Below are 57,671 nucleotides of genomic sequence, written 5' to 3' on the forward strand. Positions count from 1 at the left end.
CTTCTTCTAAAATCATACCTATCCTAATAAATGCATTTCCTAAACTCATTTTAAAAAAATCAGGAAGGTTTGTGTTGGTTAAAAAAGCTACAATGTTAGGTTGTAAGTGGCCATTCATTTCTATAACTGGCATTCCAAAATGTTGATATATATTTGTACTTAGTTGAAAGTAAGTTCCAGGATAAAATATTCCAGTAAAGTATATAAATGCCCAATTTACAATAGGGGCTAAAATTAAGATTATGGCAGTAACTAAAAGTGTTTTATTTGATTTTTTAATAAACCAAATCAAGAAAAAGCCCAAAAGCGCATAGAGTGTTAAAATATCACCAGGCCATAAAAGAAACAAGTGTATTAATCCAAACACTAAGAGCCAAAACATACGTCTCCTAAAAAAACGAGCAAATGCCTTGTTGTGTGAAGTGACATTGTTAAACTGGATAGTACAACCTATGCCAAAAAGTAATGAGAAAATAGAATAGAATTTTCCATCTACAAGCACATACATTATATAGTTGAAAATTTCATCGGTAGCCCAATTTATTTCTCTTAAGTTGCTATCTGCATTGACAAACCAAAGTCCAGAAAAAAACGGAATATTTGCAGTGAAAATAAACATAATAGCGATGCCTCTTAGAATATCTAAATATTCTATGCGATTATTTTTTACAACAGGGTTAATGGTTTGGTTTTGCATAAGGTTGGTTTTTTAAATTTTTAATTAAGAAGAGAGTATTTTATTAAAAGATTATCATCTTTCCGCCATCGAATCCAACCAGTTCCCAGGGTTTTATAATTATTATCTTGTAATTCAACATACAACCATTCATTTTGAATTTTTATAGGTCGCATAAAGCTATATGGTATAGTTACTGTTTCGGCATGCTCTAAAGGTTTTATATATACTTTATAGGCAGAAGGTTCTCGAAACTCAACACTATGAACACCCAATAAAAACTCTGGCCAATATTGAAGTTTTCCAGCGTATCTGTCTACAAAAGCAGTTTGGTTGATTCTAGTATTTACAACTACTTCAATAAAATCATGTGATATGGATTTTACTTTGAAATACAGCATGTCATAATCCAGTTTCAAATGCTCTGGCATTAACCAAGAAGGAGCAGTTGCTATATCAAAACCTCCATATTCTCGTTGTTTAAATGTTATGCTATCAACAGGTATATGTTCTTGAACAGATTTCCTATGAGTTAAATTTCCATAGAAATAGAGCGTTTTGTGCTCATAAAAGTTAGGAGAGAACATACCTAAACCCATTTCATTTTTAAGTTGTTTTTCAACGTTTGTGCGTGTTAACATCGCCATAGGTTTAGCATCTAAAGTTGGAGTAGTAGGTTGTTCCTTTTTAGGGAGCTCATCTTTTAATTTCTCTTGTTGTCGTTTTTGGTATTTTAGTGTGAAATATGTAAATGAGGCAATAACAATGAGCGTTAAAAAAATATTGATTTTAATGATTAGATTTCGTTTAGATTTTATAGCTGTAAGTATTGATAAGAGTAACCCAATAAAGGCTCCAATAACACCATAACCCAATACAATTGCACCACCAGCTAGCATTTGTCCTTTACCAGCTTCGGTAATACCTGCATAAATTATCCCTAAAAAGAAAAAGGCAATTATTGATAAAAAATACATTAATAAGCTATAAGGTTTAACCGCTTGATGTGCCATAATTAATAGGTTATTGTTTTAGTAACAGTTTCGCCTTTTTTCACTTCAATTGTAAATGTTTCGGTTTTTCCTTTATGCACTCCAAGGGTTACAACTTTAACTTTATAAGTTCCTGTGCTTAATAAAAATTCTCTAGGGTTGCTACTGCTAGATGTATAGGTTCTTGAGGCTGTCACATTTTTATTGGCATCTACTTCATGGAAGTTAACAGTAGCATCAATTAATTCGCCACTTGAAGTTTGTACACCAACCATCACTTTTCCAGTGTCAAAATTATGGGTTATTGGAGTTGTGGTGTTCGATTTTACTTCAACATTATCTATCTCAAAGTAGGTGTTGATACCTTTCATTACAAGGCCCTGAAAAGTAACTTTATATTTTCCAGCTGGTACTTCCATGGTTTTAGAACGACCATAAGTTCGAGTATTAGAGGCTACTTTCCCATTTGAGTCAAACATTTTTACCACAGCATCCCAACCTTCGCCATTATTAGTAGCTGTAACTTCTAGTGTGCCTCCATCAAAACTGATTGTTTCGTGTTTTGTTTCCCCTTCTTTGATCTCAACTGTAATTGAAGTTCCAGGAATGTCTGAACCTTCAAGAGGTCTAATGGCAATGTCGTATTTTCCAGGAGGTAAATGTACCCAAGCGGAATCTCGATAAGTTCTTGATCCATCAACAGCTTCATTGGTTCCAGCTTCTGTTGCTTTTACCCATGCATCTACAGGTTCTCCGTTTTTTGTTGCATAAATAGAAAAATTGCCTTCGGGTTTATCTACTGTTGCTGATGTTGCTTCAGTAAGACCTTCTCCTAATGCACTAGCGTTTGAAGCGTCATAATACTTTCCGCCTCCAGCATCAGCAGCACATTTAAGCTGTTCGGTTTCATTTTCTTTTAAACCAAAACCAACAATGTGCAATTTAAAATCAATGCCACTTGCTTTAGCTTGTGCTACAATATCACAGAGATTGCCATCACACGACTCAATTCCATCGGTCACTAAGATTATAGTGGCTTTTACGTTGTTTTCTTTTAAAGAGTTTATAGCTAAAGTTACAGATCGTTCTAATGGTGTTTTCCCTAAGGGATTAATAGTTTTTACAGTTTCAGTGATTTTTGATTTAGAAGTATTGGTTATGTCTGCCATGTACTCAATATCATCACAGTCACCTTTGGTTCTATGTCCATAAGCAATAAGCCCAACATGTTGGTTTTCGGGTAGGTTGTTTACGGTTGTTGACATTACTTCGGAAGCAATTTCTTTTTTGGTTTTTCCATCAAGTTGTCCCCACATTGAACCACTTGCGTCGTAAATAAATAAAATTGGCGAAGGAGCTTTTTGTTCTTGTGAATAGGTTTGAATAACGAATCCAAACAAAGAGAAAAGAATAACTAAACGTTTCATTTTTAAAAAATTTAATAAGAAGTAGATGAATCTCTTAAAAGTAAAATGGGAACGGGTTAAATTGTTGCGTTTTAAAATAAGCATAAAAGTCTTTTAAATGAGTGCTATTAATCAAAAGACTTGAGGAACAATTGTTTATAAATATAGTGTTTTGTTTGATTAGTTTTAACTTTTGAATAAAATCAATTTATGTTTAATCGCTATAACTAATGTTTATGTTTTTAAAGCTTTTTACTTTTTCTTGATGTTTTTTAAAGTTGGTAAATTTCAAAATTACAATAGTAAGTAATGGGATAAGAGCGATTAGTAAAAATAGAACTTCCCAACTAAAATAAGATTTAAGCATTCCCAATAGAGCAGCACCTGTAGATCTTCCTAAGTTGGAAATAGTCATGTATAAAGTAAATTGACTGGCTGCTACGGTTTTCCAGCAAAGATGCATTGCTGCAGCAAAAATAGCTATGGTTAAAGAAACATATAAACAACCGTAAAGAAACATAAAACCATAAACAACTATTTTACTACTCCATGAATTTACTAAGAAAGAAAAGATAAGTATTGAAATGATTATCAAAATAAGATAGTGGTTAATCATTTTTAATTTTCCATGTTTATCCACCAAATAACCACCAATAAACATCCCAACAATACCAGAAATAATATTGACTGTTGAGAAAACTTGAGAAAAACTCGTGTTAGTCCAACCTAACTCTTGTACCGTAAAAATCGGAAATAAGGCATCTACCACGCCAAACAAATTACTGACTACAAATACAGCTATTAAAAACAACATACTTGTAGGCTGTTTTACCACTTTAAGTAAGTTACTCAATAGTTGTTTCCAATTTTTACTTTGTTTATTTAGAGATTCTGAAGATATTTTGCCTTTAGTCCATGGTAGTAGTTTTTCACCAGGTCGCTCTTTTATGAAAATAGGAACTAAAATTATTAATGCTACAGTAATAGCTACTGAAGAAATAGCTAATGAAAACCCAATAGTATTAATCAAGAATGTACCAACTAGTAATGATAGGGAAGTACCTATTATCTTCGTTCCCCACATAAGCCCATTAGCCCTTGCTTGTTCTTTGACAGGAACCATATCTATAGCCATACCATCGGTTGCGACATCTTGAAAAGCACCAAAAAAGTTGACGCAGAATCCTGCAACCATAAGTCCTGTTATGTTATTAAGAGGGTCAGGTACAACACCATAAGCCAAAAAACTTAAGATTAACCCTAATTGCCCTAAAATTACCCAAGGTCGTTTTCTGCCCATGCTTAAAAATGTGTAACGATCCATTAGAGGTGCAACCACTATTTTAAAACTCCATGGAATTAAAGCAATACTTATAAAAGTGGCAATTTCAGCTGGAGATTTTCCATTCATAGCTAACCAAGCAGGTATGGCATAAAATGTAATGCCTTCTGGAATTCCCTGCGCCAAATACAATATCGAAAACGAAACATATCTCGTAATGACATTGTTACTTAGGGTTTTATGTGGTTTTATATTTTGTGATTTCATTCTTCAGGTATTAACAGTTAAAAACCCTAGATTAAATGTTGGTAGGATCTATGAATATCACCACATCGCAATCTTTGGTAAAATTTTTCAATTCAGATTTTATTGATGAATCTAGTTCACAGACATAAAGATTTTCGGCATGTTCTAGTTCCATTAAATGATGATAGTTTTCTTTCTTTTTAATGTCTAAAGTTGAAATTTTCACATCAAAATTTTGATTTAAAAATAGGGATACAACATTGTCATCTATGTATCCTGAACCACCTATGATACCTACTATTTTCATGTTGGGTTATTTGGTTTAATGTCCTACTTTTTTTAATCCAAAGATGTTCAAAACTTGTAGAGATGTAATCGCATTCTGTTGGTTGACGACCTGATAAAATACCTGAAGCTATTATTTTATTTTCACTAACAATTTTTAACTCTAGATTAGTAATTTCAATTTGTGTCCATTGGTTGATTAAAACAGCTTCAAGCGTTATAAAGTTTCTATTGTTTAAGCTTACAGTCTCAGTTCTCGACAATTCCCAATCCATTAACTGCTCTAAGGTCTTTAAAGATGTTGACGTCAGTTTGTTATCTTGTACTAAACTGTAATACAATGTTATGGAGTTTAGGTCTTGATTGTTTATTGTTGATTGAGAAACCCCAAAGTTTGATAGTAACAGTAAAGCTGAGTATAGAATTATTTTACCCATGATTTTGTATTACTTAAGGTAGATGCAATGGTTATAAGATTAGCTCTATAAATATTTAACACTAAACTTTAATGATGTTTTACTTATAACCATTGATTTAGTCATCTCCACCAAAACTAAAATCTACCTTTTTGTGAGTTGGTTATTTAGAAGCTTCGGCTTCTTGTTGCGACAATTCTTTTTTACTAGCTTCAATAGCTTGAAGTTCTAAGATAACCTCTGTTGGATCCCAGTAACCTAATTGTCTTACAATTTTACCATCAGCAAACCTATAGGTAAGATGAACAGGCATTGTAATTTCTTTACCAGTTTCTTTCATTGTACCTTTCCATTCTAGCCAACAGTTTACCCAAGTTTCGCCATCGTCAGTTACTACCATTTCATATTCTGGATCATTGTCGGTAAACCCTCTGCTAGAGTAGTAATTTTCATTAACTTTATGAAACGACATAGTTTCTTCTACAGTCATAAACTTATCAGAGTTGAAGTAAGTTTTACAAGTGTCAGCATAAAAGCTGGTATCATAATTCTTGGCATTGTATTGCTGTATCGCTTTTTTTACTGTTTCAATTTCAGGCGACTGTTGTGTATAGCGTTTGCTTTGCTCTTGGCAAGCTGTAAATAAAACTAGTACAATACTTAAAATAAATAGCTTTTTCATTGGTTTAGGTTTTATTGTTTACTGTAGCTTAAATCAGGTCGCATCCAGCCAGATATTTCACTGTAACTTGAAATAAGACTATTTAAATTGTCAAAAAGCGGTCTAGCTTCTTCACCTAAGAGTTTCCAATTGTCTTCAGAAACTTGTTCATAATCCAAAGCGCTTTTAGCTGAAATAACCACAACAAATCTATCTCCAACATGCCCAAAACCGTTTTGGTAAATGCGATAGTGCATTTTGGAATTTTTTTGTGCAAACAAATCTTTAATAGCTTTTATTGCTTCTCTGGTTTTACTTACGTTTTTGGCTGCAACATCCATAAAAATCCATCTTCTGTAGTTTTGCCCTTCTTGAGTTGTACTCATCCCATCTGGCATGTAAGACAGGTTTTCATTTAGTAATGTAATGTAGCTACCGTGTTTGTCGTAGCATTCGTTAAAACGCTCAAAGTAAGAGGTGAATTTTTCTTCACCTACGGTTTTAGCAAAATCTTCCATTGGATCTTCATCTAAATCTGCAAATTTTTCAACAGGAGTAATAGTTAAAAATGTACCATCATCCATTTGTGCAACACTCCAGGATTCTGAAAAATTGTGCTTTTCACAAAGCGCTTTAAACTCTTTAGAAACTTCAATATAGTCATTGTGCTTTGAGGGTTTTACTTGATCTTCATGAACAAGATAAGCTTGTACTTGAGCTACTGTTACTAAAGGCAATACAAGTAGAGCCAAAAGCAATAGTTTAGATTTCAATGTGTTTGAGGCACTGATTGTTTTTAAAATTTTCATGATTAATAGTGTTTGAATTATTTTTTGTCTAATTGAGGTAACCCTGAAAACAGTTCGTCTGTATGCATTAAAAAGTATTTATCAAACTTTTTGAAAAATGCATCTCTATCATTTTCAGTTTTCCAAGCAGAATTAATTAACTCTCCTTGCTTTACACTTGCAGCTTCAACATCATTCCAGTTGGCATACTCTGTAACGAATACTAAATCTCTAGAATCGCTACCTGAAAGATGTCTCATTGCACGCTCGCTTATGATTTTGTCATTAGGTAGAACAACCTTTTTTTGGAACTCTTCTAATAATGAAGCTAATTCGGCTTGTGAGCCATTTTCTGGAATTGTAATTTTCCAAGTGGTAACTGTAAATACAGTATTGTATTGAGCACTTGCGTTTGTTGGTGCAAGTATTAATAATAAAGCTAATACTAACGTAGTTTTTAAAATTTTCATGATTAATAGTTTTAATGGTTAATTAATAGTGATTTATTTTTGATTTGGTATCTAAATAACTAATAATCAATGATTGAAAGAAGTGGTTTAGGACGAATGGATATAAATACTGTCCGAAGGGTAGGTTATAGTTTTCTAAGTGGGAAGATTAAATAGTATGTAGCCTTTTTAGTAATTCTTCTTTTAAAGTTTTACTAACAGGAATCGCTTTTTTAGCAATAACCACATGGCTTGTGGCAACTTCATCTATGTGCGAAATATTAATGATAAACGATCTGTGAATACGTAAAAAATGCATTTCTGGAAGTTTTTCGTCTAAATCCTTTAAAGTGATAACCAATAGATACTCTTTGCTTTTGGAGTGAATCCTACAATAGTTGCGTTCGGCTTCTATGTAAAGAATGTCTTTAATATCCACCTTTACCATTTTTTCATGATGACGTACAAATATAGAATCGCTTAAAATAAAAGGAGAAGGGTTGTCTTCTACAGTTTTTGTAGCGTTGTGTTTAAGGTCTTGTTTAGCAATTACAAGTTCAATAGCATGCTGAAGGTCTAGTTTTTTAAAAGGTTTTGATATAAACGCATGAGGATTGGTAGCTTTTGCTTTATTAAAATGAGCATCATCAGCATTTGCTGTAAGGTAAATGATTGGGATATCAAACTCTTTTTGAATCAGTTTTACGGTTTCTACGCCATCGAGAGCTCCTTTTAAGTTAATGTCCATTAAAATAATATCAGGAGTGTCTTGTCTTACATTAATAATAGCTTCTTCACCACGAGGAATAACACCAGTAACTTCATAACCCAAAGAAGAGAGTTGTAACGAAATATTAGCTCCAATAACCATTTCGTCTTCTACAATTAATATTTTTGATGGTTGCGACATTAGGCTGACGTATTAAGTTTGAATTGAAATAAAACTGCTGTTCCTTTATCAATGATTTCTTGCATTTTTCCATTAAGTTGAAGTGTTAATAATTGAATAAGCTGTGAGCCAAATCCTGTGCCTTTTGCTGGTGCATTTTTTACTTTGCCAATGCCATTATCCTCTACTTTTAATGTAAGCGTAGCATCGTTATTTTTTTTAAGGCTAATGTTTATAATTCCTTTTGTGTCATCAGGAAAAGCATATTTTATTGCATTTGTAAGTAGTTCATTTACTATAAGGCCAATAGGTACAGCTGTGTCTACATCAAGTTCTAGATTTTCCATAGCACATTCTATTTTTACTTTGTTTTCAGCATTAAAAGAGTCTAAAATACCATCGCCTAAGTTTATAAAATAGTCTTTCATTTCTATGGCTCCTAAGTTTTCGCCTTGATAGAGTTTTTGATGGATAATTCCCATAGATTGCACTCTGTTTTGGCTCGCTATCATAGCTTCTTTAGTTGCTGAATCATTTAATTGCGCAGATTGCAAACTGATAAGGCTTTTAACCATCTCGAGATTGTTTTTTACACGATGGTGAATTTCCCTAAGTAGTAATTCGTTTTGTTTGTTTTTGGTGTCGAGTTCTTTATTTAAGATTTGAAGTTCTTGATTTCGCTTTTGACGTTTTCGGTAATTGTAAAACAACCCAAAGAGGATAAATGCTAATAAACTAGCAAGTATAATGTAGAGTATTTGTGTGCGTTTTTGTTGCGCTATTTTTTCATCCTGAAAATAGATAGTCGCATTTTTTTGACCTGTTTCATATTTTGCCTGTGCTTCAGACTCTAACCCAAAAATGACATTGTCTTTAAATTCTTCTAAAGTTTGAGCATATAAATGATGGTAATGCAATGCAGATTCGTAGTCACCTAATGACTCGTAAATGTTAGATACATGCATATAGTTTTCCCAAAGATTTCTAACTCTACCTGTTTTTTTTATAAGCTCAATGGCTTTGAGGTTATATGGCAATGCTTCTTGATATTTACCTTGCATATAATACACATGACCAGTATTTGCAAGTGATGGGATGAGATAACGCTCTAAACCTAGTTTTGTTGAATTGTCATAATTAGCTTGATAATCTGCAATAGCTTCATCATAGCGTTCCATGTATTTGTAAATATTTCCTCGCCAGTTTACTGAAGCCATCATAGGAATTCCGTATTCGTTTAATTCCTTGTATAAGTCAATTGAAGTGTTAATGCTTTCAAGTGCTTCTTCTAGGTTTGAAGTAGAAAATAATTGATCAAACGCCTTAAAACGATAGGTTTCGGCTAGTTCAATTTTAGTGTCGTCAAGCTGTTCTAATATTGCAATGGCTTTGTCACACCATTCAACACCTTCAGCATAACTACGTTCGTAATATTTTAGGTCGCAAATAGCTGCATAGCATTGCGCAATCCCTTTTTTATTGTTTGTTTTCTCATATAACTCCAGAGCTTCATAGGTTTTTTTTGTTGCCTGAGCATAATCAGCTTTTACCATTAAAAGTTCTTTGTGTTTTAGATATACATTGGCTAAAGCATTGTTGTTGTTTTGTTGAGTATAGATGTCTTTAGCTTTTTCAAGATAAATAAAAGCCGAATCCAGTTTAGAATAGTCTTTATGATAGGTGATTAAAAAGCTGTATGATTTGGCAAGTGCATCAGAATTTTTGGTAGTGTTTGATAGTGCAATGGCTTTATGCGCATTTTTTGAAATATGCGTAGAATCTTTTGAATTATGGATGTGATTATCTAACCAATTGAGCAGCGAATCTAATTTTTTAGAATTAGAATGTTGTGCAGAACAGGTGATTGCAAATAGTAATGCAAAAAAAATGGTTAGTTGTTTCATAAGCCTTAAATAAGCTATTAATTAAGACTTTAGGGTAAGCTAAAGGTAGTGAAAATAGATTTTATTTACTAAAATCTATTTATAGTTTATAATTCTATCTCTACCTGATTTTTTAAAATGTCCTCAAAAGTTTCTCGTTTTCTAATCAATTGCGCTTGTCCTTTGTGCCATAATACTTCAGCAGGACGATAACGTGAGTTGTAGTTTGAAGACATAGAGTAGCAGTAGGCTCCAGCGTTTTTAAACGCAAGAATATCACCTTCAGCAATTTCATTTATTCGTCTGTTATTGGCAAAGGTGTCGGTTTCACAAATGTAACCTACAACCGAGTAAAAGCGTTCTCTTCCTTTTGGGTTCGAAATATTGACTATTTCGTGCTGAGAACCATAAAGCATTGGTCTTATTAAATGATTAAAACCAGAGTCTATTTGAGCAAAAACCGTTGAGGTAGTTTGTTTAACTACATTTACTTTAGCTAAAAAGTAACCAGCTTCACTCACTAAAAATTTTCCTGGTTCAAAAGCTAAAGTGAGCTCTTTACCATATTCTTTGCAAAAGGTATTAAATCGTTTCGTTAGTTTTTTACCAAACTCTTCAATGTTGGTTTCAATGTCACCTTCTTTATAAGGAACTTTAAATCCTGAACCAAAATCTAAAAATTCTAAGTTTTTAAAATGTTTAGCTGTGTCAAATAATATTTCGCTGGCATATAAAAACACATCAATATCCAAAATATCACTACCTGTGTGCATGTGAATACCATTGATGGTCATTTTGGTATTTTCTACAATACGAAGTATATGAGGGATTTGGTGAATGGAAATACCAAACTTACTATCAATATGTCCAACGGAAATGTTAGTGTTTCCACCAGCCATGACATGCGGATTTATTCTAATGCAAACAGGAACTTTAGGATACTTTGTCCCAAACTGCTCTAAAATAGAAAGGTTGTCAATATTTATTTGCACACCAAGTTTTGATGCAGTTTCAATTTCTTCTAGTGATACACCATTAGGCGTATAAATAATAGTTTCAGGTGAAAAACCAGCAGCTAAACCTAATTGTACTTCTTGAATAGAAACAGTATCGAGTCCTGAACCTAATCCTTTTAATAATTTTAATACTGAAATGTTTGACAATGCTTTAGCAGCATAATTGATTTTAAGATGTTTTACTTTATTAAAAGCATTGGTTAATCTCTTGTATTGAGAGGTTATTTTTTCAGAATCATATACATAAACAGGACTCCCGAATTCTTGAGCGATATTAAGTAGTTGCTTTTCTAACATTATATTGGTGCAAATTTTTTTCCAAAGGTATTTTATTCCCTTTAAATTGAAATTTAAGATTTAAAATATCACACAATTTAAACATTGTGTTAAATAATTAACAAATAATTTTTGTCTAGAATAAAAGACTTTTGTGACTGTATTTTTTTAGAGGATTAAAATTTCAATTATCGAGTAAATATTAGGGTAAGTAATCTCTATTAATTACATTTGTGCCACTTAAACTTTATAGCGAATTATGAATTTACACGAATATCAAGGAAAAGACATATTAGCAGGTTTTGGAGTTCGCGTACAACGTGGTATTGTAGCCCAAAACGCTCAAGAAGCAGTAGCTGCTGCTAAGCAATTAACTGAAGAAACTGGAACAGGTTGGCATGTTATAAAAGCTCAAGTTCATGCAGGTGGACGCGGAAAAGGAGGAGGAGTTAAACTAGCCAAAAACCTTCAAGAAGTAGAAAGTATAGCAGGTCAAATCATAGGAATGAATTTGGTTACACCTCAAACTTCTGCTGAAGGTAAAAAAGTACACCAAGTGTTAGTTGCTGAGGATGTGTATTATCCAGGTGATAGTGAACCAGACGAATTTTACATGTCTGTGCTTTTAAATCGTGGTACAGGTAAAAATATGATTATGTATTCTACTGAAGGTGGAATGGATATTGAAACTGTTGCTGAAGAAACACCACACTTAATTTTTCATGAAGAAGTTGATCCTGCTGTAGGTTTAATGCCTTTTCAAGCAAGACGTATTGCATTTAACTTAGGGTTGAGTGGAGTAGCTTTTAAAGAAATGACAAAATTTGTTTCTTCATTATATACTGCTTATGTGAAGTCTGATTCTTCTCTTTTTGAGATTAATCCTGTTTTAAAAACAAGTGATGACAAAATTATGGCTGTTGATGCTAAAGTGACTATTGATGACAATGCACTTTACCGTCACAAAGACTATATAGATTTAAGAGATTTACGCGAAGAAAACCCTATTGAAGTTGAAGCTAAAGAAGTTGGACTTAACTATGTTGACCTTGACGGAAACGTTGGTTGTATGGTAAATGGAGCTGGTTTAGCAATGGCAACTATGGATTTAATTAAGCAAGCAGGTGGAGAGCCAGCTAACTTCTTAGACGTTGGTGGTACTGCTGATGCTGCTCGTGTAGAGGCTGCGTTTAAAATTATCTTAAAAGATCCTAATGTAAAAGCTATTTTAATTAACATCTTTGGTGGTATTGTTCGTTGTGATCGTGTTGCACAAGGTGTAATTGATGCCTATAAAAACATGGGAACTATAAATGTGCCAATTATTGTACGTTTACAAGGTACTAATGCTGATATTGCTAAAGAATTAATTGATAATTCAGGATTAGATGTACTAAGTGCTACTGAGTTCCAAGAAGCTGCAGATAAAGTACAGCAGGTATTGGCTTAATAATATAATAAATACAAAACAGATAAGAGAGTTGAAGCTTTAAAGTTTCAACTCTTTTTTTGTGGTTTATTTGAATTTTCCTTTTTAGGCATCGGACCACGTAAATGAATGATAAGGCCATTTAAAAAGTTACGTAAAATTTGGTCGCCACATTCCATATATTTAGGATGGTCTTCTTTTCTGAAAAAAGCACCAAGTTCACTTTTTGAAATTCTAAAATCAACCAAAGCTAAAATTTCAACAATTTCATCGTCTCTTAATTTATGAGCTACTCGTAATTTTTTAAATATATCGTTGTTTGTCATAGTCTGTTAACTTAATTGAGAGGGTGATTTTTCTATGAATTTTTTGAAAGCATTAATAAAAAACCAAAGTACAATAAATTTAACGATTTCCTAATGTGCATTTCATCGAACTTGTTTTTTTAAGTCTATAAAATCGACGAAATGCGCACATGTTGTTAATGTATTGATTTTCAGTTATTTGGATAAAATAAATGTACGAACGTAAGAAAACTACGATGAATGACATCTTTTTTTTCGATAAGCGACGAAATATCGACGACAATAAAAGTATTTATCTATTTAACTTTATAAAAAGTAATAATTACTCCCTCAGGTATGATAAATCGTGTTGAAAAGTTGAGTCTGTTATCCGAGATGATAGCATTCGCTATGAAAGATGAGAATATTAAATCCATTGAATACAATTTTCTTTTAGGCATCGCTAAACAATTAGAAATATCTAAAGAAGATTTTGATTATTTATTTAAGTCTCCAGTACATTATGTGCATTTAAAATCGCACAGCGAACGCATTGTACAATTCCATAGATTGGTGTTGTTAATGAATTTGGATAAAGAATTTACTTCCAAAGAACTTGTTAGGTTACATAATTTTGGATTGAGAATGGGCTTAAGCCATGAATCTATAAATCGAGTGTTGGATTTAATGGAAAGTTTCCCAAACAAAATTGTACCACCAGATTTTTTAATTGACATCTTTAAAGTACAATATAATTAGATTTGTAAGCAGTTAGCAGTTGTTCTAAATGTTAAACACAAATCACTTTACTTTTAGTTTTTCTAACTTCTCTTGATAGACTTTAATTTCATCCCTTAATTGAGCAGCAACAATAAAGTCCAATGCTTTGGCAGCTTGTTCCATTGATTTACGTTTTTCGCGTATTTTCTTTTCTAATTCACCTTTTGTTAAATATTCATTTTCAGGTTCTGCAGCTTTTAAAGCTTCTAGTTCATAGCTATAAGTACTCACTGAGTTTTTTGCTAAGGCATTATCCAAACTTTTGTTTAATGCTTTTGGTGTAATATTGTTAGCTGTGTTATAAGCAATTTGTTTTTCACGTCTGTAATTAGTTTCATCAATGGTTTTTTGCATGCTATTGGTAATTTTATCAGCATACATAATGGCTTTACCGTTAAGGTTACGCGCAGCTCTACCAACAGTTTGTGTTAATGAACGTGCTGAACGTAAAAATCCTTCTTTATCAGCATCTAAAATAGCAACTAAAGACACTTCGGGTAAATCTAACCCTTCACGAAGCAAGTTGACACCTACAAGTACATCAAACAAGCCTTTTCTTAAATCTTGCATAATCTCCACACGCTCTAATGTATCTACATCACTATGAATATAACGACAACGAATTTGTATGCGCTCCAGATATTTGGTAAGCTCTTCAGCCATACGCTTGGTAAGTGTAGTAACAAGTGTGCGCTCATCTTTTTCAACACGTTGCTGAATTTCTTCTATTAAATCATCAATTTGATTTAAACTCGGTCTAACTTCAATTTCAGGGTCTAATAGACCTGTAGGTCTAATCACTTGCTCTACATAAATACCATCGGATTTTTGAAGTTCATAATCTGCAGGAGTTGCACTTACATAAATTACTTGGTTTTGTAAAGCTTCAAATTCTTCAAACTTTAAAGGTCTATTATCCATAGCTGCAGGCAACCTGAAACCGTATTCAACCAGATTTTCTTTTCGGCTTCTGTCGCCTCCATACATAGCATGGACTTGCGATATGGTTACATGACTTTCATCCACAACCATAAGAAAATCATCAGGGAAATAATCTAGCAAACAGAACGGTCGCGTTCCTGGAGCTCTACCATCTAAGTATCTCGAATAGTTTTCAATACCTGAGCAATACCCAAGTTCGCGAATCATTTCAAGGTCAAATTCGGTACGTTCTTTAAGACGTTTGGCTTCCAAATGTTTACCAATTTCTTTGAAATAATCATGTTGTTTTACTAAATCATCTTGAATGTCTTTTATTGCATTTTGTAAGACTTCAGGAGAAGTCACAAACATATTTGCAGGATAGATGTTGAGCTTTTCATAACGTTCAATAATTTCATTGCTCATTGGGTTGAACGCTTCAATCTCTTCAATTTCGTCTCCAAAAAAATGAATTCTGAATGCATTATCAGCATAACCAGGGAAAATATCTACTGTATCACCTTTTATTCTGAAATTACCATGGTTAAAATCGGCTTCAGTACGCGAATACAAACTCTGCACAAGTTGATGGAGCAGTTTGGTTCGGGAAATGGTTTGGTCAACTTCAATAGAAATTACATTCTTTTGAAATTCAATTGGGTTTCCAATACCATACAAGCAAGACACTGAAGCAACTACCAAAACATCTCTACGACCAGACAGCAGAGAAGAGGTTGTACTTAAACGCATCTTCTCAATTTCTTCGTTTATTGATAAGTCCTTTTCAATGTAAACACCAGATACAGGAATGTAAGCTTCTGGTTGGTAGTAGTCATAATAAGACACAAAATACTCTACAGCATTGTCAGGAAAAAACTGCTTGAACTCACTGTATAATTGTGCTGCTAATGTTTTGTTGTGAGCCAACACCAAAGTTGGTCTTTGCACTTCTTGAACAACATTGGCAACAGTAAATGTCTTACCTGAACCTGTAACACCAAGAAGCGTTTGGTATTTTTCATTACTCTCTATACCAGTAGCTAATTGTTTTATAGCTTTAGGTTGGTCTCCTGTAGGCTTAAATTCTGACTCTATCTTAAATCGCATAACACAAATTTACGATAAAGATTGCGAGTATTCAACTACCGTTTTAATGTAAAATGACCTCTAAGCTCTTGGTTGTTATGCAAAGTAATAAGATACCAATAGTCATTAGATTCTAGATTGTTACCATTGTAAGTTCCATCCCAACCATAAGAGTTTGGAGAAAGCTGTTTAAGTAGTTTTCCGTATCTATTGAATATAAAAATTTCTTTTACACTATTGTTTGGGTCATATACCATCCAAGTGTCATTGAAGCCATCACTATTTGGAGTGAAAAATTTAGGGATATGTAAACTTGTTTGAATTAAGAATTGTAAAGATTTTATAACGCATCCATTTGCATCTTGAACAAAAAGAGTATGGAAACCTTCGCTTAGATTATTAAATATAGTACTCGTTTGGAAATTGGAATTATCAATAGCAAACTCATAATTAATACTAGAGTCGTCCATAACAACAGTAATGTTATTAGAGTCAATGATAATATTTGTGGAGTCTAAACTAAAATCGATTGCTGGGTATATGGTAATCTCAAAACTACTTTCGTTAGAGCAGGTATTTGGAGCAGTACCAACTTCATTGTAAATATAGATAGTTTGGTTAGTGGTGATGTTGTCACCAGCATTAAGCATTGTTCCTGTTCCGTTAGTTGCTGTGTAATAGTTTCCGTTTGTAAGTGTTGGCAATGTGTATTCGGAGCAAACGTCAACATCAGGAAGTGTGTCAACGCTAGGAGTTCCTATAATGGTTATTTCAAAACTACTTTCGTTAGAGCAGTTGTTTGGAGCAGTACCAACTTCATTGTAAATATAAATAGTTTGGTTAGTGGTTATGTTGTCACCAGCATTAAGCTGTGTTCCTGTTCCGTTAGTTGCTGTGTAATAGTTTCCGTTGGTAAGTGTTGGCAATGTGTATTCGGTACAAACGTCAACATCAGGAAGTGAGTCAACGCTAGGTGTTCCAGTAATGGTTATTTCAAAACTACTTTCGTTAGAGCAGTTGTTTGGAGCAGTGCCAACTTCATTGTAAATATAAATAGTTTGGTTAGTGGTTATGTTGTCACCAGCATTAAGCTGTGTTCCTGTTCCGTTAGTTGCTGTGTAATAGTTTCCGTTGGTAAGTGTTGGCAATGTGTATTCGGTACAAACGTCAACATCAGGAAGTGAGTCAACGCTAGGTGTTCCAGTAATGGTTATTTCAAAACTACTTTCGTTAGAGCAGTTGTTTGGAGCAGTGCCAACTTCATTGTAAATATAAATAGTTTGGTTAGTGTTTATGTTGTCACCAGCATTAAGCTGTGTTCCTGTTCCGTTAGTTGCTGTGTAATAGTTTCCATTGGTAAGTGTTGGTAATGTGTATTCGGTACAAACGTCAACATCAGGAAGTGTGTCGACTTCTGGTGTATCTATAGTAATTTGAGCAGCATTGGTAATTAATGTACATGAGTTGTAAGTGACTTCACAATAGTACTGATTACCATTAAAACTTAGAGGGACATTTGTAATATCTAGCCAACTATTTTGTGGGTTAGAATAAGGACTGGTATTAGGAACATCTACCCAGTTTCCTGACGTATCTAGGACTTTCCATTGGTACTGAAAAATACTGTTGTTTAAAGATGTGGAAAAAGTTATCATTCCATTTTCACAAATTGTTTGTGAGATAGGATCGGTAATTTCAGGAATAGTATTGTTAGCAGTATCAGTGTGGGTATTTAAATTACTACAGTCTTCAAAAGTACTAATGCTCCAATCACTAACATTATAAGTATCCAAAGGAGCAGTAGCGTTTGCATTTCTAATTATAGTGTAACCTCTTTCATCAATAGCTTCAACGACATCAATTACAGTACTGTTTTTTACGAGTTTAATTTCATCATTATCATTAATACCAGCAGCAACAGCATCTCCAATAGGAAATCCACTACATGTATTACCTGTGCTTCCCATTACAATCATGTATGTGCTTTGTGGTGCAATAGTTCCTGTTAGTGGAATAATTGCGCTTGGAGTAGCATCACCAATATCGCCAAAACGTTGTAATTCGTAAACACCATTTAAGTTAATTACAGTGTTGGTAGGGTTATAAAGTTCTACAGCACCATAGCTTCCTGTTTCGGAGTCATAAACCTCAGAAATGTAAACTTCTCCAATACTACAGGAGTCTTCTAAAACGGTAAAACTGTTTGCGGAAGTACCAGAACAAGCTCCAGTTGTTAAAACAGTAATAGCTGAACTTTCAGCTCCTTGAGGAATAGTGACTAACAATTCATTATTACTAACAATTGTAAAACTAGTACTGACGCCATCTATATTAACTGATGCTGTGTTTTCAAAATTACTTCCTACTAATGTAACTTGAGTATTAACTGGACCTTGAGAAGGACTAAAGGAATTAATAACAGGACTTGGACAGTAAAAAGTAGAATTAGAATTGCTTTTTGATGAAGCTTTTACTGTAAAAGAATAAGCCATTACAGCAAAGCAAATAAATAGGAGCTTTTTCATTTAATATTTTTGAACGAGCAAAAGTAATAAATGTAAGTTGATTCTTTTGTTAAGTTAGGGTTATCTAATTACCTAAGCAATGCAAAATGTCCTCGGTAAGTTCTTCCGTCTGGTAAAGTCACAAGATACCAATAGTCGTCACTTGGTAAAGCCTTACCTTTAAAAGTACCATCCCAACCATTAGTAAGGTGATTTCTTGAAGCCAATAACTTACCATAGCGATTAAATATTTTTATATCAATACCTCGGTTAAATTGCTCATTGGTTCCATATACTTTCCATGTGTCTTTAATTGTGTCACCATTTGGTGAGAAAAATTTAGGAAAACCAAGTACTGAAATAAGTTGTTCAGCAACTCCACAATCATTTTTGTCTTTAACATAAACTGTGTGAAATCCAGGAAGAACATCATAAAATACAGATTCGTCTTGATAAGCACCATTATCTAAAGCATATTCATACATGCCTTCACCACTAACGGTTACAGATATTGTATTGTTAAATGTGCCTTCTTCAATAGTAATATTTTCTATGGTAGCTATGTTTGAAGCTTCAACCGTAATGGTTCTTGAAGCAGAGCATCCATTAGGGTCAGTTACAATAACAGTGTACGTGCCAACTTCGTTAATGTTGTTAAAAGAGGTATTTACTGTTGTTGAATTTCCATTAAATAACCATTCATAATAGTAGTTACTTGGAGAATCGTTAAGAACACCTCCATATAATGTTAAAGTTTCAGGATAGGTGTTGAGGCAGTAAATAAACGTTTCGTCTTCTAAAAGGGTAGGCGTATAAAGTACTTCTAAAGCTACAGTGCCAATGCTATAACATTGGTTGTTGGCTGTTGTTACTTTAACAAAAAGCGTTTGATTGTATGCTGTACTATTTTGATAAGGGGAGCTCAACGCATTGGTTTCACTAAAGGCATTAGCTTCAGTTTCGTAGTATTGAACTGTTGCTCCAGTTGGAATTTGATCTTCAAAGGAGGTTGAAATTTCGGTTAAATCAAATTCTCCAAAGCCATCAATGACTTCGCCATCACAAGCTTCGGCATTAGGTATAGATAAGGTGTTATTGGATATTTGTAATTCTACAGCAGCAATGTTAGAGCATCGGTTTTCATTTTCTACACGAGCATAAACTGTTTGAAAAGGATTACTATTTTGAAAATTGCTGGCATTTGGTATTTCGTTGACCTCATTGAGCGCATCATTTTCCGAAAGGTAAAAATTAGTAACAAGAAGTGAAGCGTCATTATTAGTAACATCTTGTGAGGCATCAAACAAGTTGTAATAAGTAATACCATCTTGATTTTGGTCACATTCAATTAATACCGAATCAAAAACTATTGGGTTGGGTGAGTATTCAACAACCACTTCACCATAAGAAATACAACTATTAGCCAATCCTACTTCTACTGTGTATGTACCTGGTTGAGAAACAGTATATGTTCCACAGGTTCCACAACCTGTTTGAGCACCTTGAACTAATATACCATCTCTATACCACTCGTAGGTGTTTTGTCCATTTTGGTAAGCATTTAATTCTAAGGTTTCTCCTTCACAAACAGCATTGTTGTTGGCTAATAATCTGTCAGGACCTAAGTTTGTTGAAAGCTCAAAACTTCCAGCTTCTAAAAATACAGCAGAGTCGTACCTGTAGTTTTGCTCGTCGGCAATGACAAGTTTTACATGATACGTTTCATTAGGAACTATGTCAGCAGTTGCAGTTAAAACAGTAGTTTGACCATTAAAATTGATAGGAGTGTTAGCACCATTCCAACTTCCAAAATACGTTTCGTTAATAGGAGCGCAACTTCCAGGAATTCCTGAATGTACTGTAGTTACTTTTACAGGCGTTTGCGTGTTAGGTATTAGAGCAATGTTAGTATATTGTTGTTGGTTTGCAGGTTTGATTAAAAACCCAAACAAATCTGAATACTGACAGGTATTAGAGTTGCCTTCTTGGTATTCTTCTGAAGCAAATAAGTATCTAAAACTTACTTGTGAAGCTACTGAAGAAAATTCAAATTCAATAATAGTAGCATTAGTAGTGTTAGACTCGTTTAATGCATTTTCAAGGTCAGAATCTCCAAGCCAGTTTGGAGCATCATCATCACTTAATGAAGTGTTAGGTCCAGGTACATTTGATAAACGTCCTGTACTAAGCACAATACCACTTTGTAAGGGGAAAGTTGTACCAGCAGCATCGAAATAGCCGTAACTTTGGTCGGTGTTTCCAAAATCGCCACCAGAAACATTGGTCACCACAACGTTATCAATACAGTTGCTGTCAATTAGAATGTCTTCAATGAGTTGTTGAGGTGTATAGGTTTGACTGTCTACCTGAATGTTTTGGCCATAGGTAAACGTACACATACACAACAATACTATAATAACTACTTTGTTCATTTGCAATTTTTCCGATTGCAAAGATACATAATGCTTTAATGTATTTCGTTGAAGAAATGTTAAAGAAAGGAATGTGATATAGAGAGCTGAAATTCTTATATTTAGAAGGATTTAATGATAAATATGAGAATTCAACAATTGAGGTATAGAATTATATGTGTTTTAATTCTACGTTTTACTAGTTGTCCTAAAGAAAAAAAGACCACTAAAATAGATAATGATGTTATCGGAAAAGTAGAGCAAGTAAAAGCAAAGTTCGTTTCATTTTATTTCAAATTTGTTAGAAATCAAAGATATGTAAATTAGATTTTCAACGTAAAATGTCCTTTAACTTCAAACTCTCCATCATCACTTATTATTTTAGCAACAAACCAGTAGTCGCTTGTAGGCATTCGGTTTCCATTATAGAACCCATTCCATCCAGCAGAGTTTGAGGTTAATTGCTTAATAAGTTTGCCATAACGGTCGTAAATATATACTATAGAACCAGGTAAGGTTTCTATACCAGAGATATGCCAAGTATCAAAATAGCCATCGTTATTTGGTGTGAAGAATTTAGGTGCATCAACCACTACAACTTCTCTAGTAGCTTCAGCACAACCATTAATATCCATTACAGTAATGGTATGGTATCCTAAAGTAACATTGTTGAAAAAGTTAGATTCTTGTGGTACACCATTATCTAAAATATACAGATAGTCACCAATTCCGCTTACATTAACAGTAATAGAATTTGGGTCAGAAAAATCTAAAGTTTCAGTAAACTCTATAATTGCAGTTTCTGATTCTATAACTTCAAACTCACTAGTTGTAGAACATCCAAAAGGCGTGATTACAGTGACCCAATAAGAACCAATTTCAGTAATTTCAATATCTGGAGTGGTTTGGTTTGTGGACCAAATGTATTCGTCTCCAGGGTTGTTTGTTTCTGCAGTTACGTATAAAGGTGAATTGTTTAAGCACAAGGTTTGATTATCAATATCAACAATAGGTCTTGCATAAACATGAGTTGTAAATTGAGTGGTTATGTAACATCCTGTTGTATTGTTTTCAACTCTCACGTAAATGATTTCTCCATCAATAGCATCATACAAGTCTGGTAAACTGTTGTCTCCTGTATTTGCATCGGCTTCACTGTTGTGATATGTTACAGTAAAGTTATTAGGACTTTGTGTTCCTAAAATTGTAGCGTTTTGTTGTGATAAATCAAAGGTTAAGAATCCGTCAAAATCATCGTCGCAATCTTCCAAATCACTTGGTTGATATGCAACAGGTAATGGGTTTACCTCTAATTGAAATGCATAGGTAGTAAAGCAACCTGTTGTGCCATTTTCAATTCTAACGTGTATTGTGTCGTTATTGGTTTGATATGTGTAGTCTGTAGCAATTACATTATTTGCAGTTAAGGCATCATTAGCATTAAGGTAATAGGTGATAACAGCATCAGTTTCAGAAGTTACTAAAGTATTCACTTCATTAAGGTTGTAGTAGCTGTCAACATTATCACAAATACTGACTGACTCAAAATCGTTTATAGTAGGAGGCAGGTTTACAATTAGCTCTAGCGGTAAACCTAAATAGCAGTTAGAAACCGTATTTGTAATTCTTACATAAACCGTTTGTGGGTTTGAAATGTTGTTATAGTTTTCAGGGTCTGCAATTGGGTTGGTTTCGTTTTCTAAATCGTTAATCGTTTCGTAGTAAGCAATAACAATATCGTCTTGTCTTACATCAAAAATATCAACTTCAGCATCGGTTAAATCAAAAGTTACGATACCATCATAATCCACATCACAGGACACTAATGGTTCTGAAGGACTAGCTTCAGGAGCAGGAATAACATTTACCTCAAAAGCGGTTAATGAATTACAAATTGTACCATTATCAATTCTCACATAAATAGTTTGCGGATTTGAAGTATTGGCATAGTTTAAAGCGATAGGGTTTGTACCATTTTCAGAATCTACCAAAGAGGTGTAAAATGTAATGTCTAAATTCTCAGGAATGCCTTGAGAGATTTCAGTTATTTTTTCGTTTAAATCGAATACTTCGCTGCCATCATTTGAAATATCGTCACAAACAAACCAATCGGTTGGTGCATTGAACTCCGGATTGCTTCCCATTTCAATAGTAAATGATGCAGTGCCATAGCAATCTTGATCTGTTGTGTTTTCAACCCTCACAAAAATGGTTTGTGGGTTGCTTAAGTTTTGATAAGCTACAGTTTTATCAATAGCGTTTGTGCGGTTGTCTGCATCGTTTTGAGATTCAAAATAAAGCACTTCTTTACCTGCTTGTCCATTGAGAATTTCTGCATCTTTTGTGTTGAATGTAAAGTCGCCAAAACCGTCGCTGTTTTGCTCACAAATACTATAATTACTTATGTTTATAAAAGTAGGAAGTGTGTTTACAATAACTTCAAAAGACTCAATAGTATGGCATCCTGTTGTAGCATTTTCAACCCTTGCAAAAATAGTTTGAGTGTTACTTGGGTATGCTTGAGGATTGGTTACAGCGTTAGCACTAGCTTCAGCATCAGATAAGTTGGTGTGGAACGAAAATGTTCTGTTTGCTGTATCTGAAACCAATTCAGAAATTTTAGAATTTAAATCTATGATGTAAATACCATCTTGATTGTCGTCACAAATTATAACATCGGTTGGTGTTGATGTAACAGGAGCAGGAATAATATTTAACTCAAACGAGTTAACATCAGCACAACCTGTTTGGTCATATCTAATCCTAGTATATAGTATTTGCGGATTAGAAATGTTGTTATACATAGTAGGTAATGCATTGGTATTGCTATTGGCATCACTTTCAGTTTCATAGTACATAACCGTAAATCCAGATTGTCCTTCAGTAACCATACTGTCAAAAATTGAAAGATCAACAAGCGTAAAACCATCTTGGTCGTCATCACAATAATTAACACTTCCAATAGAGTTGAATTCGATAATTGGATTTAAGTTGAGTTCTATTTCTTCATATTCAGTGCAAGTATCGCTATGTAATGCGATATATAATGTATGCGGAATTTCATCAGGTACATATGCAACAGTAACATCTATTTCATTTATTTGATTGTCTCTATCGCTTTCAGTTTCATAAAAAGATACTGTTACGTTTGGGATGTCGTTGATAATTGAAATAGCTATATTTTCTAAGTCGAAAGCTTCTTCACCATCATTATCTTGGTCGCACAACGAAAAATTTCTAATTGTAGTTCCTGTTAGTAAAAGGTTTGCATGAATTTCAAAAGGTGCAACCGAAATACATCCTGAAACATCATCTACAACACTTATATATAAAGTTTGTTCTTCAAACGTAGTGTTGTCGTAACTAGTAGGGTTTGCTATTGGATTACTTAATGTTAATGCATCTTCGTAAGTTTCATGGAATGAAGTTGAAACACCAGTAATTCCATTTAAAACCTCGTCGGTTATTGTGTTAAGGTTAAAAGTAGCAAAACCATCATGTTCTGGGTCGCAGGCATCAATGTAAAGGTCTTCAGTATTGATAACAGGATTATTCAACACATTAAAAGTTAATGTTGTAGTTGATGCACAACCCGTTTGCGAATTAGTAACTCTCACAAATAACTGTTCTGTTTGACTGGTGTTGCTATATGGTAAAGCAATTGGATTTGCTCCTGAGTCAGCATCGGCTTGTGTAAAGTGATAGGTAACATCAAGAATAGTTTGTCCGGAAGTAATTTCATTATCCTTTTCACTTAAATCAATTAAAGTTAAACCATCAGCAGTATCATCATCACAAACATCTAAATCTGTAGGAGTTGTAATATTAGGTAGTTCGTTAACTACTAAGCTGAACGTACTAAAAGCTAAACAACCGTTATTGACATCTTCAATTCTTACAAAAATAGTTTGTGGGTTAGAGGTGTTTTGTATTGGTGTTGTAATAGCATTTGTATTATTTATGGCATCATCATTTGTTAAATGATACGAGTAATTGTAGGTTGAGTTTGGTACAGATGCTAAAACTTCAGCGTCTTTAGTTGATAAATCAAAAGTTTCAATACCGTCACCACTCAAATCATCACAAATTTCAAAATCTGAAATTGGATCGGCAGATTGCGTAGAGCTTAAACTAATGTCAACACTATCTTCCATAATACAAGTTGTGTTTGAAATAGGAATTTCAATTTGAACTGTATAGGTTCCAGATTGCGTTACATGAAGTTCAGGTTGAGTTTCACCATTAATTAAGGTGTTGTTTAAATACCAACTGTAAGTAGCCTGAGCATTTTGGATATCTCCATTAAGGGTTAAAGATTCAGCACAAGTTGAAATGTCTTCGCCTAAATCTACAACAGCATCAAAACTGTTTCCTTCAATAAAAACAGCCGAATCATAGTTTTCATCAGTTTGGTCGGCAATAATCATTTTTATATGATATTGTACATAAGGCGTAATAGTTGCAGTAGCAGTCATTACAGTAGTTCGACCATTGAAGTTTGTATCTCCAATACTATAGCCTTCAAAATACTCGTCATTTTCAGCAGCACAAAACCCAGCAATTTCATCATGGATAGTGTTTGTGTTAACAGGAGTAGATGTTCCGGGAATTACTGCAATATTTGTGTAAGGATCATTGGTTCCTGCTTCTCTAATAAGAAATGCAAACCCATCAGAATATTCACATGGGAAATTACCAAAATATTCTTCGGATGCTAAAATATAATTGAATTGCACTTGGTTTGAAATTGAAATAAAATCAAATTCAATAGAAGTTGCGTTTAATGTCCCAGTAATTCCTAAAGCGGTTTCAAGATCGGTATCGGTAAGCCAATTGTCTTCACCTTCATTAAGTATGTCGTTGTTTTGTGTGTTTCCTGCAGAAGCAGCATTACCTGTTGAAAGAATAATTCCATTTTCAAAAGGAAAGTTTGAAGACGCACTTTCAAAATAACCAAAACTTCCAAATCCATTCACGCTACCATTAACTTGCGAATTGATATTAGTAATCTCTACACAACCTTCAGTAAGGGTGTTTTCAATAAGTTGTTGTTCAGTTAGTGTATTATCAACAGTAATTTGTTGAGAGAATACTTGGTTACATAAAAAACATGCAAATACAAGGAGGGAAATTTTGATGGTTTTCATTATCAATAGGTTAAGTTTTACTCACAGCGACACATGGTTTTGGGACATGTTGAATAGTGATTCTTTTATTTTGCTGTGAAAACTAAATCAATCAAGGATGAAATGCAAAAAAATACGACGAAATACACAAAATATTAACATTTAGTAGTTCAAATAGACACAACCTGCCATAGATTTGTAGTTTGGGTCGTTTAAATGAAGCACATAGTAATATGTGCCGACAGGTAATAATTTACCTAAATTATTAATTCCTCTGTTTGCTTTTCCATCCCAAGGTTTGGAATTATCTCCTTCAAATATTAAAGTGCCGTAACGATTGTAGATGAGTAGTTTATGATTTTCAAAAATATCATACAGACCTTGTATATTAAACCAATCGTTAGGGCCATCATTATTTGGCGAAAACCCATCAGGAATGTATGGTGGGCAATTTTCTACCAACACATCAAAACTGTAACTATCATAACAAGGGTCACTTTCAACTCTTGCATAAATAGTTTCAGGATTTGTAGTATTGTTGTAAGCTGTTGGGTCAAAAATTTCGTTCTCTTGGTTTTGTAAATCTGAAAGACTAGTGTAAAACGCTATATTGTCATTAATGTTTGTTGATTGCTGAAAAATTTCATTGAGATTAAATATTGCTGAGTTAAACCCTTCGTCGCAGAGCAAGGTTTCAGGTAAAGTTTCAATAGGAGGAGCAACAAGTAAATTGATGGTTTGCTCAAACATATTATTGTCTTCATTGATTTCAATTATAATGCCTGAGTTATCACCAATATCATCTACTGAAAGCGTTAAAATAAAATCATCTCCAACAGTTTCAGGAATGGTTAAAATCATGAAGTTGGTTTCCGATTCGTTAATTCCAATAGTATTTAATGTCGCACTTTGTCCTACGATTATTTCGTTAGCATAAAATGTAATAGGAGTGTTGTTAGGAAGTACGTCTGTACTGTTGAAATTATTGACAGTGTATTCAATTTCAATGTTTCTATTGCCGCATTCCGAAATATAATTGTCAAGTACTATTGTTGCATCAGGTAGCTGACTATTTAAAACTGTAATGATGTTGTTTATCATTACAAAATCCTGACCAGACGTAAGTTGAATAGTTGCCGAAGTATCACCAATAGATATGTTATTTTGAATATTGTAAACATCAATATCCATATTGTATAAGTCTGACGCTCCAGTAAAACTGTTCGTACCATTAAAAGCATTATTGATAGGATTGAGTGGCGGATTTCCTATAATATTTCCATTAATAGTTAGTTGTTCATTAACAGCTAATGAGCGGTCACCTTCCCAAGCAATGAAACCAATTTTGGCATTTTCATTATCCAATACATTTAGGTTGTCTAAAGTAATAGTTAATATATCAGGTACGCTTTGTAAGCCATCATACACATTCAATTGGTTTAAAGGTAGATTATCGTCTTCATAAATAATAGTAATTGCCCAACCTGCGAAGTTAGTTCCTGTAGGACAATATGGTGAAATTATAGATTGTATGTCTAAATCAGACAAGGTATAATCTCCAGAACCAATACTTTGTACTAAAGTGGTTACATCAGCAAATGCAGCAAAAAACAGTCTGTTGGCATCTAAGGCATCACTAAAAGTGCGTTCAGCAGTAACAGGATTATTATTTAGTGATACGTTAAAATCACCAGTATCTGAACCTGCCCAATATAAGTAAGCAGCAACAATAGTTTGATTTGCGTTTAAAGATAAAGTAGCTGAAGATTCTGTTGAGATTACACAATCAGCTCCTGTTCCATTTTCAGACAAGTTTAATGTGTTTCCTATTGCAGTGTAATCGTACCTACCATTGAACTGTTGGTACAGCTCAACATCTTGACCCAAAACAGTAGTAGGATTATAAAAAAGAAAGAAAAGTAATATGAGTTGGGTTACCCTTATCATCATGACTTTTTTGAACATTAACTGGCTCAATCGGATTTAGCGTTTTAAAGTGAAATGACTTTTAAACACTCTTCCATCCTCTAAGGTAACATGAAACCAATAATCGCTTGAAGGCAAAGGAAACCCATTATATGTTCCGTCCCAACCAGGACTAACAGGGTCTAGTTCTTTTAACAATTTACCATAACGATCAAAAATATAAATAACACTTTGAGGCTGAAATTCTTCTGAAAGACCATAAACTTGCCAATAATCGTGGTAACCATCATTATTTGGTGTGAAAAACTTTGGAAACCCTATTACCGAAATAAGCTCATCTACAATACCACATTCGTTTTTATCTCTTACATATATGGTGTGTAAACCTGCAGCTACATTATCAAATACATTGCTGTCTTGGTAAGGACCTTCAGGATTATCTATTGCATATTCATAATCGCCTTCACCAGATACAAAAACAGTAACCATGTTGTTTTGTGTGGCATCAATAACTTCTATATTGTCAAAAGTAGCAATGTTTGATGGAAGTACAGTAATGGTTCTATCTTTATAACATCCATCAGTATTTATAACACGCACAGTATAAGTTCCAGGTTCGTTAACTTCAATTGTAGTGGTGGTTTCACCTGTTGACCACTCGTAGTAATAATTATTAGGTAAATCATCAATAAGACCACCTGTTAGTGTTATGGTTTCAGGGTAAAAATTAAGACAATATATAGTTTCTGCTTCGGTTTCAATATTTGGAAGTTCAAAAACCACCAATTCTACTTCACTTATTCCATAGCAAGCATTTGAATTTTCAACTCTAGCATAAATTGTTTGAGAATAAGCTATAGTATTAGTAAATGTATTTGATAGCACATTTGTTTCTAGCAACGCATCTTCATAGGTTTCGTAATAGCTAAGTTCCAAGTCATCAGGTAAACCACTTAAGACAGCATCATTGGCATCGTTTAATGTAAAAGCATAAAAACCATCTTCAGTTCCATCATCATCACATGCCTCTATTGTAGTGTTGTTTGCTGAAGTTGTGCTGACTTCTAATGTAACTTCAGCTATGTTATAGCATCCAGTAATATCATCGGTTACTTTGGCATATATCAATTGAGGGTTGAAAAAGTTTTCAAACGCATTACCATCAATTTCATTTGTATTGCCTTCGGCATCATTCATTGAAAGATAGTAGTTTATAGTTCGGTTTGCTGCTCCAGCAGTAATATCATCAAAAATCTGATTAATATTAAAGATTGTAAATCCTTCAGGAATACCATCTTCATCACATTGGATTATGGTTGAATTAACAGCTTCAGGAGCATCGTTTACCATAAAAGTAAAACTTCCAGTACTGTAACAATCAGGATTGATGTTATTTTCAATTCTAACAAAAATAGTTTCACTGTAAGGTGTTGTATTGGTATAGTCTGTATTTAAAGCGTCTGAATTATCGTCAGCATCTAATTGCGAGGAATGAAATGTTATGGTGTATAAAGCTGGATCTTGACTACCATAAATGTCAGTGTACAATGTTGATAAATCGAAAGTTGTTATACCATCCATTACATTTCCTCCAAAATCTTCATCACAAACTGTAATATCTTCTAAAGTTTCTATTTGTGGTGTAATAAATACTTCTATAAAAAACGAAGAGGTTGCATAACAATTAGGATTAGATGCATTATCAACACGAACAAAAATTTCTTGCGGATTAGAAGTGTTGTTGTACACACCTATAATTTCATTTTCATTATTATCAGCATCTTCTTGAGAAGCATAATAGTGTACATTATATTCAGTAGCATCTTGCGTGTCTAATGCTTGTGCATCTTGTTGTGTGAAGTCAAAAGTTGAAGTTTCAGTAATGTCACACATCACCATATCGTCTGGTTGGCTTGCAAATGGAATGTCGTGGTAACTTACAATAGCTTCACCTTCAATAGGACATTCACCATTGTTAGGTTCAATAAATACCTCATAAAAACCTGGTGTATCTACAAAAAGCTCAAAAGTGGTCTCGGTAAGCGGTACACCATCTTTAGACCAATTATAGGTTGCTCCAGCAACATCTTCGGCAATAAGCGTGTAACTATCACCATCGCAGAGTAAAAGTTCTGTAGTGCTTATTCCATTTTGGATAATATCTATTTGACTATTAAAAAGCGATTGGATAAAAGGAGGTAAGCCTATGCGGCTTAAGTTTTGAAAGCTACCATTAATATCTAGTAAAACACCTGTTTCGTTATAACCAGCTGCGTTTCCATCAGCTTCAGGGTTTTGAATCACTCCAATATGTCTTCCGGTTCCATTTATATTAGCAAAACTGACTTGAGCCCTGTAAATTCTTTTATCTAAACCAAGTTGTAATGCGCCAGCACTAAAAGAATTTGACGAATGAATAACTGTCATTGAACCAGGAATATCTGTGCTTTCAAGATCCCATTGCAATACATGGCTAGAGCCATTACCAGCAATACCATCGCTAATGGTTGCATACACTTTTCTGTTTTCAGCAGAAAACTCAACACCATAAGGACTATCATTATTTTCTTGACCAAAAAGCGTTAGTGGATTAGAAACTACACCAGTGTCATTATCAAAATCGAATAAGTAAACACCACCACCTGTTTCGCCTTGAAGTACAGTAGCAAATCCATGATGTGCCACTGCTAGTTTTGTACCATCAGGAGACGCTTTTAAGTAACCTAAAGCATTTCTTCTATAACCTTCGGCAGGAACTACAGGCCCTACAGTGGATACTACTGGAGTAGTGTCAACACCATTTTGGTCTACTTTAAAAGCATAAAATTTATCTACAAAATGAGTAATTACCCAAAATGAGAAGCAATCATCAGCTTTTACAGCGGTTATTTTTTCAGAACATTTAAATTCAGATTCGGTTTGGTTTGTGGTGTCATAGGTGATTAGAGGTACGTTTTTTTCTAAAGGATCTACATCACCTAAACCTCCTTCTAAAGTCATATCAACTAAAGAATACATTAAACCATCATTTACACCATCTCCATCTTGTTGGTTAGGAAATGCTGATGAATTAAAATGATGAGGTTCATCAACAGTAAAAATATAGTACTGATTTAAATCTTGAGGTTTTGGTACTATCAATCCAGAAGACGTACTAGAGTCGTCACCTTTAAGTCCTGTTCCAAATGCTTCACTTGCGTTGGGCATTGGTAAATGGTTGGCATTCCAAATGGTTCTACCATCAGAATAAAACAGTAAATTACCATCAGTGTCCGAAATGGATGTACAACCTTCTAAAGTGTTTAATTGTCCATCAGTAACAGCTGTAACAGTACCAGTAGTTGCGTTAAATCTTAAACCTGCATTTTTTCCAAAATACCAATTAGCAGCTTCGTTTTGGGAGTACATATTTAATGTACAGTAAATACTAAAGCAGAGTAATAAGATGTTCTTTTTCATGAAATATTAGTGATAAAGCGTTTGTATATACAACAAGTTAAAAACTGAAAATCCTATTAAAACTTTAGAAATTTAAAGTTCAGTTAACAAGAAGTATATACAAATACTGAATCACTAAAGATATTACAAATCTCGCTTTTTTAATAATCTGTACGATAAAAAGACAAATAGAGCAGTCCAACCTATTACAGTAACAATTTCATACCAATGCACTGCATAGTCATAAGCGATTTCGGTCTTTTCAGGAAACTTTGTCATTACTATACGCTGTACAGGTTGGTCAATAAGTTTGTACATAGACTCTAGCGGTAAAAAGTTTTTTACTTTAAATGCTGAATCTGCTGTTCCTAAAACTTCATAAGCTCCCCAAAAAATTAACCATTCAACAATATAGAGTACAAATAAAAACCCTAAAGCAAAAGCTGAGCGTTTTACTAGCATACCAAAGAATAAACATAGACTAAAGAATCCTACTAATTTCACGAAATAGGCGAGTAAAAATTCAGTTTCTCTAAAAACTATAGAGGCTTCAGTATAGCTAGAGTAGTACATACCTATACAAAACGACGCCAAACCAATAAGTAATGTTGCTACTAGAGAAAAGAATACAATAGTGTAGAACTTTGATAAGATAAACTCTTTTTTACTGAGTCCATCAATAAGGTTTTGTTTTATGGTTTTGTTGCTGTATTCATTACCTATCATACTTACCACAACTATTGCAAAGAAAAACTTGAATTGCGATGCAAAAAATGTGGTAATGTGCCAAATGATAGGGAAGTTGAAAATACCAAGTTCACCTAATTCTAAAGTGAAAAATCCGAAAAAGTTTATTTTAATTGAAGATAATACGAGTACTGTAAATGGCAGGATGAACGATACAAAAATTAATACTTTGCTTGTTCGGTTTAGCCAAAGTTTCTGTAATTCTAAATTTATAAGTCGTAACATGGATACTGTGTTTTTTTGATTGATTTTGATTAGTTGTTGTCTGTTAATTGTAAGAACTGTTCTTCCAAACTTTCTTTACGTTTTACCAAGTGTGATAACACAATTCCTTTTTCAAACATGAGTTTGTTAAAGGACGAGGCATCCATTGGTTGGTTTAAAAACGCAGTAATTAATCCGTTATCAATCTTTAGTTTGCCAAAAGAAGTATCGCTTTCAAGTAGTTTAACCAATTCATCTTCTTTATCTGTCTTCAACTCAAAAAAGCCATGACTGTTAATCATTTCGTCAACACGACCAGAGTATAGTTTTTCACCTTTTCTAAGTACTACTACATGAGAACATACTTTTTCAACTTCATCCAAGAGGTGAGATGCTAAAAGAATTGTAGTGCCATTAGCAGCAATTTTTTTTATAATCTCTCTAATTTGATGAATTCCTTGAGGGTCAAGACCGTTAGTAGGTTCATCTAGTATTAATATTTCAGGATCGTTTAACAATGCTGATGCGATTGCTAAACGTTGTTTCATACCCAAAGAGTAGGTTCTAAATTTATGGTCTTTTCTGTCTAGTAAGCCAACAATTTCAAGCTTTTCGTCAATTTTTACATAGTCAACACCTTTAATTTTACACACCAGTTTTAGGTTTTGTTGTGCAGTCATATAAGGGTAAAAATTAGGACGCTCAATAATAGCGCCTACTTTTTTAAGTGCTTCGTGTGTAGATGTTTTACCATCAAACCAGCTAAATTGTCCTGAACTTCTATTAACTACGTTAAGAACAATACCTAGAGTGGTTGATTTTCCACTTCCGTTAGGTCCTAAAATTCCGTAAACATTACCTTTATTTATAGTAAAAGAAAGGTCTTTTACAGCAGTTAAATAGCCAAATTTCTTGGTGAGATTGTTGATTGTTAATATTTGTTCCAAAATATATTATGATTGATTAGTTAAAAATATGACGAGTATTACCGCTTATTGTTACATAGTATTTTATAAAACATTAAATTAGTAATGATTTTAAATGCTATGGACGACTTAAAGATATCGAAAAAGAAACCATCTTACCCAATAAATAGTAAGTTACATAACTATTTACAAGACTATAACAGGAATATTCGCTTACCTATTTTTTATGAAGACCTATTGCGTTTTCAAGGTTCGGTAGTGGTTTATGATAAGAATGACGAAGACACACTTTGGATTCGTGTGTACTATAACGAGTTTGAACGCGAAGAAATAGATTTGAGCTTAAAGCGTGTGTATTCTATTTTAATTTCTGATGGTAATGAAAGTATTTTTAAGTACCTAAGTGTTGATGCTATTGACTTTTGCACCTTCGGGAACTCAAAGCCTTTTAGAGTAAAAATTAGAAATATACTCAACGATAACTACACCTATTTTTATGTGAAAAAAGCTGATGCTTCTCGTGTGTATGGACTAGAGTTTGAGCATATGCTTTCACCTTATAACCTTAACTTTTTAGTTTATAAAAATACATTGATAGAAGAGCATATTGCTGGTATTCCTGGTGATGAGTTTATTAAAAACATGTTGCCAGAATGTACTGCTTCAGAAAAATCGCAAATAGCTAAAGAGTTTGTAAAGTTTAACGAACGTTGTATGATTAGATTACTTGGTGATATGAGATCATACAACTATGTAATTGTACCAACTCACGATTTTGATCATGTGGTTTTTAAAATTAGAGCTATCGATTTTGACCAACAGAGTTATGAAGGTAAGTTTAATGTGTACAGGCCCCAATTTTTTAAAGAGAATTTTAAAATGGTAGAGTTGGTGCGCGAGAAAATTCAAAAAGAATCTATTGAGCAGTATAAAATTGAAGAACGCTCAATTGTTGCACGTCGAATGATTAGTTATCATGATAGAATAGTGGAGTTGCTAGATTGTATGCAAGACGACACAATATCAATTCCTGAGCATATAAAACTGCTTCGAGAGCAAATTTATGATTATACATTAGATATTGAATTTAAGAAGAGTAAAACAATGGGAGACATTATGAAAAACGCTCTAGCCTTTGTAAAACGAAACTATCAAGGAATGAACATGAAAAACTTTTTCTAGCCTATTGTTGGTTGTGTTTTGACTAAATTCTGTCAATTCGAGTATATCGACGTTTATAGTCGATATGTATCGAGAATAAGAATTTTAGTCTTTTTTAAATAGATCTCGATACGGTTTTTCTATCAAAAACCACTCGAACTGACTTTTTGAAATTAATTTGGTTCAATCAATGGTTTTTTCTAACAAAAAAAGCATCCTCTTTGGGATGCTTTTAAATTTATGTTTTTCAATACTTATATTAGTTTACAATAGAGCTTACCAATTGTGTAAGTTCTTCAGTTGTGCCATAGTCAACAGTAACGTTAAAAGTGTCATCACCTTCAACAGTAATAGGTAAACTACCAAACTTTAAATAGCTGTTTTCATCAATAGTAATTGCAACTAAAGTTGCATTTAAACCAAGAGGAATTGAGCCAGCATAAGTTTCTAAAGCAGTTTCAGCATCATTTAAACTTGTAATCATAACTACCGAAGGAAAGTCTTCAATAAACATCCATACTGTAGTTTGAGAGTAATCAGTAACATCAGACACTGAAACTTCAAACTGAGTTGCCGTTTCACCAGCCATATCATAAAGTACATCACAGTTTGATAGACCTTGTTCTAGTCCAAGAATATTAAAATAACCATCATTAAACCAGTTTTCGTTTTGTTGGTTTAAATCCCAGTTTACAACTTCTCTACCATCTTGTGTAACGACAGATCCTACGTAGTAATCCATATTAGTTAATCCTAAACCAGTAGTGTCTGTTTGGATAGTCATTTGTGCTTGAATGTTAAACGGATTTGCATTTACAGGATTTCCGTTTTCATCTTCAAAGGTTAAGTTAAAACTTCCTCCAGTAATCAATAACTGACCGTTGCTTGAGGTTTGCGCATTGTTAAGAAACATTTTATCTAATGTAAGATACTCTGTTAATTTAGCTACAACAGGAGTAGTAATAACATTGTTGTCGTCATCAGTAAATGTGTTTGGTCCAATGTTGAATATTGTACCATCGTCTCCAGTAATTACTGTAGGAACAGATGGGTCTGTAATGTCATGAGATTGAGGTTCTTCTTTTAAAGCTTCAACTAAACTAGAGAGTGACGTGTAGGTATCAGCAGGAATGTTGTTTTGGTTGTCATCATCATTGGTACAATTAAGTGCCAATATACCAATACATACTAGTAATACTAATTTAAAAATAGGTTGCTTTTTCATAATAAAAGATTTAGAGTTATACTCTTTAGATGAAAAAGTAACCAAATGGTTGCGTAAAAAATTTAGGAAATTGGAAAATTAATTCCAGTTTTCATCAAAATCTAGACTCTCGTAGTCGTCAATATCAAGGTCGTCATCAAACTCATTAAAGTCATCAAAATCCTCAGCTTCAAAGTTTTTGTCAGGTGCTTGGTCTGGGATTTGTCCATGTACAAACATAAGGTTAGGGTAGTCAAAACCTTCAGCTTCATCAACTATTTCAGCAAGCTCTACAAAAAAGGTCCACATACTCAAAAAGTCATAGACGTAAATCAATTTGGTTTGCGCTTCGTGTACCACATCGTTAATTAATGTTGTGTTCATTAATTTTACTGGGTTTACACCATCGCTCATATCAAACAAAGAGATTTCTTCACCTTGTTCCCAAGTATCGTTACTTAGGTAAAAAGAAGCCATTTCAGAGCCATCAAAACCAAAAGATTGGGTTATAATGTTATGAAGGTCTTCTAGTGTGTCATCTTCACGAATTTCTAAATCACGAAATACGTCGTCTTCGGTATCGTTGTCAAGTATTATTCTAAATCTGTAAATCATAAATGTTCAATAATGTGCAAAGTTACAAAGTTTAGGCTTTGTTTTTAGCGTTTGTAGCTTCTAATATTAAGTAGAATTGAATTCCGAATAATATACTAGCTAATATAAGGTGTAAGGTTTGTGAACCAAATGGAAAACTAAAGTTTGCCATGGCAATTCCTGAAGCAATTTCAACCAATAAAATACCAAACACCCAATATACTTTTTTGTAATGCAATTGGTGTTTTTTAAGTAGTAACAACAAGTAGCCATTAACTAATAATACAAGTATAGAAAATGACCTATGAATATAAAAACTTGTGGTAGGGTCGTTTAACCAGTTTGAGGCATTGCCTTCTCCTAGAGCTTTTATTTGATGGTCTACAAACTCTCTTACCTGAGTTCCTAAAACTACCTGAATACAAGTTAAAGCTAACGCTACAATTAATACGTTTTTAAATTGTATGTTGAATGTAAAGGACGTGTTACTTTGTTTGGTTTTAAAGATTATGTAGAGCATTACAGCTACTATTGCTAATGCCATTACCATGTGAATAGTAATTTTTAAAGGTGCTAAGTTTGAATCGACTACGGTTTTTCCTAACCAAGCTTGAAAGCCCATTGCAAAAACAGTAAAAAACGATAGAAGCGTAATACTTTTGTTGCGTTTCCAATACTTTAAAGATGCAAATGCCATGACTAAAGTTGCTAAACCTGCAAGTGCACCAAATAATCTATTAATGTACTCAACCCATGTGTGAGTTGGATTAAATACTGCATAATCATGTTTTGTATAGGTATCCCAATTGGTTTTTATAAACTCATTGGAAGATGTAAAGCTACTTTTAGCCACTTGTAAGGTTTCATCAACAATAATAACTTGACCTTTTTTGTAATCGTGGTTAGCATGCCATTGTAGTTGAACCTTTTCAGTAGGAGGAATGTAGTATCCAAAACATTTAGGCCAATCAGGACAACCCATTCCGCTACCTGTCATACGTACAACAGCTCCTGCTATTATTACTAAATAGGTTAGGACTAAGGTTACTTTTGCTATAGTATTGAAATGTGTTTTCATTTTTGAATTGTTAAACCTAACTGTACACCTCTATTTAACATTAGTTGATAAGCTGCTTCATATTCATTAGGAATTTTACCATCAAGAATAGCTTCTTTAATGGTTTCTTTAATCATTCCTATCTCTTTAGAAGGCTTTAAGTTGAAAGTTTGCATGATTTCTTCTCCTGAAATAGGAGGTTGAAAGTTTCTTATATGGTCGCGTTCTTCAACTTCAACTATCTTTTGGCGAACAATTTTAAAATTGTTGTGATATTTTTTAAACTTTTTAGGATTTTTGGTGGTAATATCAGCTTCACAAAGCGTCATTAAATCGTCTACATAATCACCAGCATCAAATACCAAACGACGTACTGCCGAATCGGTAACTTCTTCATTTGCCAACACAATAGGTCTAGAGCTCATTAATACCATTTTTTGAACAAATTTCATTTTGTCATTTAATGGCATTTTAAGTCTTTTAAATAAATAATACACCATTTTTGAACCTTCAAACTCGTGACCATGAAAAGTCCAACCTACTTTTTTACTAAAGCGTTTGGTAGGTGCTTTTCCTATGTCGTGTAATAATGCAGCCCAACGTAACCATAGGTTGTCAGTGTATTTGCTAATATTATCAACAACCTCTAGAGTGTGGTAAAAGTTGTCTTTATGACGTTGTCCTTCAACTTCGTCAATACCTTTTAAAGCGGTTAGCTCAGGTAGGATGCGCTCTAACAATCCTGTTTTTTCTAAAAGTAAAAAGCCAATTGAAGGTGTTTTGCTTTCCAAAATTTTGTTAAGCTCAACAGTAATGCGCTCGTTAGTTATAATTTGTATTCTATGACTATTTTTAGAAATAGCTTGCAAAGACTTTTTTTCAATTTCAAAATCTAATTGAGTTGCAAAACGTATGGCACGCATCATTCTTAAAGGATCGTCACTATAAGTAATATCAGGATCTAAAGGTGTTTTTATACACTTGTTCTCTAAATCGGTTACACCATTAAAAGGATCTAGTAATTCACCAAAATGTTCTTGATTTAAATTAAGCGCTAAAGCATTAATGGTAAAATCACGACGGTTTTGGTCGTCTTGCAAAGTGCCATTTTCAACAACAGGATTTCTACTGTCTTCGTTATAGCTTTCTTTACGAGCTCCTACAAATTCAACTTCAATATCGTCATAACGCAACATAGCAGTACCATAGGTTTTAAAAACCTGTACTTTTGGGTTGTTAGGAAGGTTTTTAGCAACTTGTTTAGCAAGTTCTATTCCGCTTCCTATAGCTACAATGTCAATATCTTTTTTTGAATCTCTTTTAAGTAGAAAATCTCGTACATAACCACCAATAACGTAGCTATCTAAATTAAGTTCTTTAGCCGATTGGGAAACAATCTCGAATATTGGGTGTTGAAGTGCTTGCTTGTAATTCATACTCATAAAATCTCAAACACCAAATGCTCTTATTTGTAGAAAATTATTTTCTTATAACCTCTACAGCACCATCGTTACTTAATTTAATAATTGCAGATGGTTTTGATGCTGATTTTACATTTTGCAAATTTACAACATAGTCCACACCTTTTAAAATGTCTTCGCTTATTTCTTTAAACGATTTTGGTGTAGGTTGTCCGCTTATGTTTGCAGATGTTGAAACAATAGGTCTTCTAAGTTTTTTAACCAATGCATTGGCAAACCCTTTACGAACAACTCTTATGGCTAGTGTATTGTCTTTTGGGATTAAATTTTCAGCAACACGCAATGGTCTGTCGTAAATAATTGTAGTAGGTTTTGCAGCGTATTTTAAAATATCATAAGCTACTTCTGGTACATCTTCGATATACTGATTGAGCATCTTAAAATCGTTAACCAAACAAATCATAGCCTTACTTTCGGCACGTTGTTTAAGTTTAAAAACTTTTTCAACTGCCTCGTAATTGGTAGCATCGCAACCAATTCCCCAAACCGTATCTGTAGGATAAAGGATAATACCTCCTTGTTTTAAAACTTTTAGTGCTGAGTTAATTTCATCAGTCATGTTACTTAGATTTTAGTTTATAAACGCCAATACTCTTTTTGAAAATTTTGCTTAACACTTTGTACTTTACGATAATGCGGTTTTTTAAACTCAATTTTCTCCATTGGCTTTTATCAATGGCATTATTTAATATAGTGTTGCTCATTTCATCAGAAAGAATAAACTCTTTTGATAAGTTTTTCCAGCTTATATTCCCATAACCATTAAAGTTGTTTATTTTGTTTTTGTCGTGTATTATAGCAATCCACAAGCGCTTTTTTGTGTAGTACTTAATGCGTGTTTCATTTTTCCAATCGGTATGACTATTATGCCAAATGGTTTTAGGGTTGTTGTTTTCTTCAATTAAGCTTAAAAAAGGATTGAAAATATGCTCCTTTTTTCCGAGCATTATTTGAGGTTTTATTTGTAAGGAGTACCCTTTAATAACATCAATAACAAGATATTTTTGTGAATTAAATTGGCTTTGAATTTCACTAATAAAATCTTTGTGTATAGCATCGTCATTGTCAATTCTGGTTGAAATGATATGATTTTTGCCTTGTGACATTTTAGAAACTATAGTGTTTATTGAACTTTGAAATTTTGCCATACCATCAATATATTCCAATCGAATAAAGTCATGGTCTTTAACCAAATCATTCAGTATAGTTTTATAATCAGATTTTGTTGCTGTATCGGCAAAAATTAACCAAGTAAAGTTTTTGTTGGTTTGATTAACAACTGATGGTAGACAAAAACTTTTAAACAACCATATGCGTTGCTCCATCCAAGAGTCATTGAGCAATAACTCATTATTTTTTGTTGTGGTCCAATCAGGATTAGTAAGGTTAAATCTTGTGATTAAGAAATGCTCAAACATTGGTATTATAAGTTTAAGTAATTAAATGCTTTTTCAGCAAATGCATTATTAACTGTTCGACATTCTTCTAGAACTCCATCATAGGATTGAAGTTTGTTTAAATCGTCTTTATAGTTTGAAAAGGTTGAAATAACAGGTTGGTATTTAAAATCGTAAAACTTGGTTGAATTAGGAAACACCATAACTTTTTTATTGAACAATATTGCCCAATACATAGCATGGTAACTATCGGTTAAAACTATGTTTGATGAAGCTATAAACTCAACCATTGCTTCAAAAGTGGAGTTGTTTGCTATACTTTCAAAGTCTGAAAATTTTGAAATAACCTTTTTGTTTCTGAGTGTTTTTTGATGAAAAACAATACCAATTTCTCTGGTTTCGTCAAACGAAGTATCAAAAATAGGATGCATACAACTTACACAAGGTACCCATTCTTCAGTCCTGCCATAATCTCTAACACCAACTAAACCATAATTGCTAGGTGTAATATTGTATTTAATTTGTTTTCCGTAAAGTTTTGAGCTTTTGCTATTATGACCAACTCCCCAAAACACAATTTTTTTATCGGTTTGAGATAGTTTTTCAAGCATATTCATGTGCATGTTAAAACCTGGTCGGTTTAGCAATCCACCTCCTCCAATAATAAGAGCATTGTCACAAATAGTTTTGTGCCAATTGTCTCTAACGCTATCGTCATTATTTTTGTAATCAAACAAATCGAGAGCTTTTCCTTTTAGTTCATCAAAGTAATGATGAGGTGCACAGTAAAAGTCGCCAACATTGTTTGGGTCTAATCTATGTAGGTTAACAACATCGTTATTGTGTTGATACGGATTGGAAACTATTCGCTCAATAACTTCTTTTTTATTGCGCGCTCTCTCAAAGTGTGATAGTTTTTTCTTGAAAAAATTAAGGTAGCTCATACAATTGGCAAAGTAAATAAATTATATAAAAGTATTAAACACTTTATGATTATATGTTACTTTTATACTCTTATATAAAAATACGAAATTATTGAGCAGGTTTATGGGAATTACAATAGTATTGGCAGATAACTCAAAATTGAATAAGGAAAAAGTTCTTAAGGCAATTGATAATTTTGACCACGAAGGGAAATTAATAGGTTACGGTTCTAGAAATAAAATTAAAAAGATAACAATTGATGATGCAGAGTACAATATTAAGTCCTTTAAAAACCCTAATGTAGTTAACCAAATTGTCTATCGTTTTTTTAGAAAAAGTAAAGCTGAACGTTCTTTTTTATACGCAAAGCGTTTGCTTAAAATGGGTGTTTTAACACCAACTCCAGTGGCATTTGTAGAGTATAAATCTATTTTTACATTTGGAAGAAGCTATTACATTAGTGAGCAGTTAAAATATGATTTCACTATAAGAAAACTTATTGATGAGCCTAAATATGAAGATTACGAAAACATATTAAGACAGTTTACTCAATTTACCTATGACTTGCACGAAAAGGGAATTCATTTTTTAGATCATTCTCCAGGAAATACACTTATAAAAAAGACCAATTCTGGTTATGAGTTTTATTTAGTAGACCTAAACCGAATGGATTTTAAAACACTTAACTATCAAGAACGTTTAGCTAATTTTGCACGCTTGTCTCCAAAAGATTATATGTTAGATATAATAAGTGATGAGTATGCTAAACTAATGAATAAGCCTAATGATGAAGTTAGAGAGCGCATGTACTTTTATTCTCAAAAATTTTCTTCAGGGTTTAAAAAGAAAGAAGCTTTTAAAAAGAAATACTTTTTTTGGAGGAAGAAAAAACGCTAACGATTTTGCTTGTATAGGCTGCGTAGTTTTGAATACTTTAAAAAACGCGTATTGGCGGTTTGTACTGAAATGAAAAAACCATTAAAGCCATCTAAGAATCCAAGTTTTAAAAAGTAAGATTGAAAAAAAGCCCAAGTTGGATTAAAAAGTATTTTATATAAAGGTGCTTTTTTTCCTAATTTATAATAGGCTTCAGCCGAAATTGAGGTAAATAATTCTACTTTTTTATTGTACTCAGAGTAGGTGTTATAATTCCAATGCAGTATGTCTCCTTTTAAAAAACCTACCTTATTATTTTTATCAGTTAGGGCAATTCTATCATGCGGATTAATTCCAGACCATTTTGCTTTTCTTCGGTCAAAAACACGCAATTTTTTATCAGGATACCATGTCGTGTACTTTATCCATTGACCACAAAAACAATTTAAACGGTTGCTGTAATATCCATCATATTTCCAATTCGATTTTACATCTAAAATAGATTGTTGCAAATTATCAGATAGGGCTTCGTCACCATCAAGAGAAACAATGTAGTCATGTTTTGCTTGCGCAATAGCAAAGTTTTTTTGTTCGATATAGCCTAAAAACTTCTGTTCAATAAACCTTACGTTAAATTTTTCGCAAATAGCTTTAGTGTTGTCTGTCGAAAACGAATCTACAACTACTATTTCATCAACTACATTGCTTAACGATTGAAGGCATTCTTCAATTTTGCGTTCTTCGTTAAACGTAATTATTACACCAGATAGTTTTATCATTTAAAAAATATTGATGTTGTAAAAGTACGTATTTTGTAATTATTCAATAGCCATATCAATAGTTTTAAAACCCCTTTTTCAAAATATAATGTATACTATTTGCTTATATTTGCACCAATTAATTATATAAGAAAAACCCAATTAAATGGCATTTCCTAAAATAACAGTTATAATCGCTACGTACAATAAAACCGATTGGTTAGAGAAAGTACTTTATGGTTATAGTGTGCAAACCTATAAGGATTTTGATATTATAATTGCTGATGATGGCTCTACTCATGAAACCAAAGAGCTTATTGATAGGTTTAAAGCAGATTATCCTGTAGAAATCACTCATGCTTGGCATGAAGATAAAGGATATAGACGCCAAAAAATATTAAATGAAGCCATTGTAATGGCAAAAAACGAGTATATCCTATTTACTGATGGTGATTGTATTCCAAGAGAAGACTTTGTAGAAACGCATGCTAAATTTGCTGAACAAGGGTATTTCTTATCTGGTGGTTATTGCAAATTACCAATGGATATTAGCGAAACCATAGCTGAAGATGATATTAAATCAAAACGTTGTTTTGAAGTAAAATGGTTAAAATCTCAAGGAGAACTTAACTGGAAAAACAGGTTGAAGCTTTCTGCTAAAAATGGGTATGCTGATTTTATGGATAAGATAACACCAACAGGAGCAACATTTAATAACTGTAATTCTTCTGCTTGGAAAACCGATTTAATTGCCATTAACGGTTATGACGAACGCATGCAATATGGTGGTCCTGATAGAGAATTGGGAGAGCGCCTAGTTAATAATGGAATTAAAACAAAACAAATACGCTACAAAGCCATATGTTTACATTTGGATCATGCTAGAGGTTATAAAACACAAGAGTCTCTAGATCGTAATTTAGCCATTAGAGCTAAAGTGAAAAAAGAAAACTTAAAGTGGACTGAGTACGGAATTAAAAAAGGTTAATTTAAACGTTTTAAAAACGTTTTTAATTCCTCATCAAAATACGTTGGTTTAAATTGAGAATATAATTCTGTAGCTTTAGATTTTAATTCCTTAGGATGTTTTATGTTTAAATAAGGCTCTTGATTATAATCTTTTAAGTGAACCGAAACATGGGTTTTACCATCGTCAAACATATTCCAAGCTTCTTTTTTTATCCATGGAGAAAATATAGTAAACGTTGGAATGTGTAACGCTTTGGCCATATTAATTGCACCACCTTCGTTGCCTATTAAAGCATTGCAATGAGAAGTTATTGCTAAAAAATCTCTCAAGCTTTTTCCAAACACTTCAAAATAGATTTGCGTTTTGGTTTGAGCATTACACAACTCATAAATAGCTTTGGCGTCAGCTTCTTGCTTAGGGATATAATTAAATAATAGTTGAGCTTCAGGTTGCTCATTAACAATAGTATCTATCGTTTTTGCCATATACTCAAAAGGATATGTTTTGGAGCTACCACTTCCCAAAACACCTATCATGTATAAAGGTTTCTCTAAACTAATATCATGACCGAGTAAAAAGTCTCTAGCGTTTTGCTTTTCAGAATCAGTAAGATGAATTTTTGGTCTAACAATATGTAAAGGGTCAATTCCTAAAGGCGTTAATAATTGCAGTCTGTTTTCTATAGCTAATCCTGCATTAGTATCAGCTTTCAGTTTATTTTTAAAAAGATGATTGTAAATTAATGCGTTAGGACCTTTGTCTAATGAAATTCTGATTTTAGCTTTCGTAAAATAACTTATGATATTACTAGATATTTTAGAGTAAACATCTATTACAGCATCATAATGTTCCTTTTTTAGCTGTTTCGCAAATTGATATAGTTTTAGCTTGCTTTTTTCGAGTTCGGGTGTAAAAAAATGAAACTTATCAATAAAAGGATGGTTTTCAACAACAGGATAGGTGTGAGAGTTAATAACATAATGCACTTCAGCATCAGGGTATTTTTGCTTTATAGCCTCAAACAAAATGCTTGTTGCCAAAACATCACCTATCATTTTTTGTTGAATGATTAAAACTTTCAAACTTTAAGTTTTCTAAAAATCATTAGCAGAAACACTAACTCAGTTTAAATTTACACAGCAACGTCGTACTCTCTTAAAGCATCATTAAGAGAAGTTTTCTTGTCAGTACTTTCTTTACGCTTACCAATTATCAATGCACATGGCACTTGGTATTCGCCAGCAGCAAATTTTTTGGTGTAACTTCCAGGAATAACAACTGAACGTGCAGGAACAATACCTTTCATTTCAACAGGTTCATCTCCTGTAACATCAATAATTTTTGTACTCATAGTCAGTACAACATTAGCACCAAGTACAGCTTCTTTTTCAACACGAACGCCTTCAACAACTATACAACGACTACCAATAAATGCACCATCTTCAATAATTACAGGAGCAGCTTGTAAAGGTTCTAAAACTCCACCAATACCAACACCACCCGAAAGGTGAACGTTTTTTCCTATTTGAGCGCAACTACCCACTGTTGCCCAGGTGTCAACCATAGTGCCTTCATCAACATAAGCACCAATGTTTACATAACTAGGCATTAATATAGTGCCAGATGAAATATAAGCACCATGTCTTGCTACAGCATGTGGTACTACTCTTATGCCTTTTTCAGCGTAGTTACGTTTTAAAGGAATTTTATCATGAAACTCAAAAATACCAACTTCTAGCGTTTCCATTTGTTGAATAGGGAAATACAATACCACAGCTTTTTTAACCCATTCGTTAACTTGCCAACCGTTAGCGGTAGGTTCGGCAACTCTTAATTCTCCAGCGTCTAGTAAGTTAACTACTTTTCTAATGCTGTCAATTGTGTTTTGGTCTTTTAAAAGTGCTCTGTCTTCCCAAGCATTTTCAATAATGGTTTGTAATTCTGTCATTGGTATAATTTAAGTTTTAAACTAGCTACAAAGATAGTTCTATAATTTTAAGAGAAAAAAATAAAAATAATATGTGACCTATCCGTTTTGTGTGTGTCTTAAAAATGATTAATGAGTGGTTTTGTTTAGTTAGAGGGAAATTAAATCATCAGTTAATTAATAGCTAATTATTTTAATAACTCTTCCTTTTTATAAAGGGAGAGTTTTTTATTATGTTACCTTTGCAATCAATATGGCAAGAATTTTAGCAATAGATTTTGGTACTAAAAGAACAGGAATAGCTGTAACTGATGAGTTGCAAATTATAGCTTCTGGGTTAACAACTGTTGAAACTAAAGACTTGTTTGCTTTTTTAAAAGAGTATGTCTCTAATGAATCTGTAGAGCTATTTGTTATTGGAGAGCCTAAGCGTTTAAATAATGAAGCCTCTGAAAGTGAGGTAGCTATTAAACCATTTATTGATAAGATTATGAAGACTTTTCCTGATATACCATTTACAAGAGTTGATGAACGTTTTACTTCTAAAATGGCGTTTCAAACCATGATAGATAGTGGGTTAACTAAAAAACAACGAAAAAATAAAGCCTTAGTAGATGAAATTAGTGCTACAATAATACTTCAAAGTTATCTATATTCGAGATAAAATAGGGCTGTAAAGTGTATTTTATCAGTAAATTAAGGTATTTCAACTAAATTATTTTAGGCATTTGCTCCTGAGATATATGTTTGGCTTGGTAATTATTTAAAACCCCAAACTATGAAAAACAACTACTATTTATTTTTATTACTTATAATAGGCCTATTTGGTTTTAATAAAGTAAACGCGCAATCTTGCCCTCCAACAGGATTCTCTAATGGATCTTCATTGTATTTCTTTTATGACTCAGGAACTTCTCTATGTGAGAACAGACCAACTACTGTAAATGTAGGAGCTAGTGTTTTTACACTATCTAGTTGTGATGACGAGTATTCTATTTATGGATTAACATCTGGAGACCCAGTTGCTCCACCAAACACTTTTACTGCTGATTTTGGTTATGCAACTTGCGAATACACTGACGGAACACTTACTAACGAAACATTATCGATAAAACAAGTTGAAGCAATTTTTAATTCTTTAAGACTGTTTCCAAACCCAGTAACTACTGGAAATACATTAAACGTAAAGTTTCAATCTAATGTTTCGGCAAGTATTAATATATATTCAGTAACAGGAAAACTGGTTTTAGCTGAAAATACTGATAACTTAAGTGTAAAACCTTTAAGTATTTCTAATTTACCTAACGGTATTTATATGGTTCAAATTACATCTAATAATCTATCTATTTCAAAGAAGGTTGTAGTAATGAGATAAAAAAAAATCAAACTCAAATATTAGACTCCTTACCATGTAAGGAGTTTTTTTGTGCTTAAAAACTTCAAAAAAGGCATAAGAATTGTATTTTTGCATCCGAAAATAAGAATTTATGATTTTACCTATTGTTGCCTATGGCGATTCTGTTTTAAGAAAAAAAGCAGAAGAGATTACTAAAGATTATCCTAATCTTAATGAACTTATTGATAATATGTACGATACTATGTATGGTGCGTATGGTGTAGGTTTGGCAGCACCACAAATAGGGTTGCCAATACGTTTGTTCTTGGTAGATACTGAACCGTTTTCAGAAGATGAATCGCATACTGAAGAAGAAAAGCAACAATTAAAAGCTTTTAAACAAACTTTTATAAACGCTAAAATTTTAGAAGAAGAAGGTGATGAATGGGCTTTCAACGAAGGTTGCTTAAGTATTCCAGATGTAAGAGAAGATGTGTTTAGACAACCAAAAATAAAGATTCAGTATCAGGACGAAAATTTTGATACACATGTCAAAGAGTTTGATGGTTTAATTGCGAGAGTTATTCAGCATGAATACGACCATATTGAAGGTGTTTTATTTACTGATAAGTTATCGTCATTTAAAAAGCGACTTATAAAAGGAAAGCTAGCTAACATATCAAAAGGAAAAATAAAGATTGACTATAAAATGAAGTTTCCTTTAATGAAAAAGAAACGTTAATAGTTTTAATTCTTATTCACAAAAAATTATATTTGCCCACAACAAAAAAAGCCTGTTTAACACATGAGTTTAGATAAAATTCTTTCTATTTCCGGAAAACCTGGATTATTTAAAATAGTAACGCAAACACGTGGAGGATTAATTGCCGAATCATTAATTGATAAAAAAAGACTATCAGTTAACATACACAGTAATGTAAGTGTACTTAGTGAAATAGCTATTTATACACTATCAGAAGAATTGCCACTATACAAAGTGTTTCTTAAAATAAAAGAGAAAGAAAACGGGCAAACTACATCAGTAAGTCATAAAGATGGTAAAGATGCCTTAGAAGAATATTTCTTTGAAGTTTTACCAGACTATGACGAAGATAGAGTATATGCAAGCGACATAAAAAAGATTGTACAATGGTACAATTTACTTCACCAACACAACCTGTTGGAAAACCTTGAAGCTCTTGAAGATTCAACTTCTGAAGAAGAAGAATAACAACTTACATTTTTTGGTTAATATGTTTTAATAAACATGTAGTAATACATGCTTTACTAAATAGCTATTAATCGTATTTTTGGGTCTTAATATTATCAAAACATGACAGATAAAACCCAACAATTAAAAGCATTTGAGCGTTTGTTAATCATTATGGATGAGTTGCGTGAGCAATGTCCGTGGGATAAAAAACAAACTATGGAATCCTTACGACACCTAACCATTGAAGAAGTTTATGAGTTAGGTGATGCTATTTTGGATAATGATTTAGATGAAGTAAAAAAGGAGCTAGGTGATGTGCTTTTACATATTGTATTTTATTCAAAAATAGGAAGCGAAACCAACCATTTTGATATTGCTGACGTTTGTAATAGCATTTGCGATAAGCTTATTGATCGTCATCCGCATATTTATGGAGATGTAAGTGTCGATAATGAAGAAGATGTAAAACGCAATTGGGAACAGTTAAAATTAAAAGAAGGAAAGAAAAGCGTATTAGAAGGTGTTCCAAGAAGTTTACCAGCAATGGTAAAAGCGAGTAGAGTACAAGATAAAGTTGCTGGAGTAGGTTTTGACTGGGAAGAGCCTCATCAAGTTTGGGAAAAAGTTGAGGAAGAAATCCAAGAATTGAAGCATGAAGTAGATAGTGGAAATAGAGAAAATATGGAGAATGAATTTGGAGATGTTTTATTTTCTTTAATAAACTATGCAAGGTTTTTAAAAATTAATCCTGAGAATGCTTTAGAGAAAACCAATAAAAAATTTATTAAAAGATTTCAGTATTTAGAAGAAAAAGCGAAGTCACTAAACAAAAGCTTACAGGACATGAGCCTAAGAGAAATGGACGTTTATTGGGAAGAAGCAAAAAAAATATAACTTTTTTTCACTTTGCGTGATCCAAACATGTAAGATAATACGTATATAATACAGATAGAAACTTGAAATTATAGTTTCATAATCATAAGTAGGTAGTCTTAATTATATTTTAAGCGGATGTGATTAAGATTCAAAATTTAGTTTAGTTAGGGGTCACAATCCTACCTGTTTTTAGCAGGTAGGATTTGATTTTTAATACATATCCTTAAGTTTTCTGAGCTTTTCTTCCCAAATGCTCAGATTGTTTTTATGGTTTTCAATATTGTTTAAAACATCTTTTACCATAGGATTGCTTTCGTCAACATTAGAGAAAAACTGAAGATTGTTTTCTAGCTGGTTGATTTCTCCTTTTACTTCGTCTATTTTTTTACGAATAAAATTATGTTCATTATCAAGAAGTCTAGTATCATCAGGTTGTGATAAGGCTTCAAGTTTATTTTCAAACTTAATCATTTCAATTTCGGTCTTATCCATTTTAAGTTTACCGAACATGTCATCCAAAGCCTTATTGAACTTTCCTTCAATATAACGTTTACTGTGAGGAACATTGCCTAATGATTTCCACTCGTCTATTTTAGCTTTTAAAGTTTCAATATCACTCTCTGGTGTTCCTGATAATTTTAAATCTTTTAAGGCTTCTAAAAACTTAGACTTCTTTTCATAGGCTTCAAATAATTCTTTATTAGCAGCATTACGCTCAGCATGAAGTTTATCGAAGTAATGATTGCAAGCAGCTTTAAACTTGTGCCAAATTTTGTCACTGTCTTTTCTTGGAACATGTCCAATTTTTTTCCAGTCACTTTGAATTTTCTTCATTAAAGGTGTTACAGTTTCAAAGTCTTCACTGTCCTTATTGTCTTCAGCAATTTTTATTAAGTCTAGCTTTTTCTGAAGATTATCATACTGTTCCTTTTTTAAGTTTTTATAAAAGGAATTTTTCTTTTTGTTAAAAGCTCTAACTGATGCTTTAAATTTTGCCCAAGTAGCTTCATTAACTTTAATTGGTACTTTTCCAGCATTAAAGAAATCTTGTCTTAAGGCTTCAATAGTTTTTATTTTCTTTTGCCATGCTTGATGCGTGTTGGCGTTGTCTTGAGCTACTGCATCAATCTTTGCGATAATTTCTTCTTTACGCTCTAAGTTAGCTTCATAGGCCTTATCTAAATCGGCATAATAAGCTTGTCGTTTATCATGTATGGTTTTAGTTGCATTACTAAATCGATCCCAAATGTCTTCTCGATGTTCTTTAGCAACAGGACCAAGGTCTTCTTTCCACATTTTATGTAGCACTTGCAATTCTCTAAACGCTCTGTTTACGTTGTCATCTTTTGCAAGTTCTTCAGCGCGCTCAATAATTTTAAGTTTTTGATCCAAGTTGTGTTTAAAATCCATATCCCTCAAATCACGATTGAGATGTAGGAAATCATAGAAAATCTCAACATGGTGATGGTACGTGTTCCAAGCATTATTGTACTTATCTCTTGGAATAGGACCAGCATTTCGCCATTCTTCTTGTAGTTCTTTAAAGTGCTTGTATGTTGTGTTTATATTTTCTTCAACATTAATAAGTCCTTTAATCTCCTCAATAATTCTTAAACGATTTTCAAGGTTAGATTTTAAACTGCTTTCTAGATTTTTGTAGTAAGCGTTTAGGTTACTTTTATACTCTTTATAAAGTGAATTGAACTCTTTTTTTGTTGGAGTAGAGTACTTGAAATCTATTTCATTACCACCATCGTTAATGAATTCTTCTTTTTTCTCTTCAAGAAGTTCACTGAATTTAGCATTGAATTCAGATCTTATCTCATCAACATGAGATTTTATAGTTTGAACTTTTTGTTGTTTAAGTAAACTGTCAAATTCTTTTACCAACTGCTCCATTGACATGGCGTGGTAGTCTTTTTCTTCTAGTGTGTGTCTTTCACTATTGCTTTCATCTTCAGCGTCTTCGGCATTAGACTCGTCAATTTCATCTACATGAGAGTTGGGTTTTTCTTCAACAGTCTCAGTTTTGGTCTCTTCATTAGTTTCAACCTGTTCTGAAGTAGAATTAGTATTCTCATCAGTTGTTGGGTTTTCTAATGACGTAGCATCTTGAGTTGTTTCAGCTCCAGTACTTTCAGTAGCTTGGTTTGCAGTAGCTTTTGTTTCTTCGTTTCCATCTGCATTTTGCAGGTTATCTTTCTCTGACATTTTACAATGTTTTTAGTTCTAAATACTTAAAAAGCTAATATACTAACAAGTCACTGAATTACAAAAAGGAATAGAAATTTTGGTACTTTATTTAAGATTCCAAATTTTCCAAGCTTTTTCGGCTTGTAGCTCTAGCATTTTATAGCCATTACAAGTTTGTGCACCTTTTATGTCACCACAAGTTAAAAACTTTGTTTGATCAGGATTGTAGATTAAATCGTAAAGTATGTGGTTAGATGTGATGCCATCGTAAGGAATATCAGGACATGTGTTAACGTCTGGATAAGTTCCAACAGGAGTACAGTTAATGATAATTGAGTATGAGCTTATGATTTGATCGGTTAAATCTGAATACAAAAATTTAACTCCAGATTTTGGAGTTCTAGACACATAATCAAAATCTATTTTTAATTTTTTAAGCGTGTATGCTATAGCTTTTGAAGCTCCACCTGTTCCTAAAATTAAAGCAGAAGTATGATGAGGTTTTAATAAAGGTTGTAACGATTTTTTGAATCCGTAATAATCCGTGTTGTAGCCTTTAAGTTTTCCTTTAGGAGAAATTCTTATAGTATTTACAGCTCCAATTTTTTTCGCTCTTTTGTTAATATCGTCTAATAGAGGAATTACAGCCTCTTTGTAAGGTATAGTTACGTTTAATCCTACTAACTTTTTATTGGAAGCAATAATATCTTTTAATTCAGAAATTGCTTTGATGTCAAAATTTTCGTATTCAAACGGAAGTTGTTCATTTTCAAATTTTTCAGTGAAATATTTTTTGGAAAATGAATAGGAGATATTCTTACCTACTAATCCTAATTTATGCATTTATCTTTCTGGTTTTTTGTCCGTACCATTCCAACGCCAAAACTATTAAAATTCCTATTAAAACAAACAAAATTGCAATGTATGTTTCGTTGTTAAGTTCAGGAATAAATCGTGTGTAGTTTTCTATAATTTTTTGTCCAGTAGAATCTAAAATAAAATTACCTGAAGTGTTTTGTTTGTAAACAATCTCTTTCCAAGGCCAAACAACACCAAGAGAGCCAATAATAAAACCAATTATTGTTGCTGTGGTAATGCTTTTATAATGTTTTAAAATGTAATTAAGTATGTGCGAAAATGTTACTAATCCAGTAACTGAACCTAAAGTGAACACACCTAAAACTTTTAGCATTCTTATTCTATTTGCATCGTGAACAAACTCAAAATTGCCGCTAAAAATTTCAGAAAAAGTATCATATAACGCATTAACGGAGTCCACTAGAAGTAATACGTAATTTCCTAAGAGAATTAATATGAAAGAGCCAGAAAATCCAGGAAGTGTCATTCCTGAAACGCTAATGATTCCACAAAAAAATACAAACCACAGATTGTCATTTTCTTTAGCAGGATCTAAAAAACTAATACCAACACCTAAGGCAATACCTACAATTAAAGAGAGTATTGTTTTATAATTCCAGTCTTTAAAATCTTTGTTTATGTAATAAATGGAGCCAATAATCATCCCAAAAAACAAACTCCATACAAAAAGCTGATAATGCTCCAGGAAGTAATCCAATATTTTAGATACGCTAAAATAACTTACCAACATCCCAAAAAGGAGTAAGGTAAGAAACCGACCGTTTATGTAATTGTAAAAACTCTTAAACCTACCGTTGAATAAAAGTTTAAAAGCTGTTTTGTTTACCTTTTGAAGTGAGTATATAAACTCTTCATAAAACCCTGCAACAAAAGCAACCACACCACCAGATACTCCAGGAACCTTATTTGCGGCTCCCATTGCTAGTCCTTTAATGACCAGAAAGAGTTTGTCTTTAAAAGTTCTGGTGCTTTGCATTGTTATTGTTTTTTAGAACCTAACTTTTCAAGTATAAAAATTGTAGAAAAACCTACAATCATTAAAACAATGGCAATTGCTAATTTAGGATCTCCATCAAAGTTAAAAGGAGATATGCTTTCTTCTAATAAAGGAATTTGTTCTCCTTTAGAGTTTGTACGCCATGTTAGCACTTTTTTCCAAGGCCAAATTTTGTTTAAAGACCCAAAAATAAAACCAGTAAGAATAGCTAATGTGATATTGTGGTAGTTTTTGAACAACCACTTTAAAACGCGACTAAAACTCAATAAACCAACAACTGCACCAACAGCAAAAATTAGTATTTTTTTTATATCAAAGTCATGCAAAGCATCACTTAAGGTTTTGTATGCTCCAAGAATAACAAGAATGAATGAACCCGAAATACCTGGTAAAATCATAGCGCAAATAGCAATAGCTCCAGCAAAAAATAAAAACAAAGGATTGTCATTATTAGCCATTGAAGGTAGTGTTGTAATATAATAGGCGATTAAGGCTCCAGCTATTAGAGAAATAATAACTGCTAAATTCCATTTTTGTATTTGCTTACCTACAAAGAAGATACTAGCTACAATTAACCCAAAAAAGAACGACCAAATTAAAATAGGATGATTTTCTATAAGGTATTTGGCTAATCGCATAAAGGACACAAAACTAATAACAATACCAGTTAATAGTGCCACCAAAAAGTTACCATTAAGCTGAGTCCAAAAGGCTTTAAAACCTTCTTTTCTAAGAGTTGTAATTAAAGATAAGTTAACGTTGCTAATTGTGGTAATTAGTTCTTCGTAAATACCAGAAATAAAGGCTATTGTTCCGCCAGAAACTCCAGGAACTGCATCTGCTGCTCCCATGGCAATACCTTTAAGTGAAAGGATGAAATAATCTAAAAAGCGTCTTTGCATTTGTTATTTTAAAAATAAGAAACGTAAAGGTATGGAATTTTCGCTTTAAGCCTTTTTAGAATTTGAAATAATCTCTTTTACAGAAATTTTATTATAAACTTTCGGGAAAAGTTCTTCTAGTATGTAATAAAACTCATCGTCTAGCAACAAGCCATTTTTTAAATGGTAATGCGCTTTTTCTGATTCGTGTAAGGTAAAATATAAACCAGCTAATCTAAACTCAATTTCAGGTGTTTCAGGATAGAATTCTGCAGCTTGAATTAAGTTGTAAATAGAAGCTTCAAACTCACCTAAGCTGATTAGAATATCAGACCTAGATAACCAAGTTTGAAGTTCATAATTGCCAAGTTCTAATGTTTTTTTGTAGCCTCTTTCAGCTTCTTCCAAAAAGTTTAACTGATGATTGATTTGTGCATACAGTTTCCAGTAAATCACATTTTCACAATCAATATTTATTGCTTTGTTGATGTAATAAAGCGCTTTTTGGAAATTTCGTTTCTTATTATAAAACTTAGTAATGGCAATCCATCCTTTATCTAAAAGCGGATCTTCGTGTACAGTTTTGTAAAAATATTGAACCGCTAAGTCGTCATTGCCTAATTTTTCATAACAATGACCAATTCTTAACAGGGCAAATGATGTAGGCTCGTCAAGTGCTAAGGTGATTTTATAATTTTCAATAGCATTATTGTACTGTTGTTGCTTTTCTAAAACTTTTCCTTTTTCAAGATAAGCACCTACAAAGGTATCGTCTGATATTATAGCAAAGTCAAATGCTGCTAATGCTTTTTTATAGTCTTTAATTGCAAAGTATTGTTTACCTAATTGATGCCATGCAACTTCGCAATAAGGATTGCTGTCTAAATATTGAGTTAAGAAGTTGATAGCTTCTTCGTTTTGGTCAAGAAAATCAAAACAATAAATAATATTATACAAAGCAGAGTAATCGTACATGTCTAATTCAAGGCACTTGATAAAATACTCTTTTGCTTCTTCAAACTTATCCAAAAACAAGTATTCCATACCAATGAGTGCGTATAAATCGGAATCATCCTCGTCATTATTACTCAGTTTTAAAGCAATCTTTAACGTGTTGATTGCCATTTCGTGTTCATCTCTTTTAGAGAGAACATTTGCTTTTTGAACATAAATTTCTTCGTTAGAAGGTTCTATTTCATAAAGTTCATCAAGAATTTTGTCAGCATGTTCTAGCTTGTTTTCAATAACATAAATCTCAACCTGAAAAAGTTTAAGGTTAACTGACGTTGGATGTTGCTCTAACCCTAATTTGATGGCCTTTTTTGCGAGGGCAATTTTACCAATTTCCAGATAGTGCTGGATTATGTTTTCAAACTCATTTGAATCAAAAAACAACACATTGTTGGTTTTTAGCATTGACTCAAATCTTGTAAGCGATAAGTTGTTTTCGTCACTGCGACTGAACTCCATAGGCAGGTATAATTGTTACTTGTAATAAATTTACTGTTCTATTGACGCAATTGAAGTTTTTGCGATGAATGTTTTTAACAAATTAATTAACAGGTGAATTTTTATTTTATGTAAATGGGTTTTATTTGCTTTATATCAGTGTTTTAGGTAGTGTTTTTAGAGCAAATAAGATTAAGAAATTGAGTCTAAAACTTTAAGTATTATGTCACAACCTTTAATAATTTCTTCGTTTGAAATGGTTAATGGAGGCGTAATCCTGATGGCTTTTGGCTCAAAAAGTAACCAAAAAAGTATTAATCCTTCGTCTTGACACTTTAAAATAACTTCATTTGTTATGTCTGCAGAAGGTGTCATTGCAGCTAGCATTAATCCTTTTCCTCTTATTTCTTTTATTAAAGGATGCTTTAGTTTTTTACGTATTAATTGCTCTTTTTCTAAAGCTTCAGTCATTAAATTACTTTCAGTAATTTCTTTTACTGTAGCTAAAGCTGAAGCTGCAATTACTGGATGTCCTCCAAATGTAGTGATGTGTCCTAGTTTTGGGTTTTCAGTTAAATTAGACATCATGTCTTTAGAAGCTGTAAATGCACCAATAGGCATTCCACCACCAAGGCCTTTACCTGTAACCAAAATATCAGGAACACAGTTGTAGTGTTCAAAACCAAATAGTTTTCCTGTTCTGCCAAAACCAGGTTGGATTTCGTCTAATATCAAAACAGCACCAACAGCTTTACACTTCGCTTTCACCTTTTGTAAGTAATCATTGATAGGTTCAATAAAACCTGCACCTCCTTGTATGGTTTCTAAAATTACTGCTGCAGTTTTTGTGGTAATTGTATTGATGTCAACTTCGTTATTGAATTCAATAAAATGGATATCAGGTAGTAAAGGTCTAAACGCTTGCTTGCGTTCTTCGTAACCCATAACACTCATGGAACCCATAGTATTGCCATGATAAGCATGTTTTGCAGCTATTATTTGACTTCTACCTGTAAAACGTTTGGCTAGTTTTAAAGCGCCTTCAATAGCTTCGGTACCAGAGTTTGTTAAATACGTTGTTTCAAGTGACTTAGGTAAATGTTTAGCTAAAAGTTTAGCAAGTTCTACTGCTGGTTCTTGAATGTATTCGCCATAAACCATAACATGCATATATTTATCCAGTTGATTTTTTATGGCGTTAACAACTTTTGGGTGATTGTGACCTAAGCTATTTGCTGAAACACCAGCTACAAAATCTAAATATGCTTTATTGTTTGAATCATAAATATAACTACCATTAGCATGAGAAATTTCCATAGCTAAAGGATGTGGACTCGTTTGCGCTTGGTATGTGAAAAAATCTGATTTCATGTTATTGCTTATCCTTTTTAGGCTTAACCACCTTTTTTAGAGGTGTGTTTTGAGTTTTAATGGAATCTCTTTTTTGCAATACTTGTTTAGGAATATTACGAGCAGCTTTGTTTACTTTTTTAGGGTCTTCGCTTTCAGCTTCGTCAACTCGGTCTAACAATGCTTCATCAAAAAACTCTTCTTCAGGAACAAACTCTCCTAGTCCTTTTATGATAGGAAGTTCTAGTGGTGGATCGTCTTTAAAAAGGTCTTCAACACTAGTTGGACGTTCTTCTTCTCGCCAATCAAAGCCTCTAAGTCGTCTAGCATTTTCAGGGAATTGAGACTCAGGAAATAAGTCTCCATCAACCTGATTGATTAGTCTAATTTCATTGATAGTATTATCTGAAATTTGAATATTGATACTACCAGACTTTGACTTGTTTATTCCAATAAGTTCATTTTCTCCATCTCTAGAGAAATAGATGATTTCAGCATTTTTTATGATATCAACATTATATAATTCGTTATTTTTAAACAAGCCATATAGTTTTTGCCCCTTAATTTGATTAAATCCTGTGCCTAAAGTGTCTTTACTTATTAAAAAGGCATTGTCAAATACTTTTAAGGAATCTAGTTCTTCGGTTTCAGTGTTTGAAATTAAGTGAATGGTGTCTCCACTCATTTGATTACCTAAGTTCCATAATATAGGTTTGCGCTTAGTAGCAAAAGCATCGGTTGATGAAAAGCGTGATAAATTGATAAGCTCGGTCAAACCTGTTTTATGGTCAGCATGAATAGAATCTGCTTTTCCACTTAAATCGCTTTTGTAAATTTTAGCATTATAATAAGCTCTTGTAATTCGATGTTCGGGTTTACCAGTAACCATAAGCGTGTCACTGTGTATGTAAATGGAATCGTTTTCTTGTACTGTAATAGCTAAAGCACGTTTGGTGATGAACACAGAGTCTTTTTCTCTAAATACTTCGGCATAATGTCCTTTAATGATACTTTTATTTGTGGTATCTGTAACTTTTATGTTATTGGTTGCAGAAGCAAAACTTCGGTTTCGATCAAAGAACATACTATCACCTTCAAAAA

General features: G+C 33.0%; 48 protein-coding genes (2 of these 48 cut by a window edge). 10 read left to right on the forward strand and 38 right to left on the reverse strand.

Annotated elements, in window-relative coordinates:
- The 12 genes from OD803_RS05190 to lysA form a co-directional block, all read right to left on the reverse strand.
- Nucleotides 1-697, reverse strand: the 5' portion of a protein-coding gene (locus tag OD803_RS05190; RefSeq protein ID WP_262732605.1) for a DUF418 domain-containing protein. Its footprint begins 548 nt before the window's first position; 697 of the gene's 1,245 nt are visible here — the first part of the coding sequence; the start codon lies at nt 695-697; the stop codon falls past the left edge of the window.
- A 20-nt stretch (nt 698-717) separates the two neighbouring features.
- On the reverse strand, nt 718-1,689 hold the full coding sequence (locus tag OD803_RS05195; RefSeq protein ID WP_129761620.1) for a hypothetical protein: 972 nt from the start codon (nt 1,687-1,689) through the stop codon (nt 718-720).
- A 2-nt stretch (nt 1,690-1,691) separates the two neighbouring features.
- Entirely contained in the window at nt 1,692-3,095 is a 1,404-nt protein-coding gene (locus tag OD803_RS05200) for a vWA domain-containing protein (RefSeq protein WP_262732606.1), read from the reverse strand.
- Nucleotides 3,096-3,288: 193 nt separating this feature from the next.
- On the reverse strand, nt 3,289-4,623 hold the full coding sequence (locus OD803_RS05205) for an MFS transporter (protein WP_262732607.1): 1,335 nt from the start codon (nt 4,621-4,623) through the stop codon (nt 3,289-3,291).
- Between the two features lie 31 nt (nt 4,624-4,654).
- Nucleotides 4,655-4,909, reverse strand: a complete 255-nt coding sequence (locus tag OD803_RS05210; RefSeq protein WP_262732608.1) for a lactate/malate family dehydrogenase — start codon at nt 4,907-4,909, stop codon at nt 4,655-4,657.
- A complete protein-coding gene (locus OD803_RS05215) occupies nt 4,866-5,324 on the reverse strand; it encodes a hypothetical protein (RefSeq protein ID WP_262732609.1) in 459 nt (152 codons plus the stop codon). Before OD803_RS05215 ends, OD803_RS05210 begins: the two co-directional genes overlap by 44 nt.
- A 142-nt stretch (nt 5,325-5,466) precedes the next feature.
- Nucleotides 5,467-5,985: a nuclear transport factor 2 family protein gene (locus OD803_RS05220; protein WP_262732610.1), complete on the reverse strand. Its 519-nt coding sequence runs from the start codon at nt 5,983-5,985 to the stop codon at nt 5,467-5,469.
- An 11-nt stretch (nt 5,986-5,996) separates the two neighbouring features.
- On the reverse strand, nt 5,997-6,773 hold the full coding sequence (locus OD803_RS05225) for a hypothetical protein (protein WP_131507780.1): 777 nt from the start codon (nt 6,771-6,773) through the stop codon (nt 5,997-5,999).
- A gap of 17 nt (nt 6,774-6,790) precedes the next feature.
- Complete coding sequence (locus OD803_RS05230) at nt 6,791-7,222, reverse strand: hypothetical protein (RefSeq protein WP_262732611.1); 432 nt, start codon at nt 7,220-7,222, stop codon at nt 6,791-6,793.
- A gap of 148 nt (nt 7,223-7,370) precedes the next feature.
- Nucleotides 7,371-8,111, reverse strand: coding sequence for a LytR/AlgR family response regulator transcription factor (locus OD803_RS05235; RefSeq protein ID WP_262732612.1), 741 nt, complete (start codon nt 8,109-8,111; stop codon nt 7,371-7,373).
- Complete coding sequence (locus tag OD803_RS05240; RefSeq protein WP_262732613.1) at nt 8,111-9,994, reverse strand: sensor histidine kinase; 1,884 nt, start codon at nt 9,992-9,994, stop codon at nt 8,111-8,113. Before OD803_RS05240 ends, OD803_RS05235 begins: the two co-directional genes overlap by 1 nt.
- Nucleotides 9,995-10,080: 86 nt before the next feature.
- Nucleotides 10,081-11,286, reverse strand: coding sequence for a diaminopimelate decarboxylase (lysA, locus tag OD803_RS05245; RefSeq protein WP_262732614.1), 1,206 nt, complete (start codon nt 11,284-11,286; stop codon nt 10,081-10,083).
- A gap of 238 nt (nt 11,287-11,524) precedes the next feature.
- Between lysA and sucC the strand changes: the two genes are divergently transcribed.
- The gene (sucC, locus tag OD803_RS05250; RefSeq protein WP_131507770.1) at nt 11,525-12,715 is read left to right on the forward strand and encodes an ADP-forming succinate--CoA ligase subunit beta; all 1,191 of its coding nucleotides are present in this window, start codon (nt 11,525-11,527) and stop codon (nt 12,713-12,715) included.
- Between the two features lie 47 nt (nt 12,716-12,762).
- Here sucC and OD803_RS05255 read toward each other — a convergent pair whose 3' ends face one another.
- The gene (locus OD803_RS05255; protein WP_129761633.1) at nt 12,763-13,020 is read right to left on the reverse strand and encodes a DUF1456 family protein; all 258 of its coding nucleotides are present in this window, start codon (nt 13,018-13,020) and stop codon (nt 12,763-12,765) included.
- A 315-nt stretch (nt 13,021-13,335) separates the two neighbouring features.
- Here OD803_RS05255 and OD803_RS05260 point away from each other — a divergent pair, with 315 nt between their 5' ends.
- Complete coding sequence (locus tag OD803_RS05260) at nt 13,336-13,737, forward strand: TerB family tellurite resistance protein (protein WP_129761634.1); 402 nt, start codon at nt 13,336-13,338, stop codon at nt 13,735-13,737.
- A gap of 42 nt (nt 13,738-13,779) precedes the next feature.
- Here the strand turns inward: OD803_RS05260 and uvrB are convergent, their stop codons facing one another.
- The 8 genes from uvrB to OD803_RS05300 all read right to left on the reverse strand — a co-directional run bounded on the left by uvrB (nt 13,780) and on the right by OD803_RS05300 (nt 33,068).
- Nucleotides 13,780-15,786 carry an excinuclease ABC subunit UvrB gene (gene uvrB, locus OD803_RS05265; RefSeq protein WP_262732615.1) on the reverse strand — a complete coding sequence of 669 codons (2,007 nt, stop codon included), beginning with the start codon at nt 15,784-15,786 and terminating at the stop codon, nt 13,780-13,782.
- A gap of 35 nt (nt 15,787-15,821) precedes the next feature.
- Nucleotides 15,822-18,290 carry a T9SS type B sorting domain-containing protein gene (locus tag OD803_RS05270; RefSeq protein ID WP_262732616.1) on the reverse strand — a complete coding sequence of 823 codons (2,469 nt, stop codon included), beginning with the start codon at nt 18,288-18,290 and terminating at the stop codon, nt 15,822-15,824.
- A gap of 68 nt (nt 18,291-18,358) precedes the next feature.
- Nucleotides 18,359-20,701 (reverse strand): choice-of-anchor L domain-containing protein, encoded by a 2,343-nt coding sequence (locus tag OD803_RS05275; RefSeq protein ID WP_262732617.1) that lies wholly within the window; start codon nt 20,699-20,701, stop codon nt 18,359-18,361.
- Between the two features lie 302 nt (nt 20,702-21,003).
- Nucleotides 21,004-25,827, reverse strand: coding sequence for a T9SS type B sorting domain-containing protein (locus OD803_RS05280; protein WP_262732618.1), 4,824 nt, complete (start codon nt 25,825-25,827; stop codon nt 21,004-21,006).
- Nucleotides 25,828-25,968: 141 nt separating this feature from the next.
- Nucleotides 25,969-27,753, reverse strand: coding sequence for a gliding motility-associated C-terminal domain-containing protein (locus OD803_RS05285; RefSeq protein WP_262732619.1), 1,785 nt, complete (start codon nt 27,751-27,753; stop codon nt 25,969-25,971).
- 36 nt (nt 27,754-27,789) lie between these two features.
- On the reverse strand, nt 27,790-31,191 hold the full coding sequence (locus OD803_RS05290; RefSeq protein WP_262732620.1) for a T9SS type B sorting domain-containing protein: 3,402 nt from the start codon (nt 31,189-31,191) through the stop codon (nt 27,790-27,792).
- 123 nt (nt 31,192-31,314) lie between these two features.
- Nucleotides 31,315-32,142: an ABC transporter permease gene (locus OD803_RS05295; RefSeq protein WP_129760413.1), complete on the reverse strand. Its 828-nt coding sequence runs from the start codon at nt 32,140-32,142 to the stop codon at nt 31,315-31,317.
- A gap of 29 nt (nt 32,143-32,171) precedes the next feature.
- Complete coding sequence (locus OD803_RS05300) at nt 32,172-33,068, reverse strand: ABC transporter ATP-binding protein (RefSeq protein ID WP_262732621.1); 897 nt, start codon at nt 33,066-33,068, stop codon at nt 32,172-32,174.
- Between the two features lie 99 nt (nt 33,069-33,167).
- On the opposite strand from OD803_RS05300, the gene OD803_RS05305 reads away from it, so the two are divergent.
- Nucleotides 33,168-34,229: a hypothetical protein gene (locus OD803_RS05305; RefSeq protein ID WP_129760793.1), complete on the forward strand. Its 1,062-nt coding sequence runs from the start codon at nt 33,168-33,170 to the stop codon at nt 34,227-34,229.
- Between the two features lie 238 nt (nt 34,230-34,467).
- On the opposite strand, the gene OD803_RS05310 is transcribed toward OD803_RS05305, so the two are convergent.
- The 7 genes from OD803_RS05310 to OD803_RS05340 form a co-directional block, all read right to left on the reverse strand.
- Nucleotides 34,468-35,433, reverse strand: coding sequence for a hypothetical protein (locus tag OD803_RS05310; protein ID WP_262732622.1), 966 nt, complete (start codon nt 35,431-35,433; stop codon nt 34,468-34,470).
- A 78-nt stretch (nt 35,434-35,511) separates the two neighbouring features.
- Nucleotides 35,512-36,027 (reverse strand): IS1096 element passenger TnpR family protein, encoded by a 516-nt coding sequence (locus OD803_RS05315; RefSeq protein ID WP_131507752.1) that lies wholly within the window; start codon nt 36,025-36,027, stop codon nt 35,512-35,514.
- A 31-nt stretch (nt 36,028-36,058) separates the two neighbouring features.
- On the reverse strand, nt 36,059-37,084 hold the full coding sequence (locus OD803_RS05320) for a COX15/CtaA family protein (RefSeq protein ID WP_262732623.1): 1,026 nt from the start codon (nt 37,082-37,084) through the stop codon (nt 36,059-36,061).
- Nucleotides 37,081-38,499 carry a CCA tRNA nucleotidyltransferase gene (locus OD803_RS05325; protein WP_262732624.1) on the reverse strand — a complete coding sequence of 473 codons (1,419 nt, stop codon included), beginning with the start codon at nt 38,497-38,499 and terminating at the stop codon, nt 37,081-37,083. Before OD803_RS05325 ends, OD803_RS05320 begins: the two co-directional genes overlap by 4 nt.
- A gap of 43 nt (nt 38,500-38,542) precedes the next feature.
- Complete coding sequence (locus OD803_RS05330) at nt 38,543-39,103, reverse strand: L-threonylcarbamoyladenylate synthase (protein WP_129760419.1); 561 nt, start codon at nt 39,101-39,103, stop codon at nt 38,543-38,545.
- A 1-nt stretch (nt 39,104) separates the two neighbouring features.
- Entirely contained in the window at nt 39,105-39,962 is an 858-nt protein-coding gene (locus tag OD803_RS05335) for a glycosyltransferase (protein ID WP_129760420.1), read from the reverse strand.
- Between the two features lie 5 nt (nt 39,963-39,967).
- A complete protein-coding gene (locus tag OD803_RS05340) occupies nt 39,968-40,885 on the reverse strand; it encodes a polysaccharide pyruvyl transferase family protein (RefSeq protein ID WP_129760421.1) in 918 nt (305 codons plus the stop codon).
- Between the two features lie 103 nt (nt 40,886-40,988).
- Between OD803_RS05340 and OD803_RS05345 the strand changes: the two genes are divergently transcribed.
- Entirely contained in the window at nt 40,989-41,762 is a 774-nt protein-coding gene (locus OD803_RS05345) for a lipopolysaccharide kinase InaA family protein (RefSeq protein ID WP_134200444.1), read from the forward strand.
- Here OD803_RS05345 and OD803_RS05350 read toward each other — a convergent pair.
- Nucleotides 41,759-42,520 (reverse strand): glycosyltransferase family 2 protein, encoded by a 762-nt coding sequence (locus OD803_RS05350; protein WP_269468215.1) that lies wholly within the window; start codon nt 42,518-42,520, stop codon nt 41,759-41,761. The genes OD803_RS05345 and OD803_RS05350 overlap by 4 nt on opposite strands.
- 145 nt (nt 42,521-42,665) lie before the next feature.
- Here OD803_RS05350 and OD803_RS05355 point away from each other — a divergent pair, with 145 nt between their 5' ends.
- Nucleotides 42,666-43,487, forward strand: coding sequence for a glycosyltransferase family 2 protein (locus OD803_RS05355; protein ID WP_262732625.1), 822 nt, complete (start codon nt 42,666-42,668; stop codon nt 43,485-43,487).
- On the opposite strand, the gene OD803_RS05360 is transcribed toward OD803_RS05355, so the two are convergent.
- Together OD803_RS05360 and OD803_RS05365 are read right to left on the reverse strand one after the other, a co-directional pair.
- Nucleotides 43,484-44,551, reverse strand: a complete 1,068-nt coding sequence (locus tag OD803_RS05360) for a glycosyltransferase family 9 protein (protein ID WP_262732626.1) — start codon at nt 44,549-44,551, stop codon at nt 43,484-43,486. The two genes, OD803_RS05355 and OD803_RS05360, sit on opposite strands and share 4 nt — an antisense overlap.
- 50 nt (nt 44,552-44,601) lie before the next feature.
- Entirely contained in the window at nt 44,602-45,417 is an 816-nt protein-coding gene (locus OD803_RS05365; RefSeq protein ID WP_262732628.1) for a 2,3,4,5-tetrahydropyridine-2,6-dicarboxylate N-succinyltransferase, read from the reverse strand.
- A gap of 232 nt (nt 45,418-45,649) precedes the next feature.
- Here OD803_RS05365 and ruvX point away from each other — a divergent pair, with 232 nt between their 5' ends.
- The 5 genes from ruvX to mazG all read left to right on the forward strand — a co-directional run bounded on the left by ruvX (nt 45,650) and on the right by mazG (nt 48,839).
- Nucleotides 45,650-46,060 carry a Holliday junction resolvase RuvX gene (gene ruvX, locus OD803_RS05370; RefSeq protein ID WP_262732629.1) on the forward strand — a complete coding sequence of 137 codons (411 nt, stop codon included), beginning with the start codon at nt 45,650-45,652 and terminating at the stop codon, nt 46,058-46,060.
- 114 nt (nt 46,061-46,174) lie between these two features.
- Nucleotides 46,175-46,771: a T9SS type A sorting domain-containing protein gene (locus OD803_RS05375; protein WP_262732630.1), complete on the forward strand. Its 597-nt coding sequence runs from the start codon at nt 46,175-46,177 to the stop codon at nt 46,769-46,771.
- Nucleotides 46,772-46,883: 112 nt separating this feature from the next.
- A complete protein-coding gene (gene def / locus OD803_RS05380; RefSeq protein ID WP_262732631.1) occupies nt 46,884-47,474 on the forward strand; it encodes a peptide deformylase in 591 nt (196 codons plus the stop codon).
- A gap of 63 nt (nt 47,475-47,537) precedes the next feature.
- Nucleotides 47,538-47,963, forward strand: coding sequence for a DUF5606 family protein (locus tag OD803_RS05385; RefSeq protein ID WP_129760430.1), 426 nt, complete (start codon nt 47,538-47,540; stop codon nt 47,961-47,963).
- Nucleotides 47,964-48,065: 102 nt separating this feature from the next.
- Nucleotides 48,066-48,839, forward strand: a complete 774-nt coding sequence (mazG, locus tag OD803_RS05390; protein WP_262732632.1) for a nucleoside triphosphate pyrophosphohydrolase — start codon at nt 48,066-48,068, stop codon at nt 48,837-48,839.
- Between the two features lie 192 nt (nt 48,840-49,031).
- Here mazG and OD803_RS05395 read toward each other — a convergent pair whose 3' ends face one another.
- The 7 genes from OD803_RS05395 to OD803_RS05425 form a co-directional block, all read right to left on the reverse strand.
- Nucleotides 49,032-51,032 carry a DUF349 domain-containing protein gene (locus tag OD803_RS05395; RefSeq protein WP_262732633.1) on the reverse strand — a complete coding sequence of 667 codons (2,001 nt, stop codon included), beginning with the start codon at nt 51,030-51,032 and terminating at the stop codon, nt 49,032-49,034.
- A gap of 87 nt (nt 51,033-51,119) precedes the next feature.
- Entirely contained in the window at nt 51,120-51,857 is a 738-nt protein-coding gene (locus OD803_RS05400) for a shikimate dehydrogenase family protein (protein ID WP_131507725.1), read from the reverse strand.
- Nucleotides 51,850-52,869, reverse strand: a complete 1,020-nt coding sequence (locus tag OD803_RS05405; RefSeq protein WP_262732635.1) for a DUF368 domain-containing protein — start codon at nt 52,867-52,869, stop codon at nt 51,850-51,852. The genes OD803_RS05400 and OD803_RS05405 overlap by 8 nt, the downstream gene beginning before the upstream one ends.
- 2 nt (nt 52,870-52,871) lie before the next feature.
- Nucleotides 52,872-53,792, reverse strand: a complete 921-nt coding sequence (locus OD803_RS05410; protein ID WP_262732636.1) for a DUF368 domain-containing protein — start codon at nt 53,790-53,792, stop codon at nt 52,872-52,874.
- Nucleotides 53,793-53,837: 45 nt separating this feature from the next.
- Nucleotides 53,838-55,241 (reverse strand): tetratricopeptide repeat protein, encoded by a 1,404-nt coding sequence (locus OD803_RS05415; RefSeq protein WP_262732638.1) that lies wholly within the window; start codon nt 55,239-55,241, stop codon nt 53,838-53,840.
- A gap of 171 nt (nt 55,242-55,412) precedes the next feature.
- The gene (locus tag OD803_RS05420) at nt 55,413-56,591 is read right to left on the reverse strand and encodes an aspartate aminotransferase family protein (RefSeq protein WP_262732639.1); all 1,179 of its coding nucleotides are present in this window, start codon (nt 56,589-56,591) and stop codon (nt 55,413-55,415) included.
- 1 nt (nt 56,592) lies between these two features.
- Nucleotides 56,593-57,671 carry the 3' portion of an OstA-like protein gene (locus OD803_RS05425; protein WP_442899854.1) on the reverse strand. Its footprint extends 616 nt past the window's final position, so the window shows 1,079 of its 1,695 coding nt (coding positions 617-1,695); its start codon lies beyond the right edge, outside the window — the gene reads right to left on this strand; its stop codon occupies nt 56,593-56,595.

Origin of the sequence: Gaetbulibacter sp. NE (assembly GCF_025548475.1) — a bacterium.
In the GTDB taxonomy this organism is placed as follows: domain Bacteria; phylum Bacteroidota; class Bacteroidia; order Flavobacteriales; family Flavobacteriaceae; genus Gaetbulibacter_B; species Gaetbulibacter_B jejuensis.

What these genes read in the sequence shown, in the direction of transcription:
- OD803_RS05240 (WP_262732613.1), bottom strand. Translation starts at nt 9,994, where the DNA reads ATGAAACAACTAACCATTTTTTTTGCATTACTATTTGCAATCACCTGT.
- OD803_RS05375 (WP_262732630.1), top strand. Translation starts at nt 46,175, where the DNA reads ATGAAAAACAACTACTATTTATTTTTATTACTTATAATAGGCCTATTT.
- OD803_RS05345 (WP_134200444.1), top strand. Translation starts at nt 40,989, where the DNA reads ATGGGAATTACAATAGTATTGGCAGATAACTCAAAATTGAATAAGGAA.
- OD803_RS05225 (WP_131507780.1), bottom strand. Translation starts at nt 6,773, where the DNA reads ATGAAAATTTTAAAAACAATCAGTGCCTCAAACACATTGAAATCTAAA.
- OD803_RS05405 (WP_262732635.1), bottom strand. Translation starts at nt 52,869, where the DNA reads ATGCAAAGCACCAGAACTTTTAAAGACAAACTCTTTCTGGTCATTAAA.
- OD803_RS05415 (WP_262732638.1), bottom strand. Translation starts at nt 55,241, where the DNA reads ATGGAGTTCAGTCGCAGTGACGAAAACAACTTATCGCTTACAAGATTT.
- OD803_RS05210 (WP_262732608.1), bottom strand. Translation starts at nt 4,909, where the DNA reads ATGAAAATAGTAGGTATCATAGGTGGTTCAGGATACATAGATGACAAT.
- sucC (WP_131507770.1), top strand. Translation starts at nt 11,525, where the DNA reads ATGAATTTACACGAATATCAAGGAAAAGACATATTAGCAGGTTTTGGA.
- OD803_RS05310 (WP_262732622.1), bottom strand. Translation starts at nt 35,433, where the DNA reads ATGAAAAAGCAACCTATTTTTAAATTAGTATTACTAGTATGTATTGGT.
- OD803_RS05200 (WP_262732606.1), bottom strand. Translation starts at nt 3,095, where the DNA reads ATGAAACGTTTAGTTATTCTTTTCTCTTTGTTTGGATTCGTTATTCAA.
- uvrB (WP_262732615.1), bottom strand. Translation starts at nt 15,786, where the DNA reads ATGCGATTTAAGATAGAGTCAGAATTTAAGCCTACAGGAGACCAACCT.
- OD803_RS05285 (WP_262732619.1), bottom strand. Translation starts at nt 27,753, where the DNA reads ATGATAAGGGTAACCCAACTCATATTACTTTTCTTTCTTTTTTATAAT.
- OD803_RS05335 (WP_129760420.1), bottom strand. Translation starts at nt 39,962, where the DNA reads ATGTTTGAGCATTTCTTAATCACAAGATTTAACCTTACTAATCCTGAT.
- OD803_RS05315 (WP_131507752.1), bottom strand. Translation starts at nt 36,027, where the DNA reads ATGATTTACAGATTTAGAATAATACTTGACAACGATACCGAAGACGAC.
- OD803_RS05400 (WP_131507725.1), bottom strand. Translation starts at nt 51,857, where the DNA reads ATGCATAAATTAGGATTAGTAGGTAAGAATATCTCCTATTCATTTTCC.
- OD803_RS05320 (WP_262732623.1), bottom strand. Translation starts at nt 37,084, where the DNA reads ATGAAAACACATTTCAATACTATAGCAAAAGTAACCTTAGTCCTAACC.
- OD803_RS05230 (WP_262732611.1), bottom strand. Translation starts at nt 7,222, where the DNA reads ATGAAAATTTTAAAAACTACGTTAGTATTAGCTTTATTATTAATACTT.
- OD803_RS05275 (WP_262732617.1), bottom strand. Translation starts at nt 20,701, where the DNA reads ATGAACAAAGTAGTTATTATAGTATTGTTGTGTATGTGTACGTTTACC.
- OD803_RS05290 (WP_262732620.1), bottom strand. Translation starts at nt 31,191, where the DNA reads ATGAAAAAGAACATCTTATTACTCTGCTTTAGTATTTACTGTACATTA.
- mazG (WP_262732632.1), top strand. Translation starts at nt 48,066, where the DNA reads ATGACAGATAAAACCCAACAATTAAAAGCATTTGAGCGTTTGTTAATC.
- OD803_RS05395 (WP_262732633.1), bottom strand. Translation starts at nt 51,032, where the DNA reads ATGTCAGAGAAAGATAACCTGCAAAATGCAGATGGAAACGAAGAAACA.
- OD803_RS05340 (WP_129760421.1), bottom strand. Translation starts at nt 40,885, where the DNA reads ATGAGCTACCTTAATTTTTTCAAGAAAAAACTATCACACTTTGAGAGA.
- OD803_RS05260 (WP_129761634.1), top strand. Translation starts at nt 13,336, where the DNA reads ATGATAAATCGTGTTGAAAAGTTGAGTCTGTTATCCGAGATGATAGCA.
- OD803_RS05325 (WP_262732624.1), bottom strand. Translation starts at nt 38,499, where the DNA reads ATGAATTACAAGCAAGCACTTCAACACCCAATATTCGAGATTGTTTCC.
- OD803_RS05365 (WP_262732628.1), bottom strand. Translation starts at nt 45,417, where the DNA reads ATGACAGAATTACAAACCATTATTGAAAATGCTTGGGAAGACAGAGCA.
- ruvX (WP_262732629.1), top strand. Translation starts at nt 45,650, where the DNA reads ATGGCAAGAATTTTAGCAATAGATTTTGGTACTAAAAGAACAGGAATA.
- OD803_RS05410 (WP_262732636.1), bottom strand. Translation starts at nt 53,792, where the DNA reads ATGCAAAGACGCTTTTTAGATTATTTCATCCTTTCACTTAAAGGTATT.
- OD803_RS05255 (WP_129761633.1), bottom strand. Translation starts at nt 13,020, where the DNA reads ATGACAAACAACGATATATTTAAAAAATTACGAGTAGCTCATAAATTA.
- OD803_RS05195 (WP_129761620.1), bottom strand. Translation starts at nt 1,689, where the DNA reads ATGGCACATCAAGCGGTTAAACCTTATAGCTTATTAATGTATTTTTTA.
- OD803_RS05235 (WP_262732612.1), bottom strand. Translation starts at nt 8,111, where the DNA reads ATGTCGCAACCATCAAAAATATTAATTGTAGAAGACGAAATGGTTATT.
- OD803_RS05385 (WP_129760430.1), top strand. Translation starts at nt 47,538, where the DNA reads ATGAGTTTAGATAAAATTCTTTCTATTTCCGGAAAACCTGGATTATTT.
- OD803_RS05215 (WP_262732609.1), bottom strand. Translation starts at nt 5,324, where the DNA reads ATGGGTAAAATAATTCTATACTCAGCTTTACTGTTACTATCAAACTTT.
- lysA (WP_262732614.1), bottom strand. Translation starts at nt 11,286, where the DNA reads ATGTTAGAAAAGCAACTACTTAATATCGCTCAAGAATTCGGGAGTCCT.
- OD803_RS05420 (WP_262732639.1), bottom strand. Translation starts at nt 56,591, where the DNA reads ATGAAATCAGATTTTTTCACATACCAAGCGCAAACGAGTCCACATCCT.
- OD803_RS05350 (WP_269468215.1), bottom strand. Translation starts at nt 42,520, where the DNA reads ATGATAAAACTATCTGGTGTAATAATTACGTTTAACGAAGAACGCAAA.
- OD803_RS05305 (WP_129760793.1), top strand. Translation starts at nt 33,168, where the DNA reads ATGGACGACTTAAAGATATCGAAAAAGAAACCATCTTACCCAATAAAT.
- def (WP_262732631.1), top strand. Translation starts at nt 46,884, where the DNA reads ATGATTTTACCTATTGTTGCCTATGGCGATTCTGTTTTAAGAAAAAAA.
- OD803_RS05330 (WP_129760419.1), bottom strand. Translation starts at nt 39,103, where the DNA reads ATGACTGATGAAATTAACTCAGCACTAAAAGTTTTAAAACAAGGAGGT.
- OD803_RS05355 (WP_262732625.1), top strand. Translation starts at nt 42,666, where the DNA reads ATGGCATTTCCTAAAATAACAGTTATAATCGCTACGTACAATAAAACC.
- OD803_RS05280 (WP_262732618.1), bottom strand. Translation starts at nt 25,827, where the DNA reads ATGAAAACCATCAAAATTTCCCTCCTTGTATTTGCATGTTTTTTATGT.
- OD803_RS05205 (WP_262732607.1), bottom strand. Translation starts at nt 4,623, where the DNA reads ATGAAATCACAAAATATAAAACCACATAAAACCCTAAGTAACAATGTC.
- OD803_RS05220 (WP_262732610.1), bottom strand. Translation starts at nt 5,985, where the DNA reads ATGAAAAAGCTATTTATTTTAAGTATTGTACTAGTTTTATTTACAGCT.
- OD803_RS05270 (WP_262732616.1), bottom strand. Translation starts at nt 18,290, where the DNA reads ATGAAAAAGCTCCTATTTATTTGCTTTGCTGTAATGGCTTATTCTTTT.
- OD803_RS05295 (WP_129760413.1), bottom strand. Translation starts at nt 32,142, where the DNA reads ATGTTACGACTTATAAATTTAGAATTACAGAAACTTTGGCTAAACCGA.